Here is a 56,885-nt window from a genome sequence, read left to right on the forward strand (position 1 = left end):
CGGCTGTTCGGCAACCTGCTGGACAATGCGGTGAAGTACGGCGCGCGCGGCCGGGTGCGGGTGTTCCAAGAGGACGGGCACGCGGTGGTGGAGATCGCCGACGACGGACCGGGCCTGGCGCAGAGCGAGTTGGAGCGGGTGTTCCTGCCCTTCTACCGCGCAGAGGCCGCGCGGACCCTGGACGGCGGCGGGGTGGGCCTGGGCCTGGCCGTGGCGCGGTCCATCGCCCGGGCGCACGGCGGGGACGTGGTGCTGGTGTCCACGGCGATGGGGCTTGTGGCGCGGGTGCGGCTGCCGTTGTCGGCCGCCTGACGCGCGCGACCCCAAGGTTGACACTAGCGAGGTCTAGGCTCGGTAGCGACACATGGGACTGATCGCCCTGTACGGAAGCGCACTTCATCAAGCGGCATTGATTTGAGACGAGGCTGCGTCAGAAGTCGGTTTGGCGCCAGCAGCGGTACGAGGACATGACCAGCCCAACTCGAGTTAGGGTCGTTCTGCTGTCGCCGAGTGCTCGGGTCCTGTTGATCAAGTACCGGAACGTGGGGCCATCCGGCCAGCCGAGACCATGCTGGACGCTCGCGGGTGGCGGTCGCGAGGACGGCGAGACGATCGAACAAGCAGCCGTGAGAGAAATCGCGGAAGAGACGGGGATGGCCGAGGTCCGGCTTGGGCCGGTCGTCTGGTACGGCGAAGACAGTCATCGCAGCGGTGATTGGAAGGTCGTCTTCAAGGAGCATTTCATCCTCGCCTTTGCAGCAACCGAAGCCATCGACCGAAGCGGCTGGACCGACCACGAGCGGCGAGAAATCCTTGAGACGCGCTGGTGGTCCGTCGAGGAACTCCGCATGTCGAACGATGCCGTCTACCCTTTCGAACTGGCGGCCTATCTGGAGCCGCTCCTCGCGGGCGACTACCCCGCAGGGATTTTGATGCTTCCAAAGATTTGAGGGGCTCGCACCAAGTGAACCTCCGCTAACCGACCCGGGCGCCTTGCCTCCGCGCCGAGCGCCCGACATGGTCCGCCCAAGCCCTGGAGAATCCCCCATGAAGACCCGCGCCGCCGTCGCGTTCCAAGCCAAGCAGCCGCTCGAGATCGTCGAGGTGGACCTGGAGGGTCCCAAGGCCTTCGAGGTGCTGGTGGAGATCAAGGCCACGGGCATCTGCCACACCGACGCCTACACCCTGGACGGGCTGGATTCGGAGGGCATCTTCCCCTCGATCCTGGGCCATGAGGGGGCGGGCGTGGTGCTGGAGGTCGGTCCCGGCGTGACCAGCGTGAAGCCCGGCGACCACGTCATCCCGCTCTACACGCCGGAATGCCGCCAGTGCAAAAGCTGCCTGTCGCGCAAGACCAACCTCTGCACGGCGATCCGCAGCACCCAGGGCAAGGGCCTGATGCCGGACGGCACCAGCCGGTTCTCCTACAAGGGCCAGGCGATCGCCCACTACATGGGCTGCTCGACCTTCGCCAACCACATCGTCCTGCCCGAGATCGCGGTGGCCAAGATCCGCGACGACGCCCCCTTCGACAAGGCCTGCTACATCGGCTGCGGGGTGACGACCGGCGTCGGCGCGGTGGTCAATACGGCGGGCGTGGAGCCGGGCGCCAATGTGGTGGTGTTCGGCCTGGGCGGCATCGGCCTGAACGTTCTGCAGGGGGCCCGGATGGTGGGCGCCGGCATGATCATCGGGGTCGACATCAATCCCGACCGGGAGGCCTGGGGCCGCAAGTTCGGCATGACCCACTTCGTCAATCCGAAGGACATCGACGGCGACATCGTCGCCCACCTGGTGGCCCTGACCGACGGCGGGGCCGACTACACCTTCGACTGCACCGGCAACACCACGGTGATGCGCCAGGCCCTGGAGGCCTGCCATCGCGGCTGGGGCGAGAGCATCATCATCGGGGTGGCCGAGGCCGGCAAGGAGATCTCCACCCGGCCGTTCCAGCTGGTCACCGGCCGGGTCTGGAAGGGCACCGCCTTCGGCGGCGCGCGCGGCCGCACCGACGTGCCGAAGATCGTCGACTGGTACATGGACGGCAAGATCGAGATCGATCCGATGATCACCCACGTCATGCCGCTGGAGGACATCAACAAGGCTTTCGACCTGATGCATTCCGGCGAGAGCATCCGTTCGGTGGTGGTGTTCTAGGGTGGAGATCGTCAAGTCGCACAGGGTCCACGGCGGGACGCTGAGCTATTGCCGGCACGCCAGCGAGGCCACCGGCACGCCAATGACCTTCTCGATCTTTGTGCCCGGCGGGGCGGGGCCGTTCCCGCTGCTGGTCTGGCTGTCGGGCCTGACCTGCACCGAGGACAACTTCACCACCAAGGCCGGCGCCTATGGCGCGGCGGCGGCGGCCGGCCTGGCCATCGTGGCGCCCGACACTAGCCCGCGGGGCGAGGGGGTGGCCGACGACCCGGCCTATGACCTGGGCCAGGGGGCGGGGTTCTATGTGGACGCCACCCAGGAGCCGTGGGCCAGGCACTTCCAGATGGAGAGTTACATCACCGGCGACCTGCTGGCGGTGGTGGGCGACGGGTTCCCGGTAGACCTCGCCCGCGTAGGGATTTCGGGCCATTCCATGGGCGGGCATGGGGCGCTGACCCTGGCCCTGCGCCATTCGAACCTGTTCAAGTCGGTCTCGGCCTTTGCGCCGATCTGTTCGCCGAGCCGCTGCGACTGGGGCCGCAAGGCCTTCACCGCCTATCTGGGCGCGCACGAAACCGCCTGGATGCCCCACGACGCCTGCGTGCTGATCGAGGCGGGCGCGGCGAAGTTCGACGACATCCTCGTGGACCAGGGGACGGGGGACGACTTCCTGGTGGGCCAGCTGAAGCCCGAGCTGCTGGAGGCCGCCTGCAAGGTGGCAGGCCAGAAGCTGACCCTGCGGATGCAGCCGGGCTACGACCACTCCTACTTCTTCATGGCCAGCTTCATCGCCGAGCACGTGGCTTGGCACGCCGCCCGCCTCTGAGGCGCGAGACACCGGTGTCAGGTGGGGTTTATCCTCTCGGGAAACGCGGGAGGATGAAGCCTTGCGAGACCTGTCTCGACGCACGCTGATCGCGGCCGGCGGTCTGGTGTTGGCGCCTTCCGGAGTGTTCGCCGCCGGCGCCTCGCCTGTCGCCAAGACCACCAATGGCCCGGTGCGCGGCTACGTCGACCAGGGGATCAAGGTCTTCAAGGGCGTCCGCTACGGCGCCGACACGGGCCCGCGCCGCTTCCGTCCGCCGCGGGCGCCGACGCCCTGGACGAAGGTTCTGGACGCCACCGCCTATGGCCCGAGTTCACCGCAAGGGTCGCGCGACGACGAGCGCCAGAGCGAGGACTGCCTGTTCCTGAATGTCTGGACGCCGGGCCTCGGGGGCAAACGGCCGGTGATGGTCTATCTGCACGGCGGCGCCTATTCGAACGGATCGGGGTCGTCGCCGCTCTATGACGGGGTGCGTCTCTGCCGGCGCGGCGACGTGGTGGTGGTGACCATCAATCACCGGCTCAATGTCTTCGGCTATGGCTTCCTGGCGAAGCTGGCGGGGTTCGCCGACAGCGGCAACGCCGGGATGCTGGACATCCTGCTGGCCCTGCGGTGGGTTCGCGACAACGCCGCCGCCTTCGGGGGCGATCCGGGCCGGGTGATGGTGTTCGGCCAGTCCGGCGGCGGGGCCAAGATCGCCACCATGATGGCCATGCCGGCCGCCGCGGGCCTGTTCCACGCCGCCGCCACCATGAGCGGCCAGCAGGTGACCGCCTCGGGGCCCCTGCACGCCACCGAGCGGATGACCCTGTTCCTGGACGCCGTCGGCCTGACGCGCGAACGGGCGGGCGAGGCCGCGACCTTGCCGATGGGCAAGCTGCTGGAAGGGCTGAGCGTGCGTGATCCCTTCACGCCGGGCGGGCTCTATTTCGGGCCGGTGCTGGACGAGCGGTCCCTCACCCGCCACCCCTTCTGGCCCGACGCCGCGCCCCAGGGGCTGAAGATTCCGATGATCATCGGCAACACCCATGACGAGGCCCGCGCCTTCGTGGCCAAGAGCAAGCCCGACCCCTTCGAGATGGGCTGGGACGAGGTGGCGGCTCGCATCGCGCCGGAGATGCGGGTGGATATCGACCCTGACCACGTGGTGGCCGAGTACCGGAAACTGTACCCGGACTATTCCCCCAGCGAGGTGTTCTTCGCCGCCATCACGGCGGGCCGCTCCTGGCGCGGGGCGGTGATCGAGGCGGAGGAACGGGCGCGGGCCGGGGCGCCGGCCTTCGTCTACCAGCTCGATCTGCCGAGCACGGTGGAGGGCGGCCGCCTGCGGGCCATGCACACCACAGACATCCCCCTGGTCTTCGACAACCTGGCGGCCAGGGGCTCGCCGGTGGCGCCGTCGCCGTCCGCGCAATCGGTGGCCGACAGGATGAGCGAGGCCTTCATCGCGCTGGCGAAGACCGGGAACCCGAACCACCCGGCGATCCCGGCCTGGACGCCCTACGACCTGACCCGGCGGGCCACCATGGTCTTCGACGCTGACACCCGGCTGGTGAACGACCCGCGCGGCGCGGAACGACGGCTGTTCGCCAAGGTCCCCTACATCCAGCCCGGGACCTGATCCTATTTTCCTGCCCCGTTTACGGGGAAGGGGGACCGCCCGAAGGGTGGTGGAAGGGGCGAGACCGGGCGCTGAGCTTGAGGCCGCCCCCTCCACCATGCTGCGCATGGTCCCCCTCCCCCGCTGCGCAGGGGAGGAAAGACTTCAGATCGCCCGGCGGAACGGCACCACCACGTCGTCGGCCTCATAGGCCTCCATCGCCACCGGCGGCGGGGCCATGTCGGGCACGCGCAGGATCAGGCCGTTCATGGCGAAGGCCTGGGCCACCAGGCAGGCGGCGGCGGGGAAGGGCGGCTGGCAGGCGTCGGCCAGCAGCCAGGCCAGGTGGGCCTCCATCCGGGGATAGTCCTCCATCTGGGCGGCCGCGAAGATCGCCACGATCAGCTGCTCGTCGCGGCTCAGCCGATAGGAGCCCGGGACGCTGAGGGTGACCTTGCGCCGGCCGCGCCGGGCCAGCTCGCGGACGAACACCTCCAGCGCGTTCAGGGCCTCGAACCCCACCACCCCGCAGGCCCGCTCGAACTGACGCCGCACCAGCGGACAGGCGCCGACCTCGAAGGCCATGGCCCGCACCCCCCAGACCAGCATGTGCTCGCCCTGGCTCAGGTCGCGGAGGTGGGCGGGGGTGGTTTCGCAGGGCATGGGCGCGACTCCTTGAGGAGCACCCTAGTTACTGCTCTTAAGAATTACTCGCAACTACGGTGGTCGGCCAAGAGCCTGGTGAAAGCGCGCAGAGCGCCTCGATTCCGGAGGTTGAAGCCTAAGCCGCCACGGACCGCCGTTCGTCCGCAAACTCGTAGCTGGCTTCGTCCCAGAGGGAGTCCCATTCGGCGAAGCGGGCGTTGGCGTCGCGCAGGCGGGCGTCGTCGCGGACGCTGACCACCTCGCCCTGGGCCTCGTCCCAGACCACGGTGAGGTCGGCCAGGCGGTGGTCGCCGGAGGCCAGGCGGCCCTGGATCTGGAGGCGTTCCACCATTTCCTCGGAGACCCGCAGCTTCAGGCGGCCGCCGGCCTGGCGCACGGCGACGTCGGCGTGGGTGATGACCTTGGCGATCATGTCGGCGTTGGCGGCTTCCACCGGGCGGCGAACGTCGAACAGGAACAGCGGTTCTGATCGCACGGCGCGGGGGCGGCGGAGTTGAGCGACGTTGGGCATGTGTGGCTCCTTTCGTTTCGGCATCATCAAGGTAGGATGTCGGTGCGTCAGAAACGGACGTACAAAAATAGGGGCCGACTTTGCGGCACGAAAAGGCGACTCGGTTACTCGAACTGGCGCGTCTCCTGGCGTCTTCCGCCGAAGGCATGACGCTCGACGAGATGGCAGGTTCCATGGGGGTGGGGCGACGCACCGCCGAGCGCATGCGCGACGCGGTCCGCGACGCCTTCCCGCAGATGGAGGAGGTGGAGGATCCGCCTACCCGGCGGTTCAAGATTCCCTCGGGCCTGGACGGCATCTTCCAGGCGCCCACCGCCGACGAGTTCGCCGCCCTGCACGCCGCGGCCGAACAGTTCCGGGCCATGGGCGCAACCGGGCGGTCGGCTGCCTTGTTGAACCTGGAACAGAAGGTGCTGTCGGCCATGCGGGCGGGCGTGCGCCGCAAGCTCGCCCCGGACCTGGAGGCTCTGTTGGAAGCCGAGGCCATCTCCATCCACGCCGGGCCCCGCCCTTTCGAGGACGAGAGCGTGCTGGGCGCCATCCGCGACGCCATCAAGTCCCTGCGCCGCCTGCGGTTCAAGTATCAAGGCGGCTCGACCCCCGGTCGGGTGCGGGAGATCACGCCGTTCGGGGTGCTGTTCGGGCGGTCCAACTATCTGGTGGGCGCCGAGGGGGACTCCACCGAGCCGCGTACCTGGCGGCTGGACCGGGTGGCCGACCTGGAGGTCACCGAGACCTTCGGCGCCAAGCCCGAGGACTTCACCCTGCAGGCCTTCGTCGAGCGCTCCTTCGGCATCTATCAGGACGCGGTGGAGGAGGTGCGGCTGCGCATCCTGCCCCATGGCGCCGAGGAGGCCATGGGCTGGCGCTTTCACCCGACCCAGAGGCTGGAACCCCTGCCGGACGGCGGGGTGCTGGCGACTTTCCAGGCCGGTGGCATGCGGGAGCTGGCCTGGCACCTGTTCACCTGGGGCGACAAGGTGGAGATTCTGGGGCCCGAGCGGCTGAAGCAGATCATGCGCGACGAACTGGCTGTCGCGCTCGCCGCCCATGGCGCGTCGTGCTGACCCCGCGCCCCGACGGGCGGGTGGAGAGCCAGGTCCCGGTACTGCTGCCGATCATGGGACCGCGGCTGCAGGGGGAACTGCACGCGGACGGCCGATTGGAGCTGGCGCTGTGGGGCGCGGGCGACCTGGGACGGCTGCGGTTCTCAGCCCTGACCGGGCCCTATGTCCACGCGCCGAACCTGGTGACCACGCCGGACGGGGGCGCCTATGCCGCCCAGTCCGATCCAGTGCTGGTGCTGAAGGGCGTGACCTATCGCGGCTTCACGCCGGCGCGGAGGTGCGCGTCGTGGGACCGCACGGCGCATCCGAAATCCAGGGTCAGCCGCAAGGGCGGGCGGCGGCGGATCGACCTGCCCTGGGCGGTGGTGCTGCTGGAGACGCGGGGGCCGGACCTGGTGGTCTCGGCGGGCGCGGATGTGGACGAGGCCGAGCGCGGCCTGGGCCTGTCGGTCGAGACCATCGTCACCGAGGCCGAGCACTACGCCGTTCACTGCGACCAGCTGCCGGAGGCCGATCCGGTGCTGCGTTCCATGGTCATGCAGGGAACCCACGCGGCGCTTTCCTCGGTGCGCCGTGACGAGCGTGGGCGGTTCGACGGCCTGGCCGCGGGCCTGGCCTATAGCGCGCCGGCCCGGACCTATTACCGCGACGGCTACTGGACTTTGCAACTGCTGCTGAAGGCCGCGCCGGCCGTGGTCCACGCCCAGATCGATTTGCTGGCGGCCGGTATCCAGCCCGACGGCGAGGCCCCGAGCGGGGTGATCGTGTCCGGCCCGGAGATGGCCCAGGCCTGGGAGGCGCTGCGCACCACGGTGTTCGGGTTCGACTGGATCCACAAGCGCCGCGCCGACTGGTGGAGCGACCACTTCGACTCACCGCTGTTCTTCGTGTTGACGCTTGGCGACTACGTCCGCGCGACGGGGGATGTGGAGCCGGTGGACCGAAACTGGCCCTTCGTGAAGGCGATCTACGAGCGCTACGTCGCCCTGTCGCCGGACGGCCTGCCGGTGAAGCCGCGCCACGACCGCGACTGGGCCGACAATGTCTACCGCTCGGGCCTGGTGAGCTACGACATCGGCCTGTGGGTGGGCGCCCTGGACGCGCTTGTCGAACTCGGCGCGGCGCAGGACCCGGAGCTGGCGGCGCGGGCCAAGGTGACGGCCGCGGAAGCCCGGGTCGCGGTGGCGGCGCAGATGAAGCGGCCCCACGGCGGCTATCCCGACTATCTCGACGTGCCGGCCGGCGTCGCCGAGGACCACCTGACCCTCGACAGCCTCACCCTGCTGCGCCACGACGCCTTGCCGGAGGCCGATGCGCTCGCTGTGCTGGAGCGCGTGCGCCGGGCCCTGGAGAGCCGGCACAACTCCGCCCAAGGCTTCGGCGACTGGGGCATGCTCTGCGCCTATCCGCCCTTCAGCCGGCGCGGCGACCTGAGGTCGAAGACGGTGTTCCCGTTCCGCTACCACAACGGCTCCGACTGGCCCTGGCTGGACGGCCTCTATGCCGACGAGCGGCTGCGGCGCGGCCTTCCGGGCTGGCGCTATCCCATGGTGCGGTGGTGGGAATATTGCTTGAGCCAGGGCTGGATGGGGGCGGTGGAATACTTCTCGCCGCCCTGGGGGCGCGGTTCGCTGCTGCAGGGCTGGTCCAGTATGCCGGCGGCGGTGGCCCTGGCGCACCGGGAGACCGTGCTGGCGGGCGATCCGGACTAGCGACTGACCGCCAGGGCGAAATACTCCCGGTCGAACAGGCGGTAGTAGAGCCAGGCGGGCACGCGGTCGTAGCCGGGCTGGACGTCGGCGATGACCTTGGCCTGGCTGGCGTGGACGTCCAGCAGGCGGCGCTTGGTGGTGGCGAAGCGGGCGATGGGCACGGCGACGGTGGGGGCGGGGAGACCGGCTTGCGGGTCGCTCGGATAGTTGTCGCGGAACGCGGCCACCAGCTTGAGGGCCAGCTGGATCAGCGCCTTGGGCAGGGTCGCCTGGTAGAGGCGGCGGACCGAGTTCTCTTCCTGGGCAAGCTCACGCGCCCAGCGGCCGACGGCCACGTGATCGGGGTGGCCGTAATATCCGATCTTCTCATCGAAGCTGATGAGCACGCTCGGCTTCCAGTGGGCGATCCGTTCACGGATCACTGCATTCACCGCGTCGCCGTCGGCGGTGGCGAGGCCGCCGTCGGGCCATTCGAACACCTCGACGGCGTGGGCGCCGAGCGTGGCGCCGGCGGCCTCGGCCTCCAGGCGGCGGACCTGCGCGAGGTCCTCGCGGCTATAGCCGGTGTCGCGGGCGGCCTCTCCCCGCGTGAGGTAGATCAGGATGACCTGGGCGCCCTCGCGCGCGAGGGCCGCGAAGGTCCCCGCGCTGGTGATCTCGTCGTCGGGATGGGCCCAGATCGCCATGACGACCTTCGGCGCGCCGGCGACCAGCAGGCTGCGGGCGGTGGGCACGGCGCTGTCGTTCAGCCGCCTGCGCACGAACAGGAAGGCGCCCGCCAGCAGGATCAGCAAGACAACGGCGAGACTCACGGCCGGAAGCAGTCCACCAATTCGGTCAGCCAGGCCTTGAGGTCGTCCTTCTTCTCGCTGGGGGTCTTGCCGTGGCGGACCACCACCAGGTCTAGGTCGGGAACCACGACGGTGAACTGGCCCTCGTGGCCGTTGGCGGAGAAGGAGCCGGGGCCGCCGAGGCCCAGCCACCAGTGGGCGCCGTAGGCCCCCTCGGTCACGCCCTCCTGCTGGAAGGTCGGCGTGCGGGCGTAGTCGGCCCAACCCTCGGGCAGCAGGCGCTGGTTCTCCCACACACCGCCGCGCAGGTAGAGCAGGCCGAAGCGGGCGAAGTCCTGGGCGGTGGCGAAGCAGTAGGACGAGCCGATGAAGGTCCCGACCGGATCGAACTTCGGGACCGGACTGGTCATGCCGAGCGGCGCAAACAGCCGCGTGCGCATGAAGGCCTCGAAATCGGGGCCGTAGGCGTCAAGCGTCCGGGCCAGCACCCGGGCGACGATGTTGGTGGTTCCGCTGGAATAGGACCAGTGGCGGCCGGGCGCATAGAGCAGCGGCTTGTCGGCGGCATAGTGGGCGACGTCGGCCTTTCCCGAGCCCCACATCATCTCGATGGTGTCCGAGGGCTTGTCCGGCTCATAGACCTCGGAGAACTCCAGGCCCGAGGACATGCGCAGCAGGTGATCGAGGGTGATCGCGCCGCGCGGGTCGCCGCCGTCGCGCCACTCGGGGACATCGGCGGGCGCGTGGATGTCGAGCTTGCCGTCCCCCACCAGCAGGCCGGCCAGCGCGTGGGTGATGCTCTTGGCCTTGGACCAGGACAGGCAGGTCTTGTCGGCGTCGTGGTCAGGACCATAGCGCTCGAAGATCAGCCGGCCGTCCTTGATCAGCACCACGGCGTGAGCCTCGCCGAAGGCCAGTTGGTCGAACTGCTCGGCCATCAGGTCGTCGAGGCGCAGGCGGTCGAAGCCCGGCGGGAAGAGGCCCAGCGGCCATTCTTCCGTCGGCCACGGGGTTCCGGCGGGCTGGGTGGGGAAGGGCGGCAGGCTCATGGCGTGAGACTGGCCTGAAGGGGCGGCCTTGTCATCCACCCACCGTCATCCCGGAAAGCCCGCAGGGCTTGTCCGGGACCCAGATGCGCGGCGCGTGCCGGAGAGATCGGCGCGTCTGGTGGCTACTTCGCGCCGCCGCTTCGCGGTCCCGGTCTTCCGCTCGCGCGGAAACCGGGATGACACCGGGGGATCTAGAACTGCATCCGCAGCTTGATGGCCGCGGTGTCGTCCCGGTAGCGGTCGCCCTGGCGGGTTTCGTACTCGACGCGGATCGCGCCCCTCTCGAAGTCGGCCTCCAGGCCGAGGGCGGCGCGGGTGAGCTGTTGCGGCAGTTCGGTCTTCACCGTGAAATCGGGCGCGGCGGCGGGGGCGCTTTCCAGCCGGGCGGTGACGTCCCAGCTGCTTTCCGAGAAGCGGGTGATGCCGACATTGGCGTAGGGCCGCAAGACCAGGCCCTTGGCGGTGACATGGGTGCCGCCGATCTCCAGGTTGGCCGTGCCGGAGGTGAAGGACTGGTCGCCATCCCTGACGATCAGGTTCAGGCCCGGCGCACCGCTCTCGCGATAGCCCTTGAGGCCCAGGTGATAGGCCTCCCCCTCAAGGGAGGGCCGCACATAGAAGCTCTGGCCTTGGGCGGTATAGGCGGCGCGTAGGCGCAGGGAGGCGAGGTTGGTCACCGGATGGCTGCCCGCCGACACCTGGTCGATGGGGAAGTTCACGGCGCGGGAGAGGTCGGCGCGGCTGTACTGATAGCTGCCGGCGGCGGCCAGCAGCAGGGGGCCCATCTCGCGCTTGATGACCGCGCCGGCCTGGATGCGCCGGGCCCGCGAATGGGCCGGGGCGCCGCTGTCGAACTGGCTGTCCTCCAGGCCAAGCGACAGCCCCCCGAACCAGCCGGGCTGGCTGAGCGCGAACTGACCGCCGGCCTGCAGGCGCATGGCGTGCTGCTGGTAGCCGGGTTCGGTGGCGCCGGCGGACCTGCGGCTGGAGCCGCCGCCGGCCTTGGCCCAGTAGCAGGCGCCTTCGTGCAGGACATCGGTCGCGCCCTCGCCGCCCGGGCAGCTCATCAGCCCGCCGACGAAGGTGAGGGACGACATCAGCGGCGCGACTCCCTGGGTCGGTCCGGCGCCGGGGTCCAGGGTGTCGACGCGGGCCACATAGGCGGCCCGGTTCTTCTGATAGGCCAGGTCGTCCAGCAGCGGTTCCTGGGCGGGCGTGCCGCCGGCGGCCCAGCTGGCCTGGATGTGCCGGGTGATGGCGACCTGATTGGGGCTGAGACCCGCCAGCACGAAGTCGACCTTGTCGGTCCCCACCTGCAGCTCGGTGGCCGTGGCCCGAAGGCCGTAATCGATCACCAGGGTGTCGCTGGTGTTGGCGGAGATCCCGGTGTGGGTCAGCGACGCCGCGCTCAAGGCGGTGACGTACTTGCCGGGGATGAGGTCAAGCACATGGTAGGGCTCGAGGATCACGTGGCCCGCGAGGGCGGCCGCGCCCGAGACATCGATGCGGTCTGCGGCGCCGGCGTGATAGCGGGCGTCGATCTTCAGGGCGCCGGTGGCGCCTTGCGTGAAGTTCCCCAGCAGGGCGGTGGTCGCCAGGACGCCCGCCCCGCTAGGTGAAACCAGGCCGGCGTTGGCGAAGATCCCGCCGTTGAGGGCGATGACCTGGGCGCTTTCCACCACGCCCGCGGCGCGGTTGGTGAAGCTGTTGGCGCCGCCCCCCAGACCGACATTGCCGATGACCCGGCCTGAGTTGTCCACCGCGTCGTCGCCGTCGGAGCCGAGGATGGCCAGGTAGGATTTGGCGGTGACCGAGCCGCCGCCGATGGTCAGGTGGTTATCGCCCCCGCCGGCCATGAAGATGCCCGCCCCGCCGTTGGCGCCACCCGCGATTGCGCCATTGACGGTGATGTTGATGTCGGCGCCGCGGCCGTTCGAACCCGCGCCGCCGACGCTCTGGGCCAGGATGCCGTGGGCGCCGTCCCCGAAGGCCTTGATGTCGCCGGCGTGGGCGATGGTGATGGCGCCCGCCACGCCCTTGTCGCCGTTGGAGCCCGACAGCGCGATGGCCGCCGGGAAGGAGTTGGCGCCGGTGCCGCCGATGCCGCCGCCGCCGCCGATGGACTGGGCGTAGACGCCGTGCGCGCCCTCGCCGGTGGTGGTGATGGCGCCGGTCGTCGTGACCTTGATGGCCCCGCCGTTCCCGCCCTTACCGCCGCCGCCGCCCATGCCGAGGCTGGCGACGGAATAGGGGACGCCGGTGTCGATCTTGACGAGGCCCAGGGGATCGACCCCGAACACCAGGGTGGCCGGGACCACCCCGCCGCCCAGGCCGCCGCCGCCGCCGACGCTCTGGGCCAGGACGCCATAGGCCGCCTTGCCGGAGGTGGCGATGGCGCCCTTCACCGAAACCTCGACGTCGCCGCCGTCGCCGCCCGACGTGCCCGAGCCGCCCAGGGCGACGTTCAGATAGTTCGACGCATTGGCCGCGCCGCCGATGCCGCCGCCGCCGCCGACGGACTGGGCCAGGACGCCTGCCGAGCTGGCGCCGAAGGTGACCACGTCACCCTCCTGGGCGACCTTGACCGCCCCGCCGTTGTCCACCGATCCGCCCTTGCCGCCGATGGAGAGCGAGAAGGAATAGCCGCCGCTGATCTCGCCGGCGCCGGTGCCGCCGATGCCGCCGCCGCCGCCGACGCTCTGGGCCAGGACCCCGTAGGAGAGGTCGCCCAGGGTGGAGATCGCGCCCTCGTTGGTGACGGTCACCGAGCTTCCCGCGCCGGAGGACCCGCCGGCCCCGCCCAAACCGCCGCCGATGCTCATGTCGCCGGTCGCGCTGCCGTCTCCACCGCCGCCGGAGCCACCGCCGCCGCCCACGCTCTGGGCGAAGACCCCCGAGGACATGAAGCCGGCGGTGACGATCTCGCCGGTGCTGGTGAGCGCAACCTCGCCGCCCTTGCCGGCCGCGCCGCCATAGCCGCCCACGCCGATGGAGATGGCGATGCTGTCGGGGGCCTTGCTGGTCTTCTTGCCGACGTCGCGGGCCAGGTTCTTCCCGAAGGAGCCGGGGTTGGAGAGGATGCGGGAGAACTCACGCTTTAAGGTGGCGTAGCGGTCGGTGGCCTTCTGCTTGAGGCTGGTGTTGTTGTCCTCGCCCTTGCCGTCGGGGAGCACGGTGGGGATGTCGATCCCCTCCAGCAGGGAGCCCATGGAGCCTGCGCCGCCATTGCCGCCGCCGCCGCCGACGCTCTGGGCTGTGACCCCGTTGGCGCTGGCGCCCAGGGTGACGATGGCGCCGGTATTGACGACCTTGACCAGGGCCCCGTCGCCGGCCGCCCCGCCGTGGCCGCCGACCGCCACCTTGATCTCGGCGCTGCGCACCTGGCCGCCGACATTGAAGGCCGCCGTGGTGGCCGAGGCGTCGCCGCCGGCCCCGCCGCCGCCGCCGACGCTCTGGGCGAAGATGCCGGTGGAGCCGTCGCCATAGGTGGTAATCAGGCCGCCGTTGTCGACATTGACGATGTCGCCGGCCCCGCCCTTGCCGCCGGAGCCCCCCACGGCGACTGAGACATTGACCTCGGTCCCCTTGCCCGCCGCCGCGGTGATGGCGCTGGCCGAGGCGTCGCCGCCCCGCCCGCCGCCGCCGCCGACGCTCTGGGCGAAGACGCCTGAGGCATTGAAGTCGTAGGTGGTGAGCGCGCCGGTATTGGTCACGTCGACCCGCATGCCGGCCCCGCCGTCGCCGCCGGAACCGCCCACGGAGACCGAGATGGCGACCGCCACCTTGTCGCCGCCGGCGATGGCCACGGAGGTCGCCTGGCCGCCCGCGCCGCCGCCGCCGCCGACGCTCTGGGCGAAGATGGCGTTGGCGAAGTCGCCGGCCGCCTCTATGGCGCCGGTGTTCTTCACGTTGACGGTGGAGGCGTCGCCGCCTGCCCCCCCGGAGCCGCCCACCGCCACCGAGGCCGAGACGAAGGCCCCGACGCTGATGGCTGTGGCCGAGCCACCCTTGCCGCCGCCGCCGCCGATCGACTGGGCGAAGATCGCGTCGGCGCCGAGGCCCGAGCTCTTGATCAGGCCGTCGTTCTGCACGACCACCGCGCCGCCCTTGCCCCCCGCGCCGCCGGCGCCGCCCACGGCCACCGAGGCGAAGGCCCCGGCCCCGAAGGCGTCGCCGCCGTTGCCGCCGCCGCCGCCGACGCTCTGGGCGAAGATCGCCGAGGCGCCCTGGCCCGAGGCCGACAGGGTCGCGCCCTTGCCGTTGATCGCGGTGACCAGGCCGCCATTGCCGGCGTCGCCGCCGGAGCCGCCCGAGACGCTGATCCAGCCGCCGGCCGAGCCGCCGTTGCCGCCGCCGCCGCCGATGCTCTCCAGGAACAGGGCGTGGGCGCGCGCGCCCTGGGTGGTGACCGAGCCCATGTTGCTAAGACTGACCGCCCCGCCGTCCGGGCAGACGAAATAGATCCGGCAGCGGGCCGACTCCGCGGTGCCGCCGTTGCCGGCGTCGGAATAGAAGATTCCGTCCGAGGAGCCGCCGTCGCCGCCGACCCCGCCCAGGCTCTGGCCGAACATGCCGTAGGACTCCAGGCCCTGGGTGGCGATGGTCCCGGTGTTGGTCATGGTGATGACGCCGCCCGGCGCCGAGGCGCCGCCCTTGCCGCCCTGGCCCACGAAGATGGAGTCGCCGTCGCCGCCGTCGCCGCCCTTGCCGGCCAGGGACTGGCCCAGCATGCCATAGGCGCGGTCGCCCGAGGTCTTCAGCGTCCCGGCGTTGGTGAGGGTGACGTCGCCGGTCAGGCCTCCGTCGCCGCCGGTGGCGCCGGCATAGGCGTTGTTGCCGCCGCCGCCCTGGCCGCCCTGGCCGCCGAGGCTGAAGCCCGCCACCGCATGGGCGCCCGCGCCCGAAGTGGTGATGGCGCCGCCGGACGCGATATCGACCCGCACCGTGCCGGCGTCACCGCCGCGGCCGCCGGCGTTGGAGCTGTCGTCGACGCCCGATGCGCTGTCGCCCCGCGAGCCCTCGCCCCCCAGGCTGCGGGCGAGCACGCCATAGGCCTTGGCGCCGGTGGTGACGACGGCGGACTTGATGGTGACCAGGATGCGGCCGGCGACGCCGCCGGTGACGCTGGGGCTGTCATTGATCGACCGGCCGCCCATGCTCTGCGCCAGCACGCCGTGGGCGCCGGACCCGGAGGTGGTGAGGGCGCCGGTGGTGGTGACGGTGACCTCCCCGCCCCGGCCGCCCTGGACGCCGAGACCGCCAACGCTGAGCGCGGCGATGGCGGGGGAGCTGATCCCGGTCGTGGTGATCGCCCCGCGATTGTCGACGGTCACCGGGCCGGCCGCGCCGCCGTTGGTGTAGACGGGAAGATTGAAGAGCCCGAGGTTGACGTTCCAGACCCCCGTCCCGCCCACCGACTTGGCCAACAGGCCCGCCGCGTAGTCGCCGGTCGATCCGACGGCCGCGGTGTTGGTCAGGGTGACGGTCCCCCCGGGCTCTCCGTCGCCGCCGGCGAACGCCCCGCTGCCCTGGCTGATCGCGCCGATGGTCCCGGTCAGGGTGTCGAGCATCTCCTCCGGCTGCGGCGGCGCGTCGAGATAGGTCAGGGCATTGGTCTGCAGGGCGATATAGCCCAGCACCTGGGGGGCTAGCCTGGTCTTGTCCGGGACGCCGCCGCCGAAGATGCAGGCGCCCAGATTGACCTGGCAGTGGAAGCTGAACAGCGCCGCGGTCGCCGCCGGGCTGGTGTCGCCGTTGATGGCGGCCAGGGCCTGGGTTCCGAAGGTCAGGCGGCTCTGGGCAGTGTTGCGCTCGCCGACCCGGTTGAAGGTGACGGCGCGGGACTGGGCGATGAGGCCGCTGGCGGCGGTGGCCGGGGTTGCGTTGGTGATGTCGAGATTGACGCCAGGCGCGGCGGCGGCGGTCAGGGGGCTGGCGGCCTCGATCAGCAGGGCCACGGCGGCGGCGCGGGCGATCAGCCGTCGCGCGGTCTCGTCGAAGCGCCGCGCGCGGCGGGCGGCTGGCCGGGAGATGGCGATGACATTGGTGACCGGAAGGCTCTGGGCCGAAAGTTCCAGGGCCTCCAGGGCCAGGTAGAGCCGTCGGGTCGCCTCCGTCGCCGGGCTGTCGCCCACCAGCCGACGCAGGGCCGACAACTCCGCCAGGGTCCCGGAAAGCTGCTCGCGAAGGGCGGCCGCGGTCGTGGGATCGACGGCGTCGGCCAGCAGCCGTTCGCGCAGGATCTCAAGCGCCTGCGCCAGGCGCAGCAGCTTCTGCGTCCGTTCCGACATGAAGTAACCCCCGACACACCGTCTCGCGGGAGTCCCCAAGACGGCTAAATCTACCCGTGTTATTCAAGGGCCTGGCTTCGCAACCGGCAATTGGCGAATTTTGGGAAGGGATTCGCGCGTCAGCGTTGCGAGCGTTCGCCTAACGGGCGAGTGGAGTGGGTGGGAATGTCGACAAGCAATGTCTTCGAGGACCCGTTCGACCTGGGCGGATGGCCGCCGCGGCTAAGCGTCGAAGAGATCGCGGAGATGCGGACGCACCCCAATTTCCACGCCGCCTTCCTGGCCGCCGAACAAACCGCCCAGCCGGCCCTGACGCTGGGCTCCCTGCGCAGCCTGTTCAAGGATCGCGGCAGCCAGACTATCGGCACCCTGGCCCTGTGCCTCTACGACACCGAGGAGGGTCTGACCGCGGGCCGCCTGACGCGGATGTGCGTGGAGTCCGGCATCTGCAGCGCGGGCCGGGTGGAGAGCTACCTCGCCCTCATGCGCCAGCGCGGCGCGCTCCTTCCCCTGGCCAAGACCTCAGGCCTGTCGGTCCGCTACGGATTTAGCGAGGACTATCTCACCTGGTTCCGGGACTATCTGCGCCACGGGCTTCGGGCGCTCGCCCTGGTCGATCCAGCCTCCGCGGCGGTGCTGCCACTGATGGCGGGGGCGGACTTCTTCCACTTCACCCGCCGCACCCTGGCCAGCGCCAGCGTCAATCCGCCCCTGACCTATCCGGGCCTGGGTCCCGAATTGCTGCTGTTCGCGCAGCGGGACGCGGGGCTGGCGATCCTGTCGGACCTGGTGGCTGAACAACTGGCCACCGAGACCGGATCGGCGCCGGTCTCGGTGGCCGATCTGGCCCGGCGGCACGGCGTCTCGCGGGCCCACGTGCTGAAGCTGCTGCGGGACGCCGATGAGGCCGGGGCCTTCGCCTGGGAGCCGGACAAGCGCACCGTCACCGTGCCGGCCTGGCTGCTGGACCGGCTGGAACATGGGGTGGCGGTGACCCTGCTCAACCGGCGCTACGCCGCCCGCGCCGTGCTCGCCGCGCCACGCGGCGCGCTGGCCATCCGCTCTGCGACGGCAGCCGACGTCGAGACGCTGCGGGCCCTGATGGAGCAGGCGATCCGCATTCACCTGGCGGCCTATCTGCCGCCGGAGGGGGTGGCGGCCTCCTTCGAGATCATGGGCCTGGATACCCAGCTGATCGAGGACGGCACCTATTTCGTGGTGGAGGCTGACAGCCAGGTCGCCGGCTGCGGCGGCTGGAGCCGGCGGGCCACCCTGTTCGGCGGCGATCATAGCGCCGGCCGCGATTCAGGCCTGGTGGATCCCGCGACGGAGCCGGCCCGCATCCGGGCCATGTACACCCATCCCGACTTCGCTCGCCGGGGGGTGGGTAAGCTGATCCTCGACACCTGCGAGGCCGCCGCCGCCGCCGAGGGCTTCAGCCGCTGCGAAATGGCCGCCACGCTCTCGGGCGAGCCGCTCTATCGCGCCACAGGATACAGGACGATCGAGCCCTTCGAGGCCGACACCTCGACGGGGTTCAAGGTGCCGCTGATCCGCATGGGCAAGATGCTGGCCTGACGCTCCGCCGCCGCGTCCGGCGCAACGAAAAAGGGCGGCCCCTGAGGGCCGCCCTTCCACGCTCTCCGAACGTCTTGGTTAGAAGGCGTAGGTCACCCGGCCGTAGTAGTAGCCGCCGTTGATGCCGAAGGGGGAGTAGGTGGGGTATTGCGCCACGCAACCGCCGCCGGAGGCCACGCAGGCGGCCTGGTACTGGGCCGACAACTTGTCCGGGTACTTGTTGAACAGGTTGTTGGCCCCGATCGAGACGGTGACCGCGTCGAGGAACTTGTAGGAGACTTCCAGATCGGTGATCGCCGTCGAGCCGATGGAGGTCTGCAGCAGCGGACCCGTGCCGGGGTCGGCCAACGCCGAGGATTTTCCATAGACGGTCTCGGTCAGGTTCACCGTCAGAGCGCCGAAGCTGTAGAGCGCGTTCAGGCCAAGCTTGAACTTGGGCGAGGCGGTTTCCAGCAGCGATCGGGCGTTGCCGGCGAACAGGCTCTGTCCGCTCGGATACGGGACGCTGGGTGTGGTGAGCGGCGCAGGCGGCGCCTTCACCTTGGTGACCTTGGTGGTGTTGTAGTTGCCGCTGAGGCTCCAATCGATCCGGCCATAGTCGCCCAGGTCGGTCGGGTAGGAGATCACCAGGTCGACGCCGCGCGAGCGGGTGTCGAGGCCGTTCGAGAAGATGTTGATCCCGGTGGTGGTGACGGTGGGGTCAAGCACATTGCCGTTGGCGATGATCGCCGCCAGCACCTGGGGAGAGGCCAGGACCCCGCCGCGGGTGCCGTAGAGCGAGCTGGAGCCGAAGATGCGGTCGGTCAGTTCGATCTGGTAGGCGTCCAAGGTCAGGGTCATGGCCGGGATCGGGTGGGCCACGATGCCGACGCTGTAGTTGGTGGATTCTTCCGGCTTCAGGGCGTCGATGCCCAGCAGACGAGCGGCAGGCGAGTTGGGCGCCAGCTGCACGAAGGCCGAGGTCGGGGACACGTTGGTGGCCGAATAGAAGGATTCCGCCAGGGTCGGCGCGCGGAAGCCGGTGCTGGCCGTCCCGCGAACCGCGATATAGTCGTTGAAGTCGTAACGGCCGGTCAGCTTGGCGACGGTGGTTTCACCGAAGTCGCTGAAGTGCTCATAACGGACTGCGACGTCGAGCTGCAGGGCCTCGACAGGCGAGACCGCCAGGTCGGCATAGACCGCCCAGCTGTCACGGCTGTGCTTGCCGGCATCGGTGAGCGCGAAGCCGGGATAGGACTGCGAGCCTTCCTTGTAGCGCGAGGCGGGTTCACCGGCGCCGATCTCGTAGGTTTCGTGGCGGTTCTCGAAGCCGAAGGCCGCGGCCAGGGGGGTCGCCAGGCCGACCTCGAACTCTTTGGAGAGGTCGAGGTTGTTGGTCAGCTGGGTGGTGGTCCAGGAACCGGCGTGGAACGAGGTGGGCGAGAAGCCCTTGGCGGTCAGGGTCGAGGTGTCGGCGTAGAGGCTGGCGTTGATGGAGTCCTCGACGCGGACCTCGATCTCGTCGACGCCGTAGGTGGAGCTCAGGTCGAAGTTCCAGCCGCCGACGGCGCCGGAGATGCCGAGGGTGCCGGCATAGTCGTCTTCGATGATGCGCTCACGCGGGCTGAAGCCGGCGGGGTAGGGCCGGTCGGCCGCGCCCTGCTTGCCCTGGACGCGGTTGTAGCGGCGGTAGTTCTCGTAGGCCGAGGCGTCCTTATGGCCGTAGGAGCCGAAGGAGTAGATCTCGAGGTCGTCGGTGACCGAGACGCCGCCGTTGTAGCCCAGGTTGCTGAGGCGGTATTCGGCGTCGCCGGAGATCAGGTTGAAGTTAGGGAAGCCCGGCAGGGTGCTTTCATAGGCGAAGTGGGCGGCCGAGTAGGACGGGCTGGCCGGATTGGCCGAGCGCTGGTCAGCCAGGCCGCGGTTGCTGAAGCCGTGGTACTTCGTCTCGGCGGTCAGGTTCAGGTAGCTGTTCTCGGTGGGCGCGACACCGATGTTGAAGGAGACGGCGGCCGTCTTGCCACCTTCGTCCATGTACTCGCCGCCGGTGGCCGAGATGGAGCCGCCTTCGCTGTTCTTCTTGAGGATGACGTTGATGACGCCGGCGATGGCGTCGGTGCCGTACTGGGCCGCCGCGCCGTCGGTCAGGACTTCGATCCGGCCGATGGAGGCCATGGGGATGAAGCTGAGGTCGGTGGCCGCCGCGCCCTGATAGGCGCCGGACAGGACGGCGAAATTGGCGGTGGTGTGCCGGCGCTTGCCGTTGATCAGCACCAGGGCGTGGTTGGGCGAGAGGCCGCGAAGGCGCGCCGACAGGGTCAGGTTGGCCGTGTCGCCGCCGAAGGCCTGGGCGTTGAAGGATGGCACCAGGTTCGCGAGGCCGACCCGCAGGTCGGTCTGGCCGGTGCGGGTGAGGGCGGCGGTGTCGACCACCTGGACCGGGGCGGCGCTGTCTTCGACCTTCAGGCCGGTCTGGCGCGTGCCGGTGACAATGACTTCATCGACCTCGGCCGCAGCAGCGGCCAGGGTCTGGGCCGAGGCGGCCCCTGCGATCAATACGGAGGCGAGCGAGACGCTCGCCAGCCATGCGTTGCGGGTGGTGGATTTCATCTTGGTAGGCCCCCTCATCAGTCACGGCGCAAAGCGGCCGCAAGGTTCCCCGCGCGCCTCTGTGCTCAGGCGGCGGGATGTTGACGGACGATCCAGGGATGGGCTGTGGCCCTTAGTCCCAGGTATTCGTCCAGAAATGTTGGATTTTTTACTCAATATCCGCGTAGAAGGCCGCGAGACGCCTGGCCTGTATGGCCACATCAGAGTGATAAGCTATGAGATAGGCACTCATACGATGAACTCGCGCGAAAGTTGAGATCGCTCGACCCGTCCATTTCCTACCTGTTGCTGGTTTCTTATTATTCGCTGGAAAAAAACCCCTGAAACGTCTTCAGAACCATTGACCAGATAGTAAGAGGTCCACACGAATCCTTTTTCATGTCAACGCGACGAAGCGATGGCGTCGTAATGTCGTCAAAGTGTGGGTGTTCGACGCAGGAGGTGCGCGATAATCGGGCATGACATTGGGCAAGTCCCCAATTCGTCCGATCATCGACTCGTCGGAGACATGGTGAGTGGTCGTCTCATCTCGCGATGACTGCCAGAGAACTGGGCGCTGGGCGCCCGCAGATTAATCAGTCAGGACGATTTTCGGGCGATATGGCCTCGTCGGCGCCGTCGGAGCGCGCGGCGGCGCGAACGGCATGGCTTGAACATCCCCGCCCGCCTGACCCAAGGTGGAGATGCCTCGCCGACCGCCGGCGCCCACATGAAGGAAGACCTCCCGATGCGCAGACTGATCCTGGCCGCCCTCCTGCCCGTGTTGGCCGCCGCCGCCGCGCCTGCCGCCGCCGCCGACGGCATCGTTCGGGTGGGCGCCCCCACCTCCGCCATCCTGCAGGGCGCGGTCGTGCCGGCCGGCTATGACATCTTCTATGTCAGCGGCATGACCCCGCCGCCGCTGAACGCCGGCGCGCCCGCCGGGACCCCGGTGCAGTTCGGCGACACCAAGACCCAGACCATCGGCGTCATGAAGCGCATCGAGGAGGTCCTGAAGGGCCAGGGCTACACCATGGGCGACGTGGTGATGATGCGCGTCTATCTGGTGGGCGACCCGGCCAAGGGCGGCGGCATGGACTTCGCCGGCATGATGGAGGGCTACAAGCAGTTCTTCGGCACGGCCGAGCAGCCCAACAAGCCGGCCCGGGTGACCATGCAGGTCGCCGCCCTGGTGGCGCCGGGCATGCTGGCCGAGATCGAGGTCCAGGCCGCCAAGAAGAAGTAGGCGCCCAACAACAACCCAGCGCCGCCCGTGTCATGCGGGCGGCGTTTTGCTGCGCGCTAGACCGCGCCGCCGGCTTTCAGGGCGGAGATTCGGGCTGAGTCGTAGCCCAGCCCCTTGAGAATCTCGTCGGTATGCTGGCCCAGCGTCGGGGGTGGGGCGACGCGGTCGCCTTCGGGCCGGCCCAGGTCGAAACCGAGATTGAGCGTGGCGGCCTGGCGGTCCGTGCCGGGCAGGTCGAAGGCCGCGCGCAGACCCCGGCTGGCCACGTGGGGGGTGTCGGCGATCTGCGGCACGGTGCGCACCGCCCCGGCCGGCACGTCGGCGGCGTTGAAGGCCAGTTCCCAGGCCTCCGCCGTGCGGCCGGCGAACAGCGGATGGAGGATCGCCATCAGGGCCTGCTCGTTGTCGATGCGGACATTGGGATCGGCGAAGCGGGGATCGGCGATGAGCTCGCCGCAGCCCAGAACGGCGCACATCTTCTCGAACTGCCTTTGGGTGTTGGCGCCCAGCAGCAGGGGGCCGTCGCTGGCCTGGAAGGTGGCGGCCGTCGGGCTGGCGTTGAAGCCGCGGTTGCCAACCCGGGCCGGCTGGTCCCCGGCGATCAGATAGGGGCCGATCATCGAGATCATCAGGATCAGGGAGGAATCCAGCATGGCCACGTCCAGGTGGCGGCCGCCGCCCCCGAACCGCAGCCGCTGCAGGACCGCCGACAGACAGGCGAAGGCGCCCGCATAGCCGGTGAAGGTGTCGATCATCGGGAAGCCGACCTTGGCGATGTCGCCCTCGGGATCGCCGGTCAGGGACATGACCCCGCAGACTGCCTGGACGATGTGGTCATAGGCCGGGTTGTCGCGCATGGGGCCGGTTTGGCCGTAGCCTGACAGCGAGCAATAGATCAGCTCGGGATTGGCGGCCTTGGCGTGCTCATAGCCAAGCCCCAGCTTGGCCAGGACGCCGGGCCGGTAGTTCTCCACCAGGATGTCGGCCTTGGCGATCAGGTCCAGGACCACCTGGACGGCCTGGGGGTTCTTCAGATCCAGGGTGATGGACTTCTTGCCGACATTGACGGTCTGGAAGGCCGGCGCCATGCCGACGAACTCGGGGCGGCGGTCATAGTGGCGGAACACGTCACCCTCGCCGGGGCGCTCGATCTTGATGATCTCCGCGCCCAGCAGGCCCAGCACGTGGGTGCAGAAGGGGCCGGCCATGACGTGGGTGAGATCCACCACGGTCATTCCCGCCAAAGGCCCGGCCATCCTGCTACGCTCCCGCACGTCTCTGTCGTTATTGGTGATTAGCCACGTATTGTTTAATTTGCAAACGATTGAGACTTGAACCAAATTAGATCGACCGACGCGGGCCAACCGCGCGCCTGGAGGGAATGCGATGAGGGCCTGGAAGCTGATCGGCGTGGCCGCCGCGCTCCTCTTGCTCGCCGCCTGCGCGCCGGCCGCGTCCCCCGCCGGGGTCGAGGTGCTGCGCTACGCCTCGCCCTACTCCCCCAACCATCCCTTCAGCCGCGCCGATATCGCCTGGATCAGGCATGTGGAGAGGGTCTCCGGCGGGCGGCTGCAGGTCCAGCCCTTCTGGGGCGGGGCGCTGATCAGCTCCGACCAGAGCGTCATCGAGCTGCGCCACGGGGTGGCCGACATCGCCCTGATCACGCCGATCTACATGCGCTCGGGCATGCACGTCATGAAGACCCAGGCGGGCTTCTACGGCGGGGTCACCACCATCGAGGATCAGGTGGCGGTCTATCGCTGCATGGAGAAGGCCTTCCCGATCTTCGGCGAGGAGATGGCCGGGGTTCATGTGCTGGCGATCCAGGGCGGCAACCTGCCCAACGTGCTGACCCGCGACAAGCCGGTGCGCGGCCTGGCCGACCTGCGCGGCCTGCGCCTGCGCGCGCCCAGCGAACTGACCCCGGTGCTGCAGTCCTTAGGCGTCGACGTGGTGACCATGCCGATGGGGGAGGTCTATTCCGCCATCTCCAAGGGCGTGGTGGACGGGGTCGTGGCGCCCGCCGACGCGGTGAAGTCGCTGCACTTCAACGAGGTGGCCCGCCACCTGTCGCTGCTGCAGGTGGCCCGCGGGGCCTATCCGGCCCGGGCCATGTCCGACACCCGCTGGAACTCGCTGAGCCCAGATCTGCGGCGAATTCTGACCGAGGCGATCCCGGTCTGGGAGGCGGCGCTGGCCCATGAGGTCCGCAAGGCCGAGACCGAGGGCATGGCCATGGCCAAGGCCGAGGGGATGTCCATCCTCACGGTCGATCCGGCCGAGCAGGCGCGCTTCGACGCCGCCTATGACGCCGAGGCCCTCAAGAACGCCCGGCGGCTGGCGGAGTACGGCGCGCCCGGCGAGGCCATCTATCGCAGGGCCCGCGCGGTGATCGCGCAAGGGACGCCCGTCAAGGCTTGCTAGGCCCCGCGCCGCAATGTTAGGCAGTAGTAGAAACCATTTGCCTAACTTACAATAAGCGACCCTGGGGAGCCTCCATGAGCAGCACCGTCAGCTTCGACGTCCGTGGCGACGTCGGCGTGATCGTCATCGATCGTCCGCCGGTCAACGCCATCGACGTGACGGTTCGCGATGGGGTCTGCAAGGCGCTGGACCAGGCGCTGGCCTCTCCGGCGGTCAAGGTGATCCTGCTGGCCTGCGCCGGCCGCACCTTCCTGTCCGGCGCCGATCTCAACGAACTGAACGGGGCCATCGAGGCGCCGACCTATTACGACACCCTGGACCGGTTGGAGGCCTCGCCCAAGCCGGTGGTGGCCGTCCTGCACGGCACGGCCATGGGCGGCGGACTGGAGACGGCGCTGGCCTGCCACTACCGGGTGGCGGTGACTGAGGCCCGCATGGGCATGCCGGAGATCACCCTCGGCATCGTCCCCGGCGCCGGCGGGACCCAGCGCATGCCGCGCCTGATCGGCGCGCGGGCGGCCCTGGAGATGATGATCGCCGGCGCTCCCATCGACGCCGGCAAGGCCAAGGACCTGGGGGTCATCGACGCCATTGTCGAGGGCTCGCCCATCGAGGGTGGCCTGGCCTACGCCCAGACGCTCGCCGACGCGGGCGCGCCGGTTCGGCGCACCGGCGACCGCGCGGTGGACACGGCGGGCTTCTCCGACCCCGAGATCGAGGCCTACCTCGCCAGCCAGGCCCGGGCGCTGAAGGGCCGCACGACCCAGTTCCGCACCCTGGAGGCCATCAAGGCCTCGACGAAGCTGGCGCTGGCCGAGGGCCTGAAGGCCGAGGACGTCATCTCCCAGGCCTCGCTGAAGGACCGTGAGGGCCTGGCCCTGCGCCACATCTTCTTCGCCGAGCGCGAAGTGGGGAAGATCCCCGGCCTGCCGGCCATGGAGCCGGAAGCCATTCGCGCCGCCGCCGTGGTCGGGGCCGGCACCATGGGCGGCGGCATCGCCATGAGCCTGGCCAATTCGGGCGTTCCCACCGTGCTGATCGACGTCAGCCAGGAAGCTCTCGACCGCGGGCTTGGTGTGGTTCGCGCCAACTATGAGGTCACCGTCCAGCGCGGCCGCATGACGCCGGCCGAACTCGAACAGCGCATGGGCCTGATCACCGGCGCCGTGGGCCTGGAGCATGCCCGGAACGCCGACGTGGTGATTGAGGCGGTGTTCGAGGACATGGACCTCAAGAAGAAGATCCTCGCCGAGCTCGACAAGGTCACCCCGCCCCACACCATTCTCGGTTCCAACACCTCGACCCTGTCGGTGACCGAGCTGGCCTCCGTCACCGGCCGTCCGGAAAAGGTGGTGGGCCTGCACTTCTTCTCGCCGGCCCACGTCATGCGGCTGCTGGAGATCGTGCGGGGGGGCAAGACCTCGTCCCAGACCCTGGTCACCAGCCTGGAGATCGCGCGCAAGCTGAAGAAGATCGGGGTGGTCTCAGGCGACGCCTTCGGCTTCATCGGCAACCGGATGATGCAGGAGGGCTATTTCCGCGAGGCCGAGCAACTGCTGCTGGAGGGGGCCGGCGCGGCGCAGATCGACTCCGCTGTCGAGGCCCTGGGCTTCGCCATGGGTCCCAACAAGGTCAACGACATGGCCGGGGTGGACGTCGGCTACAAGGTCCGCGAGGAGCTGTTCAAGCACCAGACCCGGCCCGATCCCTACTTCGCGGTGTCCGACGCGCTCGCCTCCCAGGGCAAGTTCGGTCAGAAGACCGGGGAGGGCGTGTTCCTCTATCACCCAGGCGACCGCACCGCCCATCCCAACCCGGCCACCGAGGCGCTGATCGCCCAGCTGGCCGCCGACCGGAAGATCGCGCCGCGCCAGATCGCCGACGCCGAGATCCAGGAGCGCTGCATGCTGCCCCTGGTGAATGTCGGCGCCCAGCTGCTGGACGAGGGCATCGCCTACCGGGCCAAGGACATCGACGTGGTCTGGACCTCCGGCTACGGCTTCCCGCGCCATCTGGGCGGCCCGATGTTCTTCGGTGACACGCTGGGCCTCGCTCATGTGTTGGAGCGGGTGGAGCACTATCACAAGCTGCTCGGCCACTACTGGAAGCCCGCCGACCTGCTGGTGAAGCTGGCCCGCGAGGGCGGCAGCTTCGAGGCCTATGACGCCCGCCAGAAGTAAGGAGGTCAGGCTGCCTGCGGAAGAAGAGCCGTGGCGGCGTGGTCGATGGAGACGGTCACGCCGTTGACCGACTGAACCTTCATCGTGGCGCCCAATTGCTTGACCAGGGCGTCGACGATCACCGTGCCCAGGCCGCCGTGCTTGCTCGGCGACAGGTCGGCGATCTTGCCGATCCCGTTGTCGGCAACCGTCAGGCTCCAGCTGTCGTCTTCGCCGCCGAAGAAGGTGATCAGCACACGAGCGTCGCCTCTGGGCGTCGGAAAGGCGTATTTCACGGCGTTGATCATCAACTCGGTGACGATCAGGCCGATGCTGACGGCCTTGTCCGACCCGATCTGGCTATGGTCTGCGACAACCTTGAGCTCGATGGGCTGATCCTCGCCGATCATCGACTTGGCCAAGCTACCGCAGAGCTTGGTGAGGTAGCCGCCCACCTCGATCCTGTCGACGCCGCCCGAGGCGTGGAGGTGAGCCTGGACTTCGGCCACCGACATCACCCGCTGGTGGGCGTCGCGAAGGTGCTGGCGCGTTTCCTCGGAGGCGACGGCGCGGGCCTTGATCATGAGGATGCTGGCGATGATCTGCAGGCTGTTGGCGACCCGGTGCTGCATCTCCTGCAACAGGGTCTGCTGTTGGGTCAGAAGCTCCTCCGTGCGTTCGAGCAGTTCCTCCCTCTCCCGCTCGATCACCCGCCGGGCGGTGATGTCGGTGAAGGCCAGCAGGATGGTGGTGTTGGCGCTGCGCTCATAGATCACTTTGCGGGCGTTCAGCAGCATGGTGCGGGCCCCGAGCCCCGGGAAGTCGTGCTCCACCTCGAACCCGTCCATCGACGTGCGCTCGGGGATGATGGTCTCCAGCAGCAGGCGCAGGGCCGGGATGTTCCACTGCCCGTCGCCCAGCGAGTAGAGCGGCCGGCCCATGGTGTGCTCGGGGTCAACCTGGAAGGTGGCGTAGAAGGAGCGGCTGGCCGCCAGCACGTGGAACTGCGCGTCCAGGACCAGCAGGGGCTCATGGATCGTGTCGACAATCGCCTGGGCGAGGGTCTGTGCGTCTTCGATTCCCTGCAGGGAGGTCGGCATGGGCGGAAACATGTCCGATCCCGAACGCCAGGATTCTTTGCGTTTGGCCGCGTAGGCAGGCCAACCCAGCAACCTGTACGCTCGATATTGAGCAGTGTCGTGATCTCGTTTTGTCTGTCGGCTGTGAGACTTACACGCCGAGGCCAGATCCGGGCGCCTGCGGCCCTGCGACGCTGCACTGCAAACAATCGTTTGTCCTACGTCGTTTGCCCGGTATCGTTGGGGCATGAGCGATATCGACCTTCTCGCGGCCGAGTCGGGCCTGGCCAACGATGGCAAGCTCGACCTGGACGGCCTTCCGAACCTGCTGGGCTTCCACCTCCGCCTGGCTCACGTGGCCGTCTATCGGGACTTCACCAGCGCTCTGGCCGGCCTGGACCTGACCCAGAAGCAGTGCGCGACGCTGCAGCTGATCGGCGCCAACAAGGGCGTCAGCCAGGTGGACCTGGCCGCCACCCTGGGCACGGACCGCGCCACCATGATGGCCATGATCGACCGCCTGGAGCAGCGCGGCTTCCTGATCCGCCGCCGGTCCACCGAGGATCGCCGCCGCCAGGAACTCTATCTCACCGAGGACGGCGAGAAGATGCTGGCCGCCGCCAAGCAGGCGATCGATGAGCACGAGCGCGGCTTCAAGGCCCGCTTCACCGCCGCCGAACTGAAGACCCTGGTGGCGGCGCTGAGCCGGATCCACAAGCAGGTCTGATCAGGCGCTCAGCGCCAGCAGGGCGAAGCTGGCCAGCCAGTGTTCACCCATATAGTCGCCGGCCACGTGGGGCAGGCTGGCCGCCAGGTGGTGGTCTGCCGCCGCATGGGCCACGGCACGCAGCGGATCTCCGGGCGCGAGGCTTTGCGAAATCGCCCGCCAGCACCAGGCGCGGCTGAGGTTGAGGCCATCCAGGTGGGCGATCTTGCCGTCGCTGCGGTCGCTGACCGTGGCTGGCGTGAACAGGCTGGCGGGCAGGCCCTCGGCGGCCCGGGGCAGGAAGGCCGCGAACCACGATTGAAACTCCGCCACCGGCAGCAGCCGGCGCATGGCCTCGGCCTCCATCAGGGTCGGCGACAGGAAGTCGTCGCCGGAGGGCTCCCAGGCCGCGGCGTCGCGGTCGCCGATGTACCAGGCCCTGGCGGTCTCCCGCAGCAGACCTTCGAGGCCGGCGTCCTCCACGCCCTTCGCATAGTCGGCGGCCAGGGCCAGGGCGAAGGCCGTGGAGCTGTGGACCCCGGTGCGCACCGGATAGGTGGCCTTGGGCAGGTAGCTGCGGAACCGTTCGGCGAAGGCCTGCGCCAGGGGCGCCAGCCGCCGGGCCCAGGTCTGGCCGTCGTGGCGCATGAGTTCTGCCTGCAGCATCAGCAGCCAGGCCCAGCCGTAGGGGCGTTCGAAACCGCGGCTGGAGGCGCGATCCAGATAGGCGCGCTCGGCCTCCACCTTCTCCGCCGTGAAGGCCCCGGCGAACAGGTCGTCGATGGCGGCCGCCTCGGGGATCTCGGGATGCAGCCGCCGCACGGTGGCCAGCGTCCAGTAGCCGTGGACGCAGGAGTGCCAGTCGAAGCTGCCGAAGAAGATCGGATGCAGGTCGCGGGGGCCCACCGCGTCACCCGGCCCATCCAGGACGTGGTCCATCTTGTTGGGATATTCGCGGGCGACATGGCCCAGGGCGATGCGGGCGAAACGCGACGCAATCTCCGGCGTCAGCTCAGCGGAAGGCGAGGACATACATCAGCACCATGTTGGCCAGCAGCAGGGGCGCCGCCGTGGGGATCTGGGCGCGGATGACCGCGTGGCGGTCCTTCAGCTCCAACAGGGCGGCGGGCACGATGTTGAAGTTGGCCGCCAGCGGCGTCATCAGGGTGCCGCAGAACCCCGACAGCATGCCGATGGCGCAGACCACGGCCGGATCGCCGCCGAACTTGACGATCAGGAACGGCAGGCCCACCCCCGCCGTCATCACCGGGAAGGCCGCGAAGGCGTTGCCCATGATGATGGTGAACAGCGCCATGCCCAGGCAGTAGACCGCGACCGCCGCCAGGTGGCCGTCCATTGGAATCGCGGTGGTCACCAGATCACCCACCACCTTGCCGACGCCGGCCAGGGCGAAGACCGCCCCCAGGGCCGCCAGCATCTGCGGCAGCAGGCCGGCCCAGCCGACGGTGTCCATCAGGCGGCGGCCCTCCTGCAGCGGGCTGATCACCGGCTGGCGCAGCAGCACCAGCGCCGTGATCACCGCCAGGACAGCGCCGAGCGCCAGGGAGATCAGGGTCGCCTGCTTGGCCTGGAACAGGGGCGTCCCGCCGATGGAGACGTGCTGGAGGGCGAGGGTCCCGATCAGGACGGTGGCCGGGATCACCAGGGCCGGGATGAAGAGCCGGTTCCCCCACCTTTCGGCCGACAGCTTGCGGGCCTCCGGCGAGCCGTCGGACTCGCCGCGGCCCAGGCCGCCGATGCCGGAGATCAGGGCCATGCACAGCACCAGGACACCGTTGCCAAGGTCCCCCAGCCAGTCTCCGGCCAGGAAGCTGACCGCGAACAGCCCCCAGAAGCCGGTGTTCATCCAGCGCTTGGGATTGGTGGCGTCGCGGGCGCTGAGCACCGCGAAGGCGGCGAACACCAGGCCCGCCAGGAGGTAGACGACGCCGAGCTTGATCATGCGCCCGGCCCCTTCAGCTTGCGCTCGAACAGCACCAGGCGGACCGAGTGGATCGCGAAGGCGACGATGGCCGTGGGGATCGCCCAGATCGACAGCTGCAGGGGCTCAATGACGATGCCGCTCTGGGCGAGGAACCCCACCATCAGCAGGATCGATCCGATGGCCAGGAAGATGTCCTCGCCGAAGAAGAGGCCGATGTTGTCGGTGGCGGCGGTCATGGCTCGCACCTTCTGGCGGGTCTCGTCGGGCAGTTCGCCGGTCTCGCTCTCGGCGGCGGCCTCGGCCATGGGGGCGACGATGGGCCGGATGGTCTGGGCGTGGCCGGCGATGGAGGTCAGGCCGAGGGCCGCGGTGAGCTGGCGGAACAGCAGGTAGCCGATCAGCAGCCGGCCCAGGGTCACGCTCTTGAAGCCGGAGATCAGGGTCCGGGCCCGCTCCTGCAGGCCCGCCCGCTCCAGCACCCCGATCACCGGCAGCACCAGGAGGGCGGCGCTGACATAGCGGTTCTCGTTGAAGGCCTTGCCGAAGGCGGCCAGCACCTCGACCGGGGACAGCCCCGCGGCCATGCCCGTCAGCACCGCCGAAACCATCACCACCAGCAGCGGATTGAAGCCGGCCGCGAAGCCCGCCACCACAACCGCCACCCCCAACAGGATCAGCATCAGCCCCTCCGTCGGCGACTCAAGGTTTAGGCGCCGGATGAAGAGGTAAACCTAGTCTGAGCAGGGCGCTGCGTCTCTATGGTCCATATATTGGACTATCTGGCGGAGACCTCCACCACCACGGCCATGGAGCTGTCGCCGGCGGCGCAGCCCTGGAACAGGCCCAGGCCGCCGCCCTTGATGGCCAGCTCCTCGATCAGCTCGACGATGGCGCGCAGGCCGGTCGGCCCCTGGGGGTGACCCCAGATCAGCGAGCAACCGTAGTTGTTCATCCCCATGACATCGATCCCCATGGCCTTGGCGAAGGCCAGGTCGTTCACGGCGAAGGGGTTGTGGGACTTGATGGCGGCGATGTCGGTGATCTTCACCCCGGCATGGTCCAGGGCGCGCTGGCTGGCGGCGATGGGGGCTTCGGGCATGAACTTGAGGTCGGCGCGCGATTGGCCAAAGCCGCGCAGGGTGACCTTGATCGCCGGGTCCTTGGAGAGCTCCCGGGCGCGGTCCGGCGTGGTGAGGATCAGGCCGACATTGCCATCGGCCGGGTGGGTCTGGCTGCCGAAGGTGACCGTGCCGCCCTCCTGGGTGGGGCGCAGCTTGGCCAGGCCCTCGGCGGTGGTGGCGAAGACGCCCTCGTCGCCGGCCATCACCGCGTCCTCGCCCCTGAAGTTATGCTTGGGCACAGAGAAGGGCAGGGTCATGTAGCGGCGCTGGAAGGCGTGGTCGTCGGCGAGCGCGTCCTGATACTGCGCGTAGCGGCGCAGGGTGACCTCGTCCTGCTCTTCCTTGGTGATCTGGAACTTGGCGGCCACGTTCTCGGCGGTGTCGAGCATGGAGTGCCCGGCGATGGCGTCATGCATCATGTTGTAGGTGACCTGGTCCTCCGACTGGCCATAGCCGCCGGGGCCCTTGGGGGCGGGATAGTAGATGTGCGGGCCATTGGAGCAGCGGTCGGCGGCGATCAGCAGGGCCTGCTCGGCCAGCCCCAGCTGGACCTCCGAGGCGCCGGCGAACACCACCCGGGCGCCGGTGGCGCAGACCTGGGTGATCATGTGGCCCGGCGTGTGGGTGGCGCCCAGGTCGTACAGCGGCCAGGGCGCGCCGTAGAAGGACTGGTACTGGGTGTTGGTCATGCCGAAGACACCGGTGTCGAAGCTCTTGGGATCGATCTCGCGCTCGGCCAACCAGCCCTTGGCCACGTGGGCGGCGAACTTCATGGCGTGCAGATGCTGCAAGGAGCCCTGCCACTTGGCGAAGGGGGTCGACCAATAGGCGCCATAGGGGATTTCGACGCGATCAAAGCTCATAGGGACTCCGGTTGGCTGTCGGCGAAGGCGCGCCGAAGGATGTCTTTCTGGATCTTGCCCGAGGCGGTGCGGGGCAGTTCCGGGATGAAGCGGACGTGGGCGGGGCGCTTGTAGCGGGCCAGCCGGCCGTCGCACCACGCCATCACCGCGGCGGGGTCACAGGGGTTTCCGGGGCGCAGGACGACATAGGCGCAGCCGGCTTCCCCCCAGCGCGTGTCGGGCACGCCGACCACGGCGGCCTCGGCCACCAGGGGCATTTCGGCCAGGGCCGCCTCGACCTCGGCGGGGTACACGTTCTCGCCGCCGGTGATGTACATGTCCTTCCAGCGGTCGACGATGAAGTAGTAGCCATCCTCGTCCTGGCGGGCGGCGTCGGCGGTCTTGAACCAGCCGCCGGGGGCGAAGGTCTTGGCGGTCGCCTCGGGCTGGTTCCAGTAGCCGGGCATGACCGACGGCCCGCGCAGCCAGACCTCGCCGGGCTCTCCGGCTTTCACATCGACGCCGTCACGACCCACCAGGCGCACCTCGATGGCGGGGGACGCGATGCCCGCGGACCCCACCTTGGCCCGGGCGATCTCCGGGTCCAGGGGCACGCCCAGGACGGTGCCGTTCTCGCTCATGCCGTAGCCGTTGGAGGGCCGGACGCCGGCGTCGAGGAAGGCGAGCGTCACGGGCGCCGGCATGGGGGCGCCGCCGGTGAACAGCCGCAGGCCCTGCAGATTGGCGTCCTTGAAGCCCGGATCGTCCAGCAGGGCCTGGGCCATCTGGGGGACGCAGAAATAGTGGCTGACGCCGAGCGCCGGATCGGAGAGGCGCTGCAGGGTCTGGGGGGCCGCGAACCGGTCCGACAGATGCACCGTTCCGCCGGTGAAGAAGCTGCCGTGCAGGATGGCCAGCAGGCCCACCACATGGAACAGCGGCACATCGCACAGCATGGCGTGCTCGGCGCAGAGCTCGCCGACCTGGCTGTAGTTCATGGCGGAGAAGAAGGCGGTGCGCGGGGTGACGATCACCCCCTTGGGCCGCCCGGTGGTGCCCGAGGTGTAGAGCAGCATGGCCGGCGCCGAGGGGTCGATGGCGCCGGGTTCAGCCACGGGCTTTGCGGCGGCCAGGGCGGCGGCGAACCGATCTTCGCCCGGTGCGATGCGCAGGACGTGAGCCACGGGAACCTTGGCCAGGGCGGTCTGCGCCTCGGCCTCGAACTCGGCCTCATAGATCAGCAGTTCCGGCGCGGCGTCCTCCAGCAGGACCGCCAGTTCCGGCCCCGCCAGGCGCCAGTTCAGAGGCTGGAACACCGCGCCCGCCCGCGGGCAGCCATAGAAGAGGGTGATGTGGTGGATGGAATTGCGCGCCAGGATCGCCACCCGGGCGCCGGGGCCGCTCAGCGTGGCGCGCAGATAGGATTCGCACCGCCGGAGTTCGGCTTCCAGAGCGGCGTAGGACAGGGCGCGGCCGAGGGCCAGTTCCTGCACCGCCAGCTTTCCGGGCCGCGTCCGCGCCTGGCGATGGATGAAATCCCGGGCCAGCCAGCCGTCTTGACCGCTCAAGTCCTCCCCCTTCGTCACCGCTTCCCACCTCTTTTTTCAACCGGCTCTGGACGCGGGGCCACTGAACCGGCAAATTGTTTGCAACACATACTACTTGAGAGAGCCCTGCGCAAAGGGGTCTTCGGGGAAACGCCATGACAGACCGCCCATCCGACTTCGATCCGCTGGCCCCGGAGACCTTCGACAGCCCCTATCCGATCTATGCGGAGCTGCGCGCCAAGTGCCCGGTGGCGCACACGCAAGCCTGGGGCGGGTTCTGGGCCCTGACCAAGTATGACGACGTCCGCAACGCGGCGTCGGCCTTCGACACCTTCATCACCTCGGTGCAGAACGTGGTGCCCAAGGTGGCCTTCACCGGACGGCGTCCGCCCCTGCACCTCGACCCGCCGGAGCACACGCCTTACCGCAAGGCGCTGGACCCGCTGCTCACCAAGGCCAAGGCCGAGGCGCTGGAACCCACCGTGCGGCGGATCGCCGTCGACCTGCTGGACCCGCTGATCGCGCGGGGCTCAGCCGACATCTGCGCCGACTTCTCCAGCCACCTGCCGATCCGGGTGTTCGCCGAGTGGATGAACCTCTCGGAGGCCGGCGTCGCGGCGCTCAGTGAAGTCGGCCGCGCCTATAATGTGGCGGTCCAGGCGGCGATCGACGACGTGGTCAAGGTCACCTCCCTGCAGCTCTACGACATGGCCCGCGACCTGATCGCCGAGCGCAAGGCCAACCCCCAGGACCCGAAGATCGACCCCACCAGCGCCCTGCTGGCGGCCCGCGCCAACGGCGAGCCCCTGCCCGACGAACTGATCATCGGCACCGTGCGCCAGGTGCTGGTGGTGGGGATCATCGCGCCGACGGTGATGATCGGCTCCATCGCCGTCCACCTGTCGCGAAATCAGGATCTGCAGTCGCAGCTGCGCGCCGACCCCTCCCTGATCCCGGCGGCGGTGGAGGAGTATCTGCGCCTCTACACGCCCTATCGGGGCTTCGCGCGGACCGCCAACAAGGAGGTCCAGATCGGCGGCCAGACGATCCGTCCCGGTGAGCCCATCGCCCTGGTCTACGCCTCGGCCAACCGCGACGAGGACGTGTTCGAGAACCCGGACCAGTTCATCCTCAATCGCCCCAACATCAACCGGCACCTGGCCTTCGGCATGGGCCCGCACGCCTGCGCCGGCTCGGCCCTGGCGCGGGTGGAGCTGCGGGTCTCGCTGGAGGAACTGCTGGCCCGGACCAAGCGGTTCGAGGTCAACGGCGAGATCAAGCCCACCCGCTTCCCCGAGATCGGGGCGCTCAACGTCCCCCTGAGGTTCGAAGCCTGATGCGCACCCAGGTCGCCATTATCGGAGGCGGTCCGGCGGGCCTCCTGCTGCAGCAACTGCTGCACGTCGCCGGCATCGAGAGCGTGGTGCTGGAGCAGCGCAGCCGCGACTATGTCGAGGCCCGCATCCGCGCCGGCGTGCTGGAGATGGGCGCCGTGCGCCTGCTGGAGCAGGTGGGGGTCGATGCACGGATGAAGCGCGAGGGTCTGATCCATGACGGCTTTGCCTTCGCCGTCGACGGCGAGATCCACCGCATCGACCTGAAGGGCCTGACCGGCGGATCGACCGTGATGGTCTATGGCCAGACCGAGGTCACCAAGGACCTCAACGACGCCGCCGCCGCCCGCGGAACGCCCGTGGTGTTCGAGGCCGACGGCTTGGCCCTGCACGGCCTGGACACCGAGTCGCCCTTCGTCACCTACGCCAAGGATGGCGTGGCGCAACGGCTGGACTGCGACTTCGTGGCCGGCTGCGACGGCTATCATGGGGTCAGCCGCACCTCGATCCCGGCCGACATCCTGCGGACCTATGAGAAGGTCTACCCCTTCGGCTGGCTGGGCATCCTGGCTGACGTGCCGCCCTGCGATCACGAGCTGATCTACTCGAACCACGAGCGGGGCTTCGCGCTGGCCTCCATGCGGTCGAACGTCCGCAGCCGCTACTATATCCAGACGCCGGTCGACGAGGACCTGGCCAAGTGGCCCGACGAACGGATCTGGGACGAACTGGCCCTGCGCCTGGGTCCCGCGGCGGCGGCGGGCATGACGCGGGGGCCCTCCATCGAGAAGTCCATCGCCCCCCTGCGCAGCTTCGTCGCCGAGCCGATGAGCTGGGGCCGGCTGTTCCTGGCCGGCGACGCCGCCCACATCGTGCCGCCGACCGGGGCCAAGGGGCTGAACCTGGCGGCCTCGGACGTGCACTATCTCGCGGAGGCCCTGACCGCCTTCTATGCGAACGGCGCCGCCGACGGCCTCACCGGCTATTCCGCCAAGGCGCTGTCGCGGGTCTGGAAGGCCGAGCGGTTTTCCTGGTGGTTCACCGGCCTGACGCACCGCTTCCCCGACTCCGACGCCTTCAGCCGGCGGATGCAGCGGGCCGAGATCGACTATATCGTCGGGTCCCACGCGGCCCAGGTCACGGTCGCCGAGAACTATGTGGGCCTGCCCTACTGACGGGGGCCAGGATGCACCAACCAGAACAAGCATTTGGGTAGGACCGGAAGATGGCGATCGTCGTTCGAAACATCCCGCGCGCGGATTCCGCGGCCATCGACGCCCTGGCGGAGTACGGCGTCGCCACGACCCACGAGGCCCAGGGGCGGATCGGCCTGCTGGCCTCCTATATGCGGCCCATCTATCGCCCGGCGAAGATCGCGGGCTCCGCGGTGACCTGCGAGGTGGCGCCCGGCGACAACTGGATGATCCATGTGGCGGTGGAGCAGTGCAAACCCGGCGACGTCCTGGTGGTCTCGCCCACCTCGCCTTGCGAGGACGGCTATTTCGGCGACCTGCTGGCGACCTCCCTGCAGGCCCACGGGGTGCGCGGCTTGATCATCGACGCGGGCGTCCGCGACATCGCCTATCTTACCGAGATGGGCTTCCCGGTCTGGTCCAGGGCGGTGTTCGCCCAGGGCACGGTCAAGGAGACCCTCGGCAATGTGAACACGCCGCTGGTCTGCGCTGGCGCCCTGATCAATCCGGGCGACGTGATCGTAGCCGACGACGACGGGGTCTGCGTGGTGCGCCGCGCCGCCGCCGCCGCCGTGGCCGAGAAGGCCCGCGTCCGTGAGGCCAATGAGATCGACAAGCGCGCACGCCTGGCCGCGGGCGAACTGGGATTGGATATCTACAAGATGCGCGAGCGGCTGGCCGAGAAGGGCCTGGTCTGGGTGGACCACGCCTGATGCAGACCGCCATCCCCTGCACGGTGATGCGAGGCGGGACCTCCAAGGGACTCTACTTCCTCACCCGCGACCTGCCCGCCGACCTCGCCACCCGCGACGCCGTGTTGCTGGCGGCCATGGGATCGCCGGACGCGCGCGAGATCGACGGAATGGGCGGCGCCCATCCGCTCACCAGCAAGGTGGCGGTGGTGGGCCCCTCCACCCGGTCCGACGCCGACGTGGACTACCTGTTCCTGCAGGTGGTGGTGGACGAGCCCCGGGTCGATGCGGGGCAAAACTGCGGCAACCTGCTGGCCGGCGTCGGTCCCTTCGCCATCGAGACCGGGCTGTTTCCGGCCAAGGACGGCGTGACCGAGGTTCGCATCCACATGGTCAATACCGGCGCCATCGCCGTGGCGGCGATCCAGACGCCCGGCGGGCTGGTGCGCTATGACGGCGGGGCCCGCATCGACGGCGTGCCCGGCACGGCCGCGCCGATCCCGACGGACTTCCTGGACGTGGCGGGCTCGAGCTGCGGCGCCCTCTTGCCCACAGGCAATGTCCGCGACGTGATCGACGGGATCGAGCTCACAGCCATCGACAACGGCATGCCCGTCGTAGTCATGCGCGCCGCCGACTTCGGCAAGACCGGCTACGAGAGCCCCGAAGAACTGGAGGCCGACGCCGACCTCAAGGCCCGGGTCGAGGCGATCCGGCTGCAGGTCGGGCCGCTGATGAACCTGGGCGATGTGACCAAGAAGACGGTGCCCAAGATGTGCCTGGTGGCGCCGCCCCAGCGCGGCGGGATCATCTGCACCCGGAACTTCATTCCGCACCGCGTCCACGAGGCCATCGGGGTGTTCGGCGCGGTCAGCGTGGCGACCGCCTGCGTGGTCCCCGGATCGGTGGCCGCCGAGGTGGCCGGGATCGACGATGTCGAGGCGGTCAAGGCGCTGGAGGTGGAGCACCCCACCGGCTTCTTCACCGTGGCCATGGACGTCGCCGTGGTGGACGGGGTCGTCAGCGTCAAGCGCTCGGCCCTGCTGCGGACGGCGCGCAAGCTGATGTCCGGCGACGTCTATGTGCCGGCCAGCGTCTGGGGCGGCCCATGACCCGCATCTGTCTCATCGGCTTCGGCGAGGTCGGCCAGATCCTGGCGACGGATCTGGCGGGAAAGGCTGAATTGACCGCCTATGACCTGCTGTTCGCCGACCCGTCGAGCCCCCCCAGCCGCGCCCTGCCGAACCACGCGGTGCGCGCTGGCGCCAGCGCCGCCGAGGCGGTGGCGGGCGCCGACCTGATCCTCAGCGCGGTGACCGCCGCCCAGGATGTCGAGGCCGCCCGCGCGGCGGCGGGCGTCATCGGCAAGGGCTGCTTCTTCCTCGATCTCAACTCGGCCTCGCCCGGCATGAAGCAGGCCTCGGCCCAGATCATCGACGCCGCCGGCGGTCGCTATGTCGAGGCCGCGGTCATGGCGCCGTTCCCGCCCAAGCGGCTGGCCTCGCCCATGCTGCTGGGCGGGCCGCACGCGGGCGCCTTGCTCGAGCTGGCCGCGCCCCTGGGCTTCACGGGGCTGACCGTCTTCTCCGACCAGGTGGGCCAGGCCTCGGCCACCAAGATGTGCCGCAGCGTGATGATCAAGGGGATCGAGGCCCTGCTGACCGAATCCATGCTGGCCGCCCGCCACTACGGGGTGGAGGCCACGGTCCTGGCCTCGCTGTCGGACCTGCTGCCACTGCCCGACTGGGAGGCGACGGCTCGCTACATGATCAGCCGCGCCCTGGAGCACGGCGTGCGCCGGGCCGAGGAGATGCGCGAGGCCGCCCGCACCGTGGAGGAGGCCGGCGTCGCCCCCACCATGAGCGCCGCCATCGCGCAGCGGCAGGACTGGGCCGCAGGGTTCAAGGCCGCCCACACGCAGACCGACCTGGGCGCCATGCTCGACCACATCATCAGGAAGACGGCATGATCATCGACTGCCATGGCCACTACACGACGGCGCCGGCCTCGCTGCAGGACTTCCGCGAGCGGCAGATCGCCTGCAACTGCGACGCCCATCAGCTGGCCCGCCTGACCCTGCCCAACATCTCCGACGACGAGATCCGCGAGAGCCTGGAGGGGGCGCAGCTCAAGCTGCAACGGGAACGCGGCACCGACCTGACGATCTTTTCCCCCCGCGCTTCCGCCATGGCCCACCACATCGGTGACGAGGCGGTCAGCCTGCAGTGGTCTCAGGCGTGCAACGACCTGATCGGCCGGGTGGTGGAGCTCTATCCGGAGAACTTCGTGGGGGTCTGTCAGCTGCCGCAGTCACCCGGCGTGCCGGCCGCCCATTCCGTGGCCGAGCTGGAGCGCTGCGTCACCGAGCTGGGCTTCATTGGCTGCAACCTCAACCCCGATCCCTCCGGCGGTCACTGGACCGCGCCGCCGCTCACCGACCGCCACTGGTATCCGCTCTATGAGAAGATGGTGGAGCTGGACGTGCCGGCCATGGTCCACGTCTCGGCCTCCTGCAATCCGGCCTTCCACGCCACGGGCGCCCACTACATCAACGCCGACACCACGGCCTTCATGCAGTTCATCCAGGGGGATCTCTTCAGGGACTTCCCGACCCTGCGGATGATCATCCCGCACGGCGGCGGGGCCGTGCCCTATCACTGGGGCCGCTACCGGGGCCTGGCCCAGGACATGAAGCGGCCGCCGCTCAGCGAGCTGGTGATGAACAACGTCTTCTTCGACACCTGCGTCTACCACCAGCCGGGCATCGATCTGCTGCTGAAGGTGATCCCGGCCAAGAACATCCTGTTTGGCTCGGAGATGGTGGGGGCGGTACGCGGCGTTGATCCCGAGAGCGGCCAGTTCTACGACGACACCAAGCGCTATATCGAGGCCAGCGCCATCCCCGACGCCGACAAGACGGCGATCTTCGAGGGCAACGCCAAGCGGGTCTTCCCCCGTCTCGCCAAGCGGCTGGCCACGGCGTGAAGCTGATCGGCCAGCTCTGGGTCCAGGTGCTGGCGGCCACCGCGGCCGGCGCCCTGCTGGGCCATTTCTGGCCGGACCTCGGGGCGGCGATGAAGCCGCTGGGGGACGCCTTCATCGCGCTGGTGAAGATGATCATTCCGCCGGTGATCTTCTGCACCGTGGTTCACGGGGTGGCCGGTATGGGGGACTTCGCCAAGGTCGGCCGGGTGACCGGCAAGGCGCTGGCCTATTTCCTGGCGGTGACCGCCCTGGCGTTGGTGTTCGCCATGACGGCGGCCAATGTCTTCCAGCCGGGAGCTGGCCTGAACGTCGACCCGGCGGCGCTCAACACCGGCCTGGTCGCCGACTACGCCAGGCAGGCGCAAGCCCAGACCGTGCCGCAGTTCCTGGCGGCCGTGATCCCGACGACCTTCGTCTCGGCCTTCGTCCAGCCCAACGTGCTGCAGGTGCTGTTCGTGGCCCTGCTGTTCGCCTTCGCCCTGGCGCTCACCGGCGAGCGGGGCAAGCCGGTGCTGGACCTGATCGAGCGGGTCGCCGAGGTGTTCTTCAATGTCGTCGGCTTCATCATGCGCGCCGCGCCCATCGGCGCCTTCGGGGCCATGGCCTTTGCGGTGGGAAAATTCGGGTCTGCGGCCCTGCTCTCGCTGGGCGCGCTGATCCTGGAGTTCTGGATCGTCTGCCTGGTCTTCGTCTTCGGGGTGATGGGCGCCATCGCCTGGGCGGTCGGGGTCAACATCTTCCGGTTGCTCGGCCTGCTGAAGGAGGAGATCGCCATCGTGGCGGGCTCAGGCTCCACCGAGGCGGTGCTGCCCCGGGTGATGCAGAAGCTCAAAGGGCTCGGCTGCGACGAGGGGGTCGTCGGGCTGGTGGTTCCCACCGGCTATTCCTTCAATCTCGACGGCACCTGCCTCTACCTGGCGACGGCGGCGATCTTCCTGGCCCAGGCGACCAACACCCCCATGAGCCTGGCCGACCAGGCGGGTCTGATCGGGGTGATGATGCTGACCTCGAAGGGCGCGGCGGCGGTGCCAGGGGCGGCCTTCGTGGCCCTGGCCGCGACGCTCGGCACGGTGGGGACGATTCCCGTGGCCTCCATCGCCCTGGTGCTCGGCGTCCACAAGCTGATGGCCGAGGCCCTGACCTTCGTGAACCTGGTGGGCAACACCCTGGCCAGCATCGTGGTCTGCAAGTGGGAGGGCGCCATCGACCGCTCCGTCATGGACCCACAGATCGGCTTTGCATCGCGGTCGGAAATTAGTAAGTAAGACATACAATGGATGCTGACTGGCTACCCTTCCATCCGAACCCCACCAGGCCGGCTTATCGGCCGCCGGCCGGCGCGGTCGATGCGCACTGCCATGTGTTTGGGCCTGAGGCGCAGTTCCCCTATGCGCCGGAGCGCAAGTACACCCCCTGCGACGCGGGCAAGGATCAGCTGTTCGCCCTGCGCGACTTCCTGGGTTTCAGCCGCAACGTGGTGGTCCAGGCCACCTGCCACGGCAAGGACAACCGGGCCCTGGTGGACGCGCTGAAGGCCTCCAACGGCCTGGCCCGCGGCGTCGCCACGGTGGGGGAGGAGATCACCGAGGCCGAGATCCAGGCCCTGCACGACGCGGGCGTCCGGGGCGTCCGGTTCAATTTCCTCAAGCGATTGGCCGATTTCACGCCGCACGACGTCTTGCAGCGGATCGCCGCCAAGGTGGCCCCCTTCGGCTGGCACGTGGTGGTCTATTTCGAGGCCCCCGACCTGGTGGAGCTGCAGCCGCTGTTCACCAGCCTGCCCACCCGGGTGGTGGTGGACCATATGGGCCGTCCCGACGTGGCGCTGGGGGTCGAGCATCCGCAGTTCCAGCGGTTCCTCCAGTGGATGAGCGAGGACCCGGATGTGTGGTCCAAGGTCTCCTGTCCGGAGCGGTTGAGCCTGGCCGGCCCGCCTTATGACGACGTGGTTCCGTTCCAGCGGGCCATCGTCGAGTGCTTCCCCGACCGGGTGCTGTGGGGCACCGACTGGCCGCACCCCAACCTCAAGGGCCACATGGCCGACGACGGCGTGCTGACCGACCAGATCCCCAAGTTCGCGACGACCGAAGAGGCGCGCCGCAGGCTGCTGATCGACAATCCGATGGCCCTCTACTGGGGAGACGACCGTGGCTGAGAACCCGTTCAAGGACATCCCGGGCACGACGCTGTTCGACGCCGAGCAGTCGCGCAAGGGCTACCACCTCAACATGTTCTGCATGTCGCTGATGAAGGCCGAGGGCCGTGAGGCCTTCAAGGCCGATGAAGGCGCCTACCTCGACCGCTGGCCGATGACCGCGGAGCAGAAGGCCGCCGTGATCGCGCGCGACTGGAACGGCATGCTGGCGCTCGGCGGCAACATCTATTTCACCTCGAAGATCGCGGCCACCGACGGCCTCTCGTTCCAGCAGATCGCCGCCATGATGTCCGGGGTCAGCCAGGCCGACTACGCGGCAATGATGCTGGCTGGGGGGCGCTCCATCGAGGGCGTGCGCAGCAAGAAGGGAGACGCCTGATGGCGCGTATCACCGCCGGCGTCGCCACCAGCCACGTGCCGGCCATCGGCGCGGCCCTGGATAACGGCCGCTCGGGCGAGGACTACTGGAAGCCGGTGTTCGCCGGCTACGAGACGTCCAAGGCCTGGATCAAGGACGCCAGGCCCGACGTGGTGATCCTGGTCTATAATGACCATGCCAGCGCGTTTTCGCTGGAGCTGATCCCCACCTTCGCCATCGGCTGCGCCGAGAGCTTCGCGCCGGCCGACGAGGGCTGGGGGCCGCGGCCGGTGCCCGTGGTCCAGGGCCATCCGGAGCTGGCCTGGCACCTGGCCCAGTCGCTGATCCTCGACGAGTTCGACATGACCATCGTCAATCGGATGGACGTCGACCACGGCCTGACCGTGCCCCTGTCGCTGATGTTCGGTCAGCCGGACGCCTGGCCCTGCAAGGTCATTCCGCTGGCGGTCAACGTGGTCCAGTACCCGCCGCCCACCGGAAACCGCTGCTTCAAGCTGGGCCTGGCCATCGCGCGCGCGGTGGCGAGCTTCCCCGAGGACCTCAACGTCCAGGTCTGGGGCACCGGCGGCATGAGCCACCAGCTGCAGGGGCCGCGCGCCGGCCTGATCAACAAGGCCTTCGACACAGCCTTCCTCGACCGGCTGGTGGCCGACCCCGAGGGCCAGGCCGCCGTCCCCCACATCGACTATGTCCGCGAGGCGGGGTCGGAGGGGATCGAGCTGGTCATGTGGCTGGTGATGCGCGGGGCCCTGACGCGCGAGGTGCGCGAGCTGCGCCGCTTCTATCACGTGCCCGCCTCCAACACGGCGGTGGGCCACCTCATCCTCGAGCCCATCCCGGAGCAGCCCCAATGAAGATCGTCATGGCCGGCCAGGGCGCCTTCGGCATCAAGCACCTGGAGGCGATCGAGAAGATCGACGGGGTGGAAGTCGTCAGCCTGGCCGGCGGCAGTCCCGACAGCACCAAGGCCGTCGCCGAGCGCTTCAGGATTCCCCACTGGACCACGAACCTCGGCGAGGCCTTGGCCCAGCCCGGCGTCGAGGCCGCGATCCTGGCGACGCCCACCGGCCTGCACGCGGCTCAGTCCATCCAGTGCCTGGAGGCCGGCAAGCATGTGCAGGTCGAGATCCCGATGGCCGACAACCTGGCCGACGCGCAAGCCTTGGACGCCGCCCAGAAGAGGTCCGGCAAGATCGCCATGGCCGGCCACACCCGGCGCTTCAACCCGTCCCACCAGTGGATCCACAAGAAGATCGCGGCCGGCGAGCTGAAGGTCCAGCAGATGGACGTCCAGACCTATTTCTTCCGCCGCACCAACATGAATGCCCTGGGCCAGGCGCGAAGCTGGACCGACCACCTGCTGTGGCACCACGCCTGCCACACGGTGGACCTCTTCCAGTACCAGACCGGCGAGACCGCCAGCGTGGCGCGCGGCGTCCAGGGGCCGATGCACCCCGACCTGGGCATCGCCATGGACATGTCGATCCAGATGAAGGTCCCGGGCGGGGCGATCTGCACGCTCAGCCTGTCCTTCAACAACGACGGGCCCCTGGGGACCTTCTTCCGCTACATCTGCGACCAGGGGACCTATATCGCCCGCTATGACGACCTGGTGGACGGCAAGGAAAACCCCATCGACGTCAGCCAGGTGGACGTCTCGATGAACGGCATCGAACTGCAGGACCGCGAATTCTTCGCCGCCATCCGCGAAGGGCGGGAGCCGAACGCCAGCGTCGCCCAGTGCCTGCCGGCGATGGAGACGCTGGACAAGATCGAGAGGAGCCTAGCCTAGCGACTTGGCGCGGCCGCAGGGAGGGCTTCGCGCAGCGTGGGATGGTGGCGCTGAGGGAGTTCCACGGGCGCCGGGGGCTCATGTCGCGGGGTTAAGGCGTAATTTATGTCCGACGGCGTCACGTGACTTCCGCCTGCCCACAAGCGTCCGCAGCTACCGCCACCCATCCCCCTGATCGAGCCGGTCGAATGGCACGGCGGGATGAAGTCCGGGTGGGTCCACATGAACACCAGCATGGCCGCGGCGAAGCCGAACACGATGTAGCCCGCCCAGGCCCAGAAGATGGCTCTGGGATCCTTCTCGACTTCATCTTCCTTGCGGCGCCATTTCATAGCGCGGATTGTTTCTTGGATGCGGGTCGGATCACGGTGCTGCGGAATGTACACACCCCGCCGGGCCGGCAAAGCTAAAGTGGCGGTCGTGTCGCGAGCCGGGGCGCATGTCTTTGAGGTCGGGGCCGCGCCGCAGGCGAGCGCGCCAGCACCTTATTTCATCAGGCCAGCCTTGCGCAGCGCGTCTTCTATCACAGTGCCGATGGCCGAGACCTTGGACAGGGCGGTGTGCGCCGGCGGCAGGCGGATCGCGCCGGGCTCTTCGGCCAGTTGCGTGGCCAGCGGAACCTCGACCTCGTGGATCAGCCCCCAGCCGGCGGCGATGGCGCGGGTGGAGGCCAGGCCAACGTCGAGCATATAGGCGCCGCTGACGCCGCCTCCGGCCGACCCGTCCGGCTTCAGCGGCACGCCGTGGCCCATGCCGGCCACCAGATTATGCTCCAGCAGGGCGCGGCCCTTGGCGTCGCGCCAGGTGCGGCGGGTGTGGCCGCCTTCGGTCTCCGTGTGGCTGGGGTCGGCGTCCAGGCCATGGACGCCGCGCCACTGGGCCAGCACCGCCTCGCCGTTCGAGGCGTTGACCGTGTGATCGGCCGAGCCATGCCAGACCGAGACGCTGGGCCAGGGCCCCTTGTGTGGGCTGGCCTTGCGGATCGCGGTCGCCAAGGCCGCTGGGTCCGGACCGCCATGGCCGCGCATGGCGTCGAAGGCCTCGGGCACGGAGGTCGCGACTCCGAAGGGCAGGCCCGCGATCACCGCGCCGCCCGCGAAGACCTCGGGATAGGTCGCCAGCATCACGCTGGCCATGGCGCCGCCCGCCGACAGGCCGGTGACGAAGACCCTGCGGCGGTCAATGCCGTGAGCGGCGATCATCGCCTCGGTCATCTGGCGGATCGAGGCAGCCTCACCCCGGCCGCGGCGGGTGTCGCCGGGCTCGAACCAGTTGAAGCAGAGGTTGAAGTTGTTGGTGCGGACCTGCTCGGGGAACAGCAGGGCGAATCCAGCCGCGTCGGCCAGGGCCGACCAGCCGGAGCCCAGGTCGTATTCCGCGGCGCTCTGGGTGCAGCCGTGCAGAACCACCACGAGCGGCGCGCCCTTCGGCAGATGTTCCGGGACGTAGGCGAGGGCGCGCAGGGCGCCGGGATTGCCGCCGAAGCCGGTGAGCTGCGTCAGGCGCTCGGAGCCCTCTCGGGTTCCGATGGCGGCGGCGGCGTCGCGGAAGGCGGTCATCCGCATCACGGTGTCGGAGAGGGAGCGCATTGGGAGCCTTTCGAGCCAGGGCCGAAGGGCGCTGACCTAGCGGAAACGCACATGCAGCATAGATCGTTGCTGCGGTGCAGCAAAGACTCCTGTTCGACGACCCTAGAGCCCCGTTTCGAATGAATCGAAACGGGGCTCTGGATTCCTAACTTGGTCGCTCTTCCTGATCGCCTGACTTGATCCAAGTCAGGCGGGGAACGCTCTAGCGCCCGGCGCGGCGCGCGGCGAGGCGGGCCGGGTCCAGGCGGGAGATCAGCAGATCCACCTCGGTGCCGTCGCCGGGGCGGCCGGGTCCAGGGTGCGCCGAGCGGTGGCGGCCGACCTCCTGCTGGATCAGGGAGACGAACTCCTTGAGCGCGTCCTCGGCCACCAGGGCCAGTTCGGCCTGTTCCGCGGCGCCCGCCTTGGGCAGGCGCAGGGCCACGTGGTGGGCGGCGATCAGCTTGTCGAGGATCTGCGGGCGGCGCCCGCGATAGGCGCGCGGCTTCTCCTGGCCGAAGCGGCCCGCCGGCTGATTGCGGAAGAACAGGCGGCCCTGCTCGGTGAGCACCGAGGTTGCGAAGACGATCTCCGTCAGGCGTTCGCGCGCGGCCTCGGCGGGGATCTGGTCGGTGCGCAGGCTGGTGAGCAGGACCAGGGACTGCAGGGCCTGGATGGCGCGGTCGGCCCAGCTGTGGACGTCGTCGCGCCGCAGGGTCTCGGCCCGCCAGCGCAGGGCGCCGCCCATCAGGGCGAGCAGGGCCAGGATGGCCGAGGCGATGGCGGCCAGGTCCTCTCCGGACAGCGTGTCGATCATGGCGGCCCCCGCAAGCTTGGCCGCGATCAAAGCCGGGATCGCCGTGGCGCGATAGGGGCTTCGCCTGGAGGGCTACTCGGCCTCTCTCAACCGGTTGTGCAGGGCGGTGGCGGCGATGGCGGCCTCGCCCTGGGCGGTGCTGATCTGGTTGAGGCCGCGGACCAGGTCGCCGGCCGCGTAGAGGCCCGGCACGGTGGTCTGCTGGTGGTCATCGACGATCAGACGCCCGTCGCCGCAGCGCCGCGCGCCAGCCTGAACCGCGAGATCCGTACGCGGATCGACGCCCAGAGCCGTGTAGACCGCGTCGAATTCCAGGCGGCCCTGGTCGGTGAAGGCGAGCGCCGTGAGCCGCTCGTGGTCGAGGACCACCTCCTGGAGGGGAGCCTCGATCAGCCGGATCCCCGCCTTGACCAGGCTTGCGCGCTCGTCGTCCGGCAGGGCCTCGGCGGTCCCCGTATGGATCAGGCTGACCTTGTCGCTGTAGGTCGTCAGGAAGAGGGCCTCGCGCACACCCAGGGGGCCGTCGCCGATCACCGCCAAGGCCTGGCCCGTCACCTCGAAGCCGTCGCAGATGGGGCAGATGCGAACCAGGGACCGGCGCACCGCGGCCTCGACGCCGGGCAGGTCGGGCAGGCGGTCGACGACGCCCGTGGCGAGGATCACCGACCGGGCGGAGAGGGTGCGGTGGCCGGTGATGATCTTGAAACCGTCGCCCTCGACCGCGAGACCGGTGACCTGGGCCTCTTCGACCTTGGCCCCGAACGCCTCGGCCTGGCGGCGGGTGCGCTCCAGCAGGTCGGTACCCACGATCCCGCCCGGAAAACCCGGATGGTTGTGGCTGCGGGGGATCCAGGCCGCGCGGCTGTCGCCGTCGTGCAGCACCAGGACCTGGCGGCGGAAGCGGGCCAGATAGATGGCCGCGGCCAGGCCGGCGGGCCCGGCGCCGATGACGATGGCGTCCAGACGCTCGGCCATGGCTAGCCCTTGGTCTTCTCGATGGTGAAGCTCTGACTGACCAGCTCGGCCTTGCCGAAGATGGTCATGAAGGCGATGTCGGCGGCGTCCAGGCCGGTGGCGACCCGGACCAGGCCGTCGATGGGCGCCAGGCCGGTGGCGTCGATCAGCCGCCAACGGCCGCCCAGATAGACCTCGGCCACGGCGTGCAGGTCCGGCGGCTCCAGCTTCCAGGCATAGGCCGAGACGGCGCGGGCCGGGATGTCGGCGGCGCGGCACAGGCTGATGGCCAGGTGGGCGAAGTCGCGGCAGACGCCGGCGCGATCCACGAAGGTGTCCATCGCGGTGGTCGTGGCGTCGCTGACGCCGGCCTCATAGACCAGATGCCCGCCGATCCATTCGACGATGGCGGCCACCTTGTCGCCGCCCTTGAGCGTGCCGAACTCCTTGTCCACAAAGGCCTCGAAACGGTCCGAGGGACAGTAGCGGCTCGCGCGCAGATAGCGCAGGGCCTCGCCGGGCAGGTCGCGGATGGCGGTGGCGGCGCAGCCCTTCAGGTTCGCGTCCCGGGCCAGCAGTTCGACCTGGGCGGTATAGGCGATGGCCACTTCGCCATGGGCGGTGAAGACCGCGCGGCGCTCGCCGGTGACGGAGTCGTCCAGGCGGGCGATCTCGGCGGCCGGCGTGAGGGTCAGGCGCTCGGAATGGATCGCCTGGTCCGGCGCACGGGCGGCCTCAAGCAGCAGCAGAACTTCGCACGGGTGCTCGAAGCTGTAGGTCAGGTCGGCCTGGATCGACAGTCGCATGAGAGCCCTCCGCGCGGCCCAACGCGCGGGAGCGGCGGACGTTGCCGAGCGCTTGTATCAGGCGTTCGCGCCTTGGCCCCAGGCGGATCAGGCGGCCGCCTGGGTTTCCATCTTCAGGCGCGATCGATGGCTGACAGCTAGGTGTCGGTCTGTGGTTCGCCGCCTTCGCGCATCAGGAAGGCGAGGATCTCAGCCACCGCCACGAACAGGCGCTCCGGGATTTCCGCGTCCAGCTCGACCTTGGAGAGCGCCTCGGCCAGCAGGGGGTTGTGCTCCAGGGGGACGCCGTGCGCCTCGGCCGCGGCGATGATCCGTTCGCCCACCCGTCCACGGCCGGCGGCCACCACGCGGGGCGCGCCCGGGGCGTCGTACTGCAGGGCGACGGCGAGGCGGCGGTCGTTGCTCATGCCGACTGGTCCAGCAGGCGGCCCGCGGGTGTCGCCGGCGCGGGCGGCGGGCCGGAGTGCACGACCAGTTCGAGCTGCAGGCTGGCGGCGGCGAGCGCCCGGGCCAGCATCGGCTGGGCCGCGCGCAGGCGCTCGGCGGTGTCGGCGCGCAGCACCCAGAGGCTGACGCGGGCCAGGTCGCCGTCGAAGGCCACCTGGGCGTCCACCGGGCCGACGGGCTCGAAGTCGACGGAGAAGCGGGCGCGCCACAGGGGCTCGCGGTCTTCGTCGCGCGCGCGACCCTGGCTGTCGCGGCTGATCTCGAACTGGGCGACGCCGGGACCCTGGGGGGTCTGGAGCGGGGTCTCGAACCACCAGCGGCTGGGGTCGTCGGGCCTCTCCGGCTCGGGCAGGGAGGCCATCTGCAGCAGGTCGATGTGGGCGAGCGCGCCCTGGGTCTCGGCGGCCAGGGCCTCGCTGATGGCGCCGGCGGCGGCGCCCAAGGGCAGGCTGGGCATGGCCGCCTTCTGGGCCGAGGTGGGGGCGCCGCCATAGGGTGGCGGGGGCGTGGCGCCGGGAGGTCGCCGGGTGGCGGGGCCAAGCGCCTGGCGCAGCACCAGGAGGGCGGCCTTGAGGTCGCTGCCGAGCGGGGAAGTCTCGGGGTCGGCGGCGAGGTTGGCCTCCAGAAACAGGCCGGAGGTCTTCAGCGCCCGCTTGATGTCCGCGCCTCGCACCGCCGGGTCCAGGGGGATCAGCTGGGCCAGCATCTGCAGGGCCGCGGCCCGGGCGGGGGGCGACAGGGCCTGGGTGCGAAGGGCCTGGCTGAGATCTGCCATCAACGGGGCCAGGCCGCTCTGGCGGGTCAGGGCGCTGCGCAGGGCCTGGGCCATGGCCTGGGCCGGGGTCTGGGGCAGGAGCGGCGCGAGGCCCGGCTGGGACGAGGTCTTTGCCGCGCCGACCCGGGTCAGCGACTCGACCGGCTGGGACGGATCGACCGCGTCGGCCTCCACCGCCCGCTGCATCTCGCGCAACAGCTGGCCGCCCTGCACCCGGGTGACGGGGCGCACGGGGGCGAGCGCCGGCACCTGTGCGGCGGTGGGGATCGTCCCCAGGGGGGCGACCTTCATGGCGCGGCCTGTCTGGACACGCCTTGATTCTAGGGGCGCGGGGTGAAGCGGTCCTTAAGGGCCGTGGCGGCGTGGGCCAGCTAGGTCGCCGGCGCCCGGTAGGGAAGGTAGCCGCGCTCCACCATGCGACGCATGGCTTCATAGGCCTCGGCGAGTTCCTCATAGGCCTGGCGGAGCCGGCCCAGGCGGGAGATCTGCTCGTGGCTGGGGCTGATGCCGTCGCTCAGGGTCAAGGCTTCCTTGACCCACTGGGCCCGGGCCATGGCGGCGGCTACCGCCATCCGCTGGAACTTCTGGGAATCGGCGTGGCCCAGCACCGCGCCGATCACCTCCTTGTTGGAGGCGAAGGCCGTGTAGTCGATCTGCTCCAGCTGACCGCGCATGCGCCGCTGGGCGTGGGGATCGTCGCTGGTGTCCTGCGGCTCGAAGTGATCGATCGCGTGCCTGTGGAAGCTGGACGTACGGGTCGCCATGGCGGCTCCCTTTCCTGTTCAGCCTTCACCCTAGGCGCCTCAGGCCTTCGAAGCCGTTAAGAGCGAAGTCTACGACATAAGACTACTCGCTCTTTAAGGGTGTTTGGAAAGCCTTGCTTCAACCTGTCCGGGCAAGTTGCGCCACAGCGTCACGGGCATGGGTCCGCTGGCGCTCCCAGAAGGGGAAGGTGTGCATGACCCAGTTCCTGAAGAACTTCATCGCCGACGAGTCCGGCGCCACGGCCATTGAGTATGGCCTGATCGCGGCGTTGATCGCGGTGGTCCTCATCGCCTCCATCTCCGTGCTGGGGGAAAAGGTCGGCGGCACCTTCGACAAGGTCGGGACCGAGATGCCGCAATAGCGGCCGGATTTCTGTCCCAGAGCGTTGGAGCGTGACGGTGGGCTCCACCATCCCGTCGCGCTCCAGGCCGGAGCGGCCCCCCCGCCGCTTCGGCCACCTCTGCGGCCTCGCCGACACAGGGCGGTCAAAACACGACGCCTGATCAATCGTTAGTCTCACTAACCATTGACGAAGCCAAGCACCTCTCCCAATCTTGATGTCGATCGAGGCGGCGACAGACCGCGTCACGACCCTGGGGAGGGACTTTTCCGATGCCGACTTCCAATTCCGCGCGCGCCAAGCTGCTGATGGCCACGACCGCGCTGGTGCTATCCTTCGCCGGCCAGGCCCTGGCTCAGACCGAGGTCGCCGAGGTCGTGGTCACCTCCGAGCGCCGCGAGACCAAGCTGCAGGACACGCCGGTCTCGGTGAGCGCCTTCTCCCAGGAGACCATGGCGGCGCGCGGCGCCACCAACCTGCAGGACCTGGGCAACTTCACCCCGAACCTGGAACTGCACCAGACCAACCGCCCGGCCGGCGGCGGCTCGGCCTATGCCGGCTACATCCGCGGCGTCGGCACCGGCGACTTCCAGTTTCCCACCGATCCCGGCGTCGGGGTCTATGTCGACGACGTCTATCTGGCCCGCGCCGTGGGCGGTCTGATGAGCCTGGACGACATCGAGCGCGCCGAGGTCCTGAAGGGTCCGCAAGGCGCCCTGTTCGGCCGCAACACCATCGGCGGCGCCATCAACATCGTCACCGAGAAGCCCGATCTCAGCGAGGTGAGCGGCGTCCTCAAGGCCCGGGTGGGTTCCTACGGCCGCACCGACTTCGGGCTCGCGATCAACGGGCCGATCATTGAGGGAAGGCTGGCCGGAAAACTCTCGGCCTCGTTCCTGAATTCCGACGGCTGGTCGAAGCGCTATGACGGCCAGAACGGCAACAACGAGCACCGGATCGTCTTCCGCACCGCCCTGCGCTACGTCCCCGCCGACAATCTCGATGTGCAGTTCAACGCCGACTATTCGGAGCAGAACAATGTCGGGCCGCAGGGTTATCTGATCCGCTACCTGACCTCGCCGGCGCCCTTCCCGCCGGCCAAGGCGGCGCGGTTCAACACCTATGCGGCGGCGGCGGAGAACCAGCGCCTGGGTCTGCCGGCGGGTTCGCTCTACGACAACCGCTGGGCCTCGAGCGATCCCTACCAGAGCAACGCCCTGCAGGGGGGCTATGACAACTACCAGATCGGCGGCGCCTCGGTGGTGGCGACCTGGGATGTCAGCGAGGCCCTGACCGTCAAGTCGGTGACCGCCTTCCGCGGCGTCTCGGCCAAGATCGGGGTGGACGGGGACCAGACCCCCTACTCGATGCAGACCTCGCAGACCGAGCTCTATGATCACCAGTATAGCCAGGAGCTGCAGTTTTCCGGCAGCGCCCTCGACGACCGCCTGAAGTACCTGGTGGGCCTCTACGCCTTCCAGGAAAACGGCTCGTCCAAGCTCTACACCGAGAGCTTCCACGGCATCTGGGAGAACGTGCCCCTCGCCCTGCGGATCAATTCCGACGCCGCCGACACCTTCACCTACTTCTATATGAAGGCGAAAAGCTACGCGATCTTCACCCAGGAGAGCTTCGCCCTGACCCCGCAGATCGAGCTGACGGTGGGCGGTCGCTATAACTGGGACGAGAAGGACTACGCCTTCTCGGTGCGCTTCACCCAGCGGGGCGTGGCCCAGGTGCCCTTCAGCCGCGACAATCAGACGTGGGAGAGCTTCACGCCGAAGGCTGGGATCAACTGGCGCCCGGCCGACAATATCCTGATCTATGCGAGCTATCAGGAAGGCTTCAAGTCGGGCGGCTGGGGCTCGTCCAACAGCCCGCTGTCGCCCACCCCCCGTTATCAGCCTGAGACCATCTCCACCTGGGAACTGGGCGCCAAGACCGACTGGTTCAATCGCCGTCTGACCGCCAACGTCGCGGTGTTCCAGAGCGACTACAAGGAGATCCAGTTCACGGTCCAGAAGGTGGACCCGGTGACCGGAGCCAACCTGCGCACCACCCAGAACTCAGGCGACGCCGACATCCAGGGCTTCGAGGCTGAGTTCGTGGCCGTGCCCACCGACGGCATGACCCTGAACCTGGGGGTCGGCTATGTGGACGCCAAGTTCAACCGCCTCACCCCTCAGGCCCGGGCCATCCTCGATCCCTTCAACCGTCCCAACGCGGTGAAGATCGGCGATTCGCTGCCGCAGGTTCCCGACTGGTCGGTGAACGGCGGCGCCCAGTATGTCTTCCAGCTGGCCGCCGGCGACCTGACGGTGCGGGGCGACGCCTCCTACAAGGGCGACCAGTTCCTGACCCTGGGCGATCCGACTTCGTTCCAGGCCGGCTACACGCTCTACAACGCCGCCATCACCTTCGCGCCCAACGCGGTCCCCGGGCTGGAGCTGTCGCTGAACGGCACGAACCTCAGTGACGAGGTCTACTACGCCTATCACGCCACCCTGCCGCCGACCGGCCAGGAGGTGGGCCTGCCGGTGCAGCCGCGCCTGGTCTACGCCACCGCCAAGTTCCAGTTCTAGCGCGCCGGAAAGAGAGCGACCGCCATGGAGGACGTCGCCGCGGGGATCCGCCGCAAGCTGATCCCGCGCCTCCTGGCGCCCGTCGTCCTGCTGCATTTCTTCAACGCGCTGGACCGGTCCAACCTGTCCTTCGCCGCCATCAGCATGAACCCGGAACTGGGTATCGACCCCAAGGCCTATGGCTTTGGGGCAGGCCTGTTCTTCGTGGGCTATCTCGCTTTCCAGGCGCCGCACGTCTGGCTGCTGACCAGGATGAGCGCGAGGTGGTGGATCTTCGGCACGGTGCTGGTCTGGGGGACCGTCGCCTCGTGCATGAGCCTGATCCACGACGTGGCGAGCTTCAATCTCCTGCGGTTCCTGCTGGGGGTGGCGGAGTCCGGCTGGGCTTCGGGGATCATCCTCTATCTCAGCCGCTGGATGCCGCGACGCTATCGGGCCGGCGCCTTCTCGGCCCCGATGCTGGCCATCCCGCTGTCGGTGGTTGTCGGAGGTCCGCTGTCGGGCTGGCTGCTGTCGATGGACAACCCGCTGGGTCTCTCCGACTGGCGCTGGATGTTCCTGGCCGAGGGCCTGCCCACCGTGGTCCTGGCCTTCGTGGCCCTGGCCTATTTCAAGGACGATCCCCACCAGGTCAGCTGGCTGAACGATGACGAGAAGGCCTTCCTGGTGGAGGACGCCGCCGCCCAGGTGGGGCAGCCTCAGAGCGTGGCGTCCTGGCCGGCCCTCTTCTCCAGTCCCCGCGTCTGGGCCTCAGTCGGGCTGTGGTTCACCCTGCTGACGGGCGCCTATGGCCTGATCTTCTGGCTGCCCCAGGTGATCAAGGCGGCGGGCGGCGGGGACCCCCTGCGGGTCGGCATCCTCTCGGCCCTGCCCTGGGTGGGGGTGGGGGTGGGGATGGCGGTGAACGCCTGGCATTCCGACAAGACCGGCGAGCGCTACTGGCACGTCGCGGCGCCGGCCCTGCTGGCGTCGGCCGGGTTCGCCGGCGCGGCCTATGTGGGGGCAGGCGGGCTGGCCCTCGTGCTGCTGATCGCGGGCGGCGTCGGCCTCGGCGCGGCCCAGGGCGCCTTCTGGGGCGTGCCCTCCACCTTCCTGACCCCGGCGACGGCGGCGGTGGGGGTGACTCTGATCAACATCGCCGGATCGACGGGCGGCCTGGCCGGGCCCAACATGATCGGGACCATTCGCCAGGCCACCGGCTCCTTCGCCCTGCCGGTCTATGCCATGGCCGGCCTGCTGGTGGCCGGCGCCCTGCTCACCTGGGCGATCGCGACCCTCAATCGCAAGGCGGCGGCTTGATCCCCGGGTTCGGAAGATAGTATATAACACATACAAAATATAAGGGGAGGCGGATGAGACTGTTCCTGCGCTTGAGCGCCCCCCTGGTTCCTGAGTCCAAGACGCCGCCCCCAGGCGCCCGCGACGGCGGATCGCCAACTTCTCCACTGGCGTGGAACGAGACCTTGAGGCCTTCTGCGCCCGGGGAACAATCACGGGGGAATCGGCCATGACCACCGCCAAGCGTCTCAGCCCAGGCTTCATCGTCGCCATCTGCTTCTGCATCGCGGCCCTGGAAGGCTACGACATCCAGGCCTTCGGGGTCTCGGCGCCGCACATGGCGCCGGAGTTGGGGCTCAATCCCGGCCAGATGGGCTGGGCGGGCAGCGCGGCCATGATCGGCCTGGTGATCGGCGCGCTCACTGGCGGCTGGTTCGCCGACCGGGTGGGGCGCAAGCCGGTGCTGGCGGTCTCGGTGGCGGCCTTCGGGGTGTTCTCGGTGGCCACGGCCTTCGCCAACAGTTTCGAAACCCTCACCCTGGCCAGGCTGCTCACCGGCATCGGCTTCGGCGGGGCCATGCCCAACCTGATCGCCATCGCCACCGAGATCAGCACACCGTCGAAGCGGGCGGCCACCACCACCAGCATGTTCTGCGGCCTGCCGGCCGGCGGGGCGCTGGTGTCGCTGCTGGCCAGCAACGCCGGCGACGCTCTTGACTGGCGAACTGTCTTCCTGATCGGCGGCGCCCTGCCGCTGCTGCTCGTCCCCGTGGTGCTGTGGCTGCTGCCCGAGACCCGGCCCGACCATGATCCAGACGCCGACCGCGGGCTAGCCCGGGGCCTGTTTTCAGAGCGCCGTGCGCTCACCACCTTCCTGATCTGGGTGGTGTTCGGCCTCGACCTGCTGGTCACCTACCTGCTGCTCAACTGGCTGCCGACCCTGGTGGTGGCCAAGGGCTTCACCGCCGCCGACGGGGCCGCGGCCTCCCTTTGGTTCAACGCCTTCAGTGTGATGGGCGCCCTGATGCTGGGCTGGATGGCCGACAGGATCGGGTTCCGCTGGCCGCTGCTGGCGGTGTTCCTGGTGCTGGCCGGCGCGATGTACGGCCTGGCCCAGGCGACGGCCTTGCCGGCCATCTACGGCTTCGCCGCCGCCGCGGGCTTCACCGTGGTGGGGGGGCTCTACGTGCTCTATGCGCTCGCGCCGATCTACTACCCTGCCCAGGTCCGTGCTGCGGGCGCCGGCGCCGCCATCGCGGTCGGGCGGCTGGGATCCATTGCGGGTCCCCTGATCGCCGGTGAACTGCGCGGCGCGGGCTACAGCGCCGGCCAGGTGTTCCAGTCGATGGTGCCGGTGGTGCTGGTGGGAGCGGTGGCTGTTTTCGCGCTGATGAGCGTGGGCAAGCCCGTGAAAGATTAGCCTCTGATCGCCGCCATCGCCGCGCGCTTCACCTCGTCCGGCAAGGTCGTGAACCAGGCCTGGGGCGAGAGCCGCTCGGCCACCATGCGGCGACCGTTCTCGGCCAGACGGCGGCCGAGTTCCGGCGTGGTGCGCAGGCGCTGCAGGGCCTCGGCGGCGGCGGCGGTGTCGGGCTCGGCCCAGGTCTGACCGGCATAGATTCCCTGGCTGTCGCGCACCGGAATCGGGTGGAAGGGGATCAGCAGGGCGCTGCCCGCATCCATGAAATCGAGATTGCCCGACCAGCCGGTGGCGATCACCGGCGTGCCCAGGGCCATGGCCTCCGCCGGGGTCAGTCCGAACCCCTCGGCGCGGTGCAGGGAGATCAGCACATCGGCGCCGGCGATCAGGCTCTTGACCTGATCATAGGGCCAGACGGCGTCCTCGATGGTGACGTTGGCGGGCGCCAGGCGGCGCAGGCGGGCCAGGTGCTCGGGGAAGAGGTGGCCGTTCTGCGTCTTCATCAGCAGGCGGACCGTGGGTTCGTCGCCAAAGGCCTGGGCGAAGGCCGAGATCACGCCCTCGGGGTTCTTGCGGGCCGCGGCGGAGTTGAAATCGAACAGGCTGACCGCCTGGAATTCCGCCGTGTGCGGGGTGGGGACCACGTCGCGGTAGTCCTCGAGGAACAGCGGGTGGGGAACGACGCGCACCGGGGCGGCCGCGCCGGCCAGGGCCTGGGC

49 protein-coding genes (2 of these 49 only partly in view) are annotated in these 56,885 nt (G+C 69.3%); 27 read left to right on the forward strand and 22 right to left on the reverse strand.

The window, feature by feature from the left end; genetic code table 11:
- The 5 genes from Q7J39_RS10315 to Q7J39_RS10335 all read left to right on the forward strand — a co-directional run.
- On the forward strand, window positions 1–312 hold the 3' portion of the coding sequence (locus tag Q7J39_RS10315) for an ATP-binding protein (RefSeq protein ID WP_304823911.1). 1,158 nt of this gene lie to the left of the window's left edge; the window shows 312 of its 1,470 coding nt (coding positions 1,159–1,470); its start codon lies off the left edge, out of view; it ends in the stop codon at window positions 310–312.
- A 155-nt stretch (window positions 313–467) separates the two neighbouring features.
- Window positions 468–950: an NUDIX hydrolase gene (locus tag Q7J39_RS10320; RefSeq protein WP_304823914.1), complete on the forward strand. Its 483-nt coding sequence runs from the start codon at window positions 468–470 to the stop codon at window positions 948–950.
- Between the two features lie 97 nt (window positions 951–1,047).
- Entirely contained in the window at window positions 1,048–2,157 is a 1,110-nt protein-coding gene (locus Q7J39_RS10325) for an S-(hydroxymethyl)glutathione dehydrogenase/class III alcohol dehydrogenase (protein WP_304823917.1), read from the forward strand.
- Window position 2,158: 1 nt separating this feature from the next.
- The gene (gene fghA / locus Q7J39_RS10330; RefSeq protein ID WP_304823920.1) at window positions 2,159–2,983 is read left to right on the forward strand and encodes an S-formylglutathione hydrolase; all 825 of its coding nucleotides are present in this window, start codon (window positions 2,159–2,161) and stop codon (window positions 2,981–2,983) included.
- Between the two features lie 61 nt (window positions 2,984–3,044).
- A complete protein-coding gene (locus Q7J39_RS10335) occupies window positions 3,045–4,604 on the forward strand; it encodes a carboxylesterase/lipase family protein (RefSeq protein ID WP_370690041.1) in 1,560 nt (519 codons plus the stop codon).
- A 144-nt stretch (window positions 4,605–4,748) separates the two neighbouring features.
- Here Q7J39_RS10335 and Q7J39_RS10340 read toward each other — a convergent pair whose 3' ends face one another.
- Complete coding sequence (locus Q7J39_RS10340; protein ID WP_304823923.1) at window positions 4,749–5,246, reverse strand: hypothetical protein; 498 nt, start codon at window positions 5,244–5,246, stop codon at window positions 4,749–4,751.
- Between the two features lie 118 nt (window positions 5,247–5,364).
- A complete protein-coding gene (locus tag Q7J39_RS10345) occupies window positions 5,365–5,760 on the reverse strand; it encodes a hypothetical protein (protein WP_304823926.1) in 396 nt (131 codons plus the stop codon).
- Between the two features lie 80 nt (window positions 5,761–5,840).
- Between Q7J39_RS10345 and Q7J39_RS10350 the strand changes: the two genes are divergently transcribed.
- Both Q7J39_RS10350 and Q7J39_RS10355 read left to right on the forward strand, forming a co-directional pair.
- Complete coding sequence (locus Q7J39_RS10350) at window positions 5,841–6,827, forward strand: YafY family protein (protein ID WP_304823929.1); 987 nt, start codon at window positions 5,841–5,843, stop codon at window positions 6,825–6,827.
- Window positions 6,821–8,539: a hypothetical protein gene (locus tag Q7J39_RS10355; RefSeq protein ID WP_304823932.1), complete on the forward strand. Its 1,719-nt coding sequence runs from the start codon at window positions 6,821–6,823 to the stop codon at window positions 8,537–8,539. Before Q7J39_RS10350 ends, Q7J39_RS10355 begins: the two co-directional genes overlap by 7 nt.
- On the opposite strand, the gene Q7J39_RS10360 is transcribed toward Q7J39_RS10355, so the two are convergent.
- The 3 genes from Q7J39_RS10360 to Q7J39_RS10370 form a co-directional block, all read right to left on the reverse strand.
- The gene (locus tag Q7J39_RS10360; protein ID WP_304823935.1) at window positions 8,536–9,351 is read right to left on the reverse strand and encodes a PIG-L deacetylase family protein; all 816 of its coding nucleotides are present in this window, start codon (window positions 9,349–9,351) and stop codon (window positions 8,536–8,538) included. The two genes, Q7J39_RS10355 and Q7J39_RS10360, sit on opposite strands and share 4 nt — an antisense overlap.
- Window positions 9,348–10,418, reverse strand: a complete 1,071-nt coding sequence (locus tag Q7J39_RS10365) for a serine hydrolase (RefSeq protein WP_304823938.1) — start codon at window positions 10,416–10,418, stop codon at window positions 9,348–9,350. Before Q7J39_RS10365 ends, Q7J39_RS10360 begins: the two co-directional genes overlap by 4 nt.
- Window positions 10,419–10,570: 152 nt before the next feature.
- The gene (locus Q7J39_RS10370) at window positions 10,571–16,669 is read right to left on the reverse strand and encodes an autotransporter outer membrane beta-barrel domain-containing protein (protein WP_304823940.1); all 6,099 of its coding nucleotides are present in this window, start codon (window positions 16,667–16,669) and stop codon (window positions 10,571–10,573) included.
- Window positions 16,670–16,834: 165 nt separating this feature from the next.
- On the opposite strand from Q7J39_RS10370, the gene Q7J39_RS20895 reads away from it, so the two are divergent.
- Window positions 16,835–18,247 carry a GNAT family N-acetyltransferase gene (locus Q7J39_RS20895; RefSeq protein ID WP_370690042.1) on the forward strand — a complete coding sequence of 471 codons (1,413 nt, stop codon included), beginning with the start codon at window positions 16,835–16,837 and terminating at the stop codon, window positions 18,245–18,247.
- Window positions 18,248–18,325: 78 nt separating this feature from the next.
- Here the strand turns inward: Q7J39_RS20895 and Q7J39_RS10380 are convergent, their stop codons facing one another.
- A complete protein-coding gene (locus tag Q7J39_RS10380) occupies window positions 18,326–20,836 on the reverse strand; it encodes a TonB-dependent siderophore receptor (RefSeq protein ID WP_304823942.1) in 2,511 nt (836 codons plus the stop codon).
- Window positions 20,837–21,563: 727 nt separating this feature from the next.
- Here Q7J39_RS10380 and Q7J39_RS10385 point away from each other — a divergent pair.
- Complete coding sequence (locus Q7J39_RS10385) at window positions 21,564–22,061, forward strand: RidA family protein (protein WP_304823944.1); 498 nt, start codon at window positions 21,564–21,566, stop codon at window positions 22,059–22,061.
- A gap of 56 nt (window positions 22,062–22,117) precedes the next feature.
- On the opposite strand, the gene Q7J39_RS10390 is transcribed toward Q7J39_RS10385, so the two are convergent.
- Window positions 22,118–23,317, reverse strand: a complete 1,200-nt coding sequence (locus Q7J39_RS10390) for a CaiB/BaiF CoA-transferase family protein (protein WP_304823947.1) — start codon at window positions 23,315–23,317, stop codon at window positions 22,118–22,120.
- Window positions 23,318–23,447: 130 nt separating this feature from the next.
- Here Q7J39_RS10390 and dctP point away from each other — a divergent pair, with 130 nt between their 5' ends.
- The gene (gene dctP, locus Q7J39_RS10395) at window positions 23,448–24,485 is read left to right on the forward strand and encodes a TRAP transporter substrate-binding protein DctP (RefSeq protein ID WP_304823950.1); all 1,038 of its coding nucleotides are present in this window, start codon (window positions 23,448–23,450) and stop codon (window positions 24,483–24,485) included.
- Window positions 24,486–24,559: 74 nt separating this feature from the next.
- Window positions 24,560–26,665 (forward strand): 3-hydroxyacyl-CoA dehydrogenase NAD-binding domain-containing protein, encoded by a 2,106-nt coding sequence (locus Q7J39_RS10400; RefSeq protein WP_304823953.1) that lies wholly within the window; start codon window positions 24,560–24,562, stop codon window positions 26,663–26,665.
- A gap of 5 nt (window positions 26,666–26,670) precedes the next feature.
- On the opposite strand, the gene Q7J39_RS10405 is transcribed toward Q7J39_RS10400, so the two are convergent.
- A complete protein-coding gene (locus Q7J39_RS10405) occupies window positions 26,671–27,756 on the reverse strand; it encodes a histidine kinase dimerization/phosphoacceptor domain -containing protein (protein WP_304823956.1) in 1,086 nt (361 codons plus the stop codon).
- A 214-nt stretch (window positions 27,757–27,970) separates the two neighbouring features.
- Between Q7J39_RS10405 and Q7J39_RS10410 the strand changes: the two genes are divergently transcribed.
- Window positions 27,971–28,450, forward strand: coding sequence for a MarR family winged helix-turn-helix transcriptional regulator (locus Q7J39_RS10410; RefSeq protein ID WP_304823959.1), 480 nt, complete (start codon window positions 27,971–27,973; stop codon window positions 28,448–28,450).
- On the opposite strand, the gene Q7J39_RS10415 is transcribed toward Q7J39_RS10410, so the two are convergent.
- The 5 genes from Q7J39_RS10415 to Q7J39_RS10435 all read right to left on the reverse strand — a co-directional run bounded on the left by Q7J39_RS10415 (window position 28,451) and on the right by Q7J39_RS10435 (window position 33,905).
- A complete protein-coding gene (locus Q7J39_RS10415) occupies window positions 28,451–29,461 on the reverse strand; it encodes a DUF2891 domain-containing protein (RefSeq protein ID WP_304823962.1) in 1,011 nt (336 codons plus the stop codon).
- Complete coding sequence (locus tag Q7J39_RS10420; RefSeq protein WP_304823965.1) at window positions 29,442–30,392, reverse strand: DUF979 domain-containing protein; 951 nt, start codon at window positions 30,390–30,392, stop codon at window positions 29,442–29,444. The genes Q7J39_RS10415 and Q7J39_RS10420 overlap by 20 nt, the downstream gene beginning before the upstream one ends.
- Window positions 30,389–31,054 (reverse strand): DUF969 domain-containing protein, encoded by a 666-nt coding sequence (locus tag Q7J39_RS10425; protein ID WP_304823969.1) that lies wholly within the window; start codon window positions 31,052–31,054, stop codon window positions 30,389–30,391. Before Q7J39_RS10425 ends, Q7J39_RS10420 begins: the two co-directional genes overlap by 4 nt.
- Window positions 31,055–31,149: 95 nt before the next feature.
- Window positions 31,150–32,358, reverse strand: coding sequence for a thiolase family protein (locus tag Q7J39_RS10430; protein WP_304823972.1), 1,209 nt, complete (start codon window positions 32,356–32,358; stop codon window positions 31,150–31,152).
- On the reverse strand, window positions 32,355–33,905 hold the full coding sequence (locus tag Q7J39_RS10435; protein ID WP_304823975.1) for an AMP-binding protein: 1,551 nt from the start codon (window positions 33,903–33,905) through the stop codon (window positions 32,355–32,357). The genes Q7J39_RS10430 and Q7J39_RS10435 overlap by 4 nt, the downstream gene beginning before the upstream one ends.
- A gap of 134 nt (window positions 33,906–34,039) precedes the next feature.
- Here Q7J39_RS10435 and Q7J39_RS10440 point away from each other — a divergent pair, with 134 nt between their 5' ends.
- Genes Q7J39_RS10440 through Q7J39_RS10490 form a run of 11 tightly spaced genes read left to right on the forward strand, consistent with a single transcriptional unit; the run spans window position 34,040 to window position 44,414 of the window.
- Entirely contained in the window at window positions 34,040–35,221 is a 1,182-nt protein-coding gene (locus Q7J39_RS10440) for a cytochrome P450 (RefSeq protein ID WP_304823978.1), read from the forward strand.
- Entirely contained in the window at window positions 35,221–36,393 is a 1,173-nt protein-coding gene (pobA, locus tag Q7J39_RS10445) for a 4-hydroxybenzoate 3-monooxygenase (RefSeq protein ID WP_304823981.1), read from the forward strand. Before Q7J39_RS10440 ends, pobA begins: the two co-directional genes overlap by 1 nt.
- Window positions 36,394–36,443: 50 nt before the next feature.
- Complete coding sequence (locus tag Q7J39_RS10450) at window positions 36,444–37,124, forward strand: 4-carboxy-4-hydroxy-2-oxoadipate aldolase/oxaloacetate decarboxylase (protein ID WP_304823984.1); 681 nt, start codon at window positions 36,444–36,446, stop codon at window positions 37,122–37,124.
- Window positions 37,124–38,215 (forward strand): 4-oxalomesaconate tautomerase, encoded by a 1,092-nt coding sequence (locus tag Q7J39_RS10455; protein ID WP_304823987.1) that lies wholly within the window; start codon window positions 37,124–37,126, stop codon window positions 38,213–38,215. The genes Q7J39_RS10450 and Q7J39_RS10455 overlap by 1 nt, the downstream gene beginning before the upstream one ends.
- Window positions 38,212–39,072, forward strand: coding sequence for an NAD(P)-dependent oxidoreductase (locus tag Q7J39_RS10460; RefSeq protein WP_304823990.1), 861 nt, complete (start codon window positions 38,212–38,214; stop codon window positions 39,070–39,072). Before Q7J39_RS10455 ends, Q7J39_RS10460 begins: the two co-directional genes overlap by 4 nt.
- Window positions 39,069–40,088, forward strand: coding sequence for an amidohydrolase family protein (locus Q7J39_RS10465; RefSeq protein ID WP_304823993.1), 1,020 nt, complete (start codon window positions 39,069–39,071; stop codon window positions 40,086–40,088). Before Q7J39_RS10460 ends, Q7J39_RS10465 begins: the two co-directional genes overlap by 4 nt.
- Window positions 40,085–41,353 carry a C4-dicarboxylate transporter DctA gene (dctA, locus tag Q7J39_RS10470; RefSeq protein ID WP_304823996.1) on the forward strand — a complete coding sequence of 423 codons (1,269 nt, stop codon included), beginning with the start codon at window positions 40,085–40,087 and terminating at the stop codon, window positions 41,351–41,353. Before Q7J39_RS10465 ends, dctA begins: the two co-directional genes overlap by 4 nt.
- 8 nt (window positions 41,354–41,361) lie before the next feature.
- Window positions 41,362–42,243, forward strand: coding sequence for an amidohydrolase family protein (locus Q7J39_RS10475; protein ID WP_304823999.1), 882 nt, complete (start codon window positions 41,362–41,364; stop codon window positions 42,241–42,243).
- Window positions 42,236–42,622: a protocatechuate 4,5-dioxygenase subunit alpha gene (ligA, locus tag Q7J39_RS10480; RefSeq protein ID WP_304824002.1), complete on the forward strand. Its 387-nt coding sequence runs from the start codon at window positions 42,236–42,238 to the stop codon at window positions 42,620–42,622. Before Q7J39_RS10475 ends, ligA begins: the two co-directional genes overlap by 8 nt.
- Window positions 42,622–43,476 carry a class III extradiol dioxygenase subunit beta gene (locus tag Q7J39_RS10485; RefSeq protein ID WP_304824005.1) on the forward strand — a complete coding sequence of 285 codons (855 nt, stop codon included), beginning with the start codon at window positions 42,622–42,624 and terminating at the stop codon, window positions 43,474–43,476. The genes ligA and Q7J39_RS10485 overlap by 1 nt, the downstream gene beginning before the upstream one ends.
- On the forward strand, window positions 43,473–44,414 hold the full coding sequence (locus Q7J39_RS10490; protein WP_304824008.1) for a Gfo/Idh/MocA family oxidoreductase: 942 nt from the start codon (window positions 43,473–43,475) through the stop codon (window positions 44,412–44,414). The genes Q7J39_RS10485 and Q7J39_RS10490 overlap by 4 nt, the downstream gene beginning before the upstream one ends.
- Here the strand turns inward: Q7J39_RS10490 and Q7J39_RS10495 are convergent.
- The 8 genes from Q7J39_RS10495 to Q7J39_RS10530 all read right to left on the reverse strand — a co-directional run bounded on the left by Q7J39_RS10495 (window position 44,411) and on the right by Q7J39_RS10530 (window position 50,545).
- Window positions 44,411–44,746 (reverse strand): hypothetical protein, encoded by a 336-nt coding sequence (locus Q7J39_RS10495; protein WP_304824011.1) that lies wholly within the window; start codon window positions 44,744–44,746, stop codon window positions 44,411–44,413. The two genes, Q7J39_RS10490 and Q7J39_RS10495, sit on opposite strands and share 4 nt — an antisense overlap.
- A 153-nt stretch (window positions 44,747–44,899) precedes the next feature.
- Window positions 44,900–46,003, reverse strand: a complete 1,104-nt coding sequence (locus tag Q7J39_RS10500; protein WP_304824015.1) for a PHB depolymerase family esterase — start codon at window positions 46,001–46,003, stop codon at window positions 44,900–44,902.
- 202 nt (window positions 46,004–46,205) lie between these two features.
- On the reverse strand, window positions 46,206–46,799 hold the full coding sequence (locus Q7J39_RS10505; RefSeq protein ID WP_304824018.1) for a hypothetical protein: 594 nt from the start codon (window positions 46,797–46,799) through the stop codon (window positions 46,206–46,208).
- A 72-nt stretch (window positions 46,800–46,871) separates the two neighbouring features.
- On the reverse strand, window positions 46,872–47,774 hold the full coding sequence (locus Q7J39_RS10510) for an NAD(P)/FAD-dependent oxidoreductase (RefSeq protein WP_304824023.1): 903 nt from the start codon (window positions 47,772–47,774) through the stop codon (window positions 46,872–46,874).
- 2 nt (window positions 47,775–47,776) lie between these two features.
- The gene (locus tag Q7J39_RS10515) at window positions 47,777–48,559 is read right to left on the reverse strand and encodes a transglutaminase family protein (RefSeq protein ID WP_304824026.1); all 783 of its coding nucleotides are present in this window, start codon (window positions 48,557–48,559) and stop codon (window positions 47,777–47,779) included.
- Between the two features lie 137 nt (window positions 48,560–48,696).
- Complete coding sequence (locus Q7J39_RS10520) at window positions 48,697–48,966, reverse strand: EscU/YscU/HrcU family type III secretion system export apparatus switch protein (RefSeq protein ID WP_304824029.1); 270 nt, start codon at window positions 48,964–48,966, stop codon at window positions 48,697–48,699.
- Window positions 48,963–50,072, reverse strand: a complete 1,110-nt coding sequence (locus Q7J39_RS10525; protein ID WP_304824032.1) for a flagellar hook-length control protein FliK — start codon at window positions 50,070–50,072, stop codon at window positions 48,963–48,965. Before Q7J39_RS10525 ends, Q7J39_RS10520 begins: the two co-directional genes overlap by 4 nt.
- Window positions 50,073–50,152: 80 nt before the next feature.
- Window positions 50,153–50,545, reverse strand: coding sequence for a hypothetical protein (locus Q7J39_RS10530; protein ID WP_304824036.1), 393 nt, complete (start codon window positions 50,543–50,545; stop codon window positions 50,153–50,155).
- Between the two features lie 194 nt (window positions 50,546–50,739).
- On the opposite strand from Q7J39_RS10530, the gene Q7J39_RS10535 reads away from it, so the two are divergent.
- From Q7J39_RS10535 to Q7J39_RS10550, 4 genes are all read left to right on the forward strand, one after another.
- The gene (locus Q7J39_RS10535) at window positions 50,740–50,907 is read left to right on the forward strand and encodes a Flp family type IVb pilin (protein ID WP_304824039.1); all 168 of its coding nucleotides are present in this window, start codon (window positions 50,740–50,742) and stop codon (window positions 50,905–50,907) included.
- Between the two features lie 251 nt (window positions 50,908–51,158).
- Window positions 51,159–53,468: a TonB-dependent receptor gene (locus Q7J39_RS10540; RefSeq protein WP_304824042.1), complete on the forward strand. Its 2,310-nt coding sequence runs from the start codon at window positions 51,159–51,161 to the stop codon at window positions 53,466–53,468.
- 24 nt (window positions 53,469–53,492) lie between these two features.
- Window positions 53,493–54,767, forward strand: coding sequence for an MFS transporter (locus tag Q7J39_RS10545; RefSeq protein ID WP_304824045.1), 1,275 nt, complete (start codon window positions 53,493–53,495; stop codon window positions 54,765–54,767).
- Between the two features lie 208 nt (window positions 54,768–54,975).
- The gene (locus tag Q7J39_RS10550) at window positions 54,976–56,166 is read left to right on the forward strand and encodes an MFS transporter (RefSeq protein ID WP_304824049.1); all 1,191 of its coding nucleotides are present in this window, start codon (window positions 54,976–54,978) and stop codon (window positions 56,164–56,166) included.
- Here the strand turns inward: Q7J39_RS10550 and Q7J39_RS10555 are convergent.
- Window positions 56,163–56,885, reverse strand: the 3' portion of a protein-coding gene (locus tag Q7J39_RS10555) for a glycosyltransferase family 4 protein (RefSeq protein WP_304824052.1). It continues 492 nt past the right edge of the window; the window shows 723 of its 1,215 coding nt (coding positions 493–1,215); its start codon lies beyond the right edge, outside the window — the gene reads right to left on this strand; its stop codon occupies window positions 56,163–56,165. The two genes, Q7J39_RS10550 and Q7J39_RS10555, sit on opposite strands and share 4 nt — an antisense overlap.

Source organism: Phenylobacterium sp. (assembly GCF_030651185.1).
Taxonomy (GTDB): Bacteria; Pseudomonadota; Alphaproteobacteria; order Caulobacterales; family Caulobacteraceae; genus Phenylobacterium.

Coding starts and splice junctions, on each gene's coding strand:
- Q7J39_RS10320 (WP_304823914.1), top strand. CDS start 468: ATGACCAGCCCAACTCGAGTTAGGGTCGTTCTGCTGTCGCCGAGTGCT.
- Q7J39_RS10325 (WP_304823917.1), top strand. CDS start 1,048: ATGAAGACCCGCGCCGCCGTCGCGTTCCAAGCCAAGCAGCCGCTCGAG.
- Q7J39_RS10340 (WP_304823923.1), bottom strand. CDS start 5,246: ATGCCCTGCGAAACCACCCCCGCCCACCTCCGCGACCTGAGCCAGGGC.
- Q7J39_RS10345 (WP_304823926.1), bottom strand. CDS start 5,760: ATGCCCAACGTCGCTCAACTCCGCCGCCCCCGCGCCGTGCGATCAGAA.
- Q7J39_RS10370 (WP_304823940.1), bottom strand. CDS start 16,669: ATGTCGGAACGGACGCAGAAGCTGCTGCGCCTGGCGCAGGCGCTTGAG.
- Q7J39_RS20895 (WP_370690042.1), top strand. CDS start 16,835: ATGTCGACAAGCAATGTCTTCGAGGACCCGTTCGACCTGGGCGGATGG.
- Q7J39_RS10380 (WP_304823942.1), bottom strand. CDS start 20,836: ATGAAATCCACCACCCGCAACGCATGGCTGGCGAGCGTCTCGCTCGCC.
- Q7J39_RS10385 (WP_304823944.1), top strand. CDS start 21,564: ATGCGCAGACTGATCCTGGCCGCCCTCCTGCCCGTGTTGGCCGCCGCC.
- Q7J39_RS10390 (WP_304823947.1), bottom strand. CDS start 23,317: ATGGCCGGGCCTTTGGCGGGAATGACCGTGGTGGATCTCACCCACGTC.
- dctP (WP_304823950.1), top strand. CDS start 23,448: ATGAGGGCCTGGAAGCTGATCGGCGTGGCCGCCGCGCTCCTCTTGCTC.
- Q7J39_RS10400 (WP_304823953.1), top strand. CDS start 24,560: ATGAGCAGCACCGTCAGCTTCGACGTCCGTGGCGACGTCGGCGTGATC.
- Q7J39_RS10405 (WP_304823956.1), bottom strand. CDS start 27,756: ATGTTTCCGCCCATGCCGACCTCCCTGCAGGGAATCGAAGACGCACAG.
- Q7J39_RS10410 (WP_304823959.1), top strand. CDS start 27,971: ATGAGCGATATCGACCTTCTCGCGGCCGAGTCGGGCCTGGCCAACGAT.
- Q7J39_RS10415 (WP_304823962.1), bottom strand. CDS start 29,461: ATGTCCTCGCCTTCCGCTGAGCTGACGCCGGAGATTGCGTCGCGTTTC.
- Q7J39_RS10420 (WP_304823965.1), bottom strand. CDS start 30,392: ATGATCAAGCTCGGCGTCGTCTACCTCCTGGCGGGCCTGGTGTTCGCC.
- Q7J39_RS10425 (WP_304823969.1), bottom strand. CDS start 31,054: ATGCTGATCCTGTTGGGGGTGGCGGTTGTGGTGGCGGGCTTCGCGGCC.
- Q7J39_RS10430 (WP_304823972.1), bottom strand. CDS start 32,358: ATGAGCTTTGATCGCGTCGAAATCCCCTATGGCGCCTATTGGTCGACC.
- Q7J39_RS10440 (WP_304823978.1), top strand. CDS start 34,040: ATGACAGACCGCCCATCCGACTTCGATCCGCTGGCCCCGGAGACCTTC.
- pobA (WP_304823981.1), top strand. CDS start 35,221: ATGCGCACCCAGGTCGCCATTATCGGAGGCGGTCCGGCGGGCCTCCTG.
- Q7J39_RS10450 (WP_304823984.1), top strand. CDS start 36,444: ATGGCGATCGTCGTTCGAAACATCCCGCGCGCGGATTCCGCGGCCATC.
- Q7J39_RS10455 (WP_304823987.1), top strand. CDS start 37,124: ATGCAGACCGCCATCCCCTGCACGGTGATGCGAGGCGGGACCTCCAAG.
- Q7J39_RS10460 (WP_304823990.1), top strand. CDS start 38,212: ATGACCCGCATCTGTCTCATCGGCTTCGGCGAGGTCGGCCAGATCCTG.
- Q7J39_RS10465 (WP_304823993.1), top strand. CDS start 39,069: ATGATCATCGACTGCCATGGCCACTACACGACGGCGCCGGCCTCGCTG.
- Q7J39_RS10475 (WP_304823999.1), top strand. CDS start 41,362: ATGGATGCTGACTGGCTACCCTTCCATCCGAACCCCACCAGGCCGGCT.
- Q7J39_RS10485 (WP_304824005.1), top strand. CDS start 42,622: ATGGCGCGTATCACCGCCGGCGTCGCCACCAGCCACGTGCCGGCCATC.
- Q7J39_RS10490 (WP_304824008.1), top strand. CDS start 43,473: ATGAAGATCGTCATGGCCGGCCAGGGCGCCTTCGGCATCAAGCACCTG.
- Q7J39_RS10495 (WP_304824011.1), bottom strand. CDS start 44,746: ATGAAATGGCGCCGCAAGGAAGATGAAGTCGAGAAGGATCCCAGAGCC.
- Q7J39_RS10500 (WP_304824015.1), bottom strand. CDS start 46,003: ATGCGCTCCCTCTCCGACACCGTGATGCGGATGACCGCCTTCCGCGAC.
- Q7J39_RS10505 (WP_304824018.1), bottom strand. CDS start 46,799: ATGATCGACACGCTGTCCGGAGAGGACCTGGCCGCCATCGCCTCGGCC.
- Q7J39_RS10510 (WP_304824023.1), bottom strand. CDS start 47,774: ATGGCCGAGCGTCTGGACGCCATCGTCATCGGCGCCGGGCCCGCCGGC.
- Q7J39_RS10515 (WP_304824026.1), bottom strand. CDS start 48,559: ATGCGACTGTCGATCCAGGCCGACCTGACCTACAGCTTCGAGCACCCG.
- Q7J39_RS10520 (WP_304824029.1), bottom strand. CDS start 48,966: ATGAGCAACGACCGCCGCCTCGCCGTCGCCCTGCAGTACGACGCCCCG.
- Q7J39_RS10525 (WP_304824032.1), bottom strand. CDS start 50,072: ATGAAGGTCGCCCCCCTGGGGACGATCCCCACCGCCGCACAGGTGCCG.
- Q7J39_RS10530 (WP_304824036.1), bottom strand. CDS start 50,545: ATGGCGACCCGTACGTCCAGCTTCCACAGGCACGCGATCGATCACTTC.
- Q7J39_RS10535 (WP_304824039.1), top strand. CDS start 50,740: ATGACCCAGTTCCTGAAGAACTTCATCGCCGACGAGTCCGGCGCCACG.
- Q7J39_RS10540 (WP_304824042.1), top strand. CDS start 51,159: ATGCCGACTTCCAATTCCGCGCGCGCCAAGCTGCTGATGGCCACGACC.
- Q7J39_RS10545 (WP_304824045.1), top strand. CDS start 53,493: ATGGAGGACGTCGCCGCGGGGATCCGCCGCAAGCTGATCCCGCGCCTC.
- Q7J39_RS10550 (WP_304824049.1), top strand. CDS start 54,976: ATGACCACCGCCAAGCGTCTCAGCCCAGGCTTCATCGTCGCCATCTGC.